This is a genomic window from Bradyrhizobium yuanmingense, from assembly GCF_029167105.1.
Taxonomy (GTDB): Bacteria; Pseudomonadota; Alphaproteobacteria; order Rhizobiales; family Xanthobacteraceae; genus Bradyrhizobium; species Bradyrhizobium yuanmingense_A.
In genome coordinates this window covers 1-55189 of sequence record NZ_JARFML010000020.1, presented here as the reverse complement: position 1 = coordinate 55189, position 55189 = coordinate 1, and the positions used below count along the sequence as shown (strand labels likewise).

Here is a 55189-nt window from a genome sequence, read left to right as displayed (position 1 = left end):
GCCGCGGCCTTCAGCCCGCTACAACGCTCTCCGCTTGACCGCTTGATGGGGCGCTGGACCCTCGATACGTCGCCCTTCTACATCATGACCGATTTGATGTCGCGTGTGCTGTCGCCCTACGATCTCAATCCGACCGGTTACAATCCGCTGCGCGCGGTACTGGCCGAGAGTATCGATTTCGAACGCCTCGCGCGCTCGCCGATCCAGCTGTTCATCACCGCGACAAGGGTGCGCACGGGACGCGGCCGTATCTTCCGCAACGCGCAGATCACGGCGGATGTGCTGCTGGCATCGGCCTGCCTGCCGACCATGTTCCGCGCGATTCTGATCGACGGCGAGCCCTATTGGGACGGCGGCTTTGCCGGCAACCCGACGATCACGCCGCTGGTTCGGGAGAGCGACGCGCACGACACCATTCTCGTCCAGATCAATCCGACCGAGCGGCTGGAGGAGCTGCGGACGGCTGCGGAGATCCTGAACCGGGTCAACGAAATCTCCTTCAACTCGCCGCTGATGAAGGAGTTGCGCATGATCGCGCTGCTGCGCCAGGCGGCCGATCCGGGCAGCGGCGAGGGCGCACGCTGGGCGAAGATGCGCACACACCGGGTCAAGAGCGACATGCTGGCGAAGTTCGGCGCCTCCTCGAAGCTCAACGCGGAGTGGGAGTTCGTCTCGATGCTGCGTGCCGAGGGACGTCAGGCCGCGGACGACTTCCTCGCCGAGCACGGCGCGGAGATCGGCCATCGTTCGACCGCCGATCTCGATGTCCTGCTGTCGGAGTGCTGAGGCATGGGTCTCCTCGGCCTCCTCGTCGGGCTCGGACTGCTCGTCCTGTTCGCCTTCCGCGGCTGGAGTGTCCTGCTGCTCGCGCCGTTCGCCGCACTCATTGCCGCTTTGTTCGGCGGTGAGCCGCTGCTCGCGAACCTGACCCAGGTGTTCATGATGAACGCGGCGGGATTTCTGGCGCAGTTCTTCCCGATCTTTCTGCTTGGCGCCGTCTTCGGCAAGTTGATGGATGACAGTGGCGCGGTGACGTCGGTCGCCGGTTTCATGGCGGAGCGTCTCGGCGAACGGCGCGTGATCCTGGCGGTCGTGCTCGCCGGCGCGCTGGTCACCTATGGTGGTGTCAGCCTGTTCGTTGCATTCTTCGTCATCGTTCCCATGGCACGCTCGCTGTTTCGTGGCGCTTCGATTCCGCGTCGTCTGATCCCCGCCGCGATCGTGCTGGGAACGTCGACGTTCACGATGTCGGCCCTGCCTGGCACGCCGTCGATCCAGAATGCGATCCCGATGCCGTTCTTCGGCACGACGCCGTTTGCCGCGCCGGGCCTCGGCATCGTCGCCTCGCTCATCATGCTCGGCACCGGATTGTGGTGGCTGCATCGCGCTGAAGCTGCGGCGCGCCGCGCTGGAGAAGGCTATGGCGACGATGCCGAGGGCGCGATCGAGCAGGCCGCTGCCGACGAGTTCGTGCGCGAGCGCGCGACGACTGCCCGCGAGTTCGATCCGGCGGAGCTACGGCACGGTCATCGCAGCGAGCGGCCATCGCCCGTGCTGAACGCCATGGCGCCGCTCGTCGTCGTCGTGACCGTCAATCTGGTGATGTCGCTGGTGGTGTTGCCGCGGCTCGATGTCAGCTATCTCGCTGAGCAACGCTTTGGTGACACGACGCTTGCAGCCGTTGCAGGTGTGTGGTCGGTCGCCGTGGCGCTGGCCGCCGCCATTGTCACGACCATCGCGCTGAACTGGGCGCGCCTGCCGGCGCTGCGCCGGACCATGGACGCCGGGGCCAATGCGTCGGTCCTGCCTGCGTTCAGCGTCGCCAGCCTCGTCGGCTTCGGCGCCGTCGTGGCCTCGCTGCCGGCGTTCACGATCGTGCGCGACTGGGTGCTGGCAATCGAAGGGGGACCGCTGGTCTCGCTCGCCGTCGCGACCAACATCCTGGCCGCACTGACAGGGTCGGCATCGGGCGGCCTGACCATCGCCCTCGACGCCCTCGGCCCGACCTACGTCGAGCTTGCCGCGCGGACCGGCATCGACCTTGCGTTGATGCATCGCGTGGCGGTGATCGGTGCGGGTACCCTCGATATCCTGCCGCACAACGGCGCAGTGGTCAGCCTGCTCGCGATCTGCGGCCTGACACATCGTGACAGCTATTTCGACATCGTCATGGTGGGCATCGTGACCTCGCTCCTGGCGCTGGTGGCGGTGATCGCCCTGGGCGCTGCGCTGGGCTCGTTCTGACGGAAAGCCGGCGTCAGCGATTGACGGACGGGCGAAGGTTGCATTGAATGCGGCCAACTTCCGATTGCAACATAACAAGCCGGGTGGAAACGATGAAGCGAAACAGAGCGAAGCTGTGTGCATGGCTCGTGGGCACTGCGGCCGCAATGAGCGCGAGTGGTGCGCTGGCGGTGACGCTGGCGGAGGATGCCGAGACGGTCTGCAAGGGGCTAGTCGGCGGCACCGATGCCGTGAAGATCGATGCCGCGACGTTTCAGTCGCCATCGACCCTCGCTGTTGCCGAGCGCGGTCCGACCCCATCAGGGCGCATCACGCCCGCCAATCCTGCCTTCTGCAAGGTGCTCGGCCATATCGATCCCACCGATCCCAAGGCGCCGCCGATCAAATTCCAGGTCAACCTTCCCGTCGAATGGAACGGTCGCTCGCTGCAATATGGCGGCGGCGGCTTCAACGGTGTGCTGATCACCGGCCTCGCGCTGCCGCCGGCCTACCCCTTCGACAAGCCGTCACCGCTGGCGCGCGGCTTCGTCACCTACGGCACGGACTCCGGCCACGAGACCAAGCAAGGCGAGCCGCCGCAGGTCTTTGCGCTGAACGACGAAGCGTTCGAGAATTTCGCCCATCGCGCCTACAAGAAGGTGCGCGACGCTGCGGTCGGGCTGATGCAGCGCGCCTACGGCAGGAAGCCGGAGAAGATGTATTTCATGGGCTCGTCAGAGGGCGGCCGCGAAGGCCTCACCATGGCGCAGCGCTACCCCGACGATTTCGACGGCATCTTTGCCCGCGTGCCCGTGATCAACTGGGTCGGATTGCAGCATGCCGGCACGCGCTCGGGTCTCGTCACCATGGGCGAGGGCTGGATCAACCCGGCGCAGGTCAACCTCGTGGGCGAGGCCGTGCGCGCGGCTTGCGACAAGGCCGACGGCTCCGACGATGCGCTGGTGCGGGATCCCGTCGGCTGCAAGGCGGCGTTCAAGGTCGAGACGCTGCGCTGCGCGGCCGGCAAGAGCGGTGACCAGTGTCTCACCGATGCACAGATCAAGGCGGTGAACACGCTGCACGCCACCTACAAATTCCCCTTCGCGCTCGCCAATGGCCTCGACGATTATCCGGGCTGGGGCGTCTCCGGCGAGGACATCCCCGCGGTCGGGCCGACCGGCGGCTGGGTCTCCTGGTGGCTCGGCAGCGCGCCGCCGGCGCAGCCGCCCGCGCCGAACAACGGCATCGCCTGGATGTACGGCGCCGGCGGCATCCAATATGTCTTCGCGCGCGATCCGAAGCTCGACGTCATCACCTACAAGCCCGAAGAACACAAGGCGAGGCTGCTCGAAGTGTCCAGTCTGATGGATTCCACCGATCCCGATCTCAGTCGGTTCCGGGCGCGGGGCGGCCGGCTGATCGTGCTCGAGCACATGGCCGACTACGCCCAGAGCCCCTACGCCGGCATCCGCTATTTCGAGAGCGTCGAGCGCAAGATGGGCAAGGCCGAGACCGCGGAGTTCGCGCGCCTCTACACCGCGCCCGGCGTCGACCATGTCGGCTCCGGCGCGCCCGCCAATGTCGACATGCTGAGCGTGCTGGTCGACTGGGTCGAGAATGGCAAGGCGCCCGGCGACCTCGAAGTCAGGGAGCAGAAGGTCGAGGCGCCGTCGTTTGCAGCGACGCGCGCGCTGCCGCTGTGCCGCTGGCCGGCCTGGCCGCACTACAAGGCGGGTGCGGTGACGGAGGCGGCGAGCTTCACCTGCGCGCCGTGACGAGGAGGGCCGTTTGACAACGCGCTTGCGTTTGGCTATTTACTTCGCATGCGAAATAAAGACGCCGGCGCGCGGCACCATCGGCTGATCTACCTGCTGAGTGTTGCCCATCGCCGGCTGCAGCGCTGGATGGCGGCGCGGCCCGAGAGCGACGTGACGCCGGCGCAGGCGGGGCTGCTCTTCATCCTTGGGAGGCAGGACGGCGTCCTCATGGGCGAGGCGGGGGCGGCACTCGATCTCGGGCCGGCCGGCATTTCCGGTCTCGTCGACCGCACGGTGGCTGCGAAGTTGATCGAGCGGCGGGCCGACCGCGACGACGGCCGCGCCTTTCGCATCTGGTTGACGCCGAAGGGGCGTACCGCGCTGGCGCAGGCGAAGATGAACGCGGCCGAGGTCAATGCGGCGCTGACGGAAGGTTTTACAGCCGCGGAAATCGACGTTGTCGCGCGCTGGCTGACGAGCATTCAGGACAAGTTTCCAAGACATTCAGACGAATAAAACGGAGCAGACCAATGACCGAGCACGTCCGGATCGAGAACAGCGGCGGAATTCTCACCCTCACCCTGGCACGCCCCGACAAGAAGAACGCGCTGACGGATGCGATGTACGGCCAGCTTGCCGACGCGATCGAATCCGCCGAGTTCGACCCATCCGCCCGCGTGATCCTGATCCGCGGCGAGGGCGACATGTTCACCGCCGGCAACGACGTCGGCGAGTTCGCGGCGGTCGCGGCCGGCAAGTCCGAAGGCAGCCGCAACGTGGTGCGCTTCATCCAGTCGCTGGCGCGCTGCACCCGGCCGCTGGTCGCGGCCGTGCAGGGCCGTGCCGTCGGCGTCGGCACCACGATGCTGCTGCATTGCGACCTCGTCGTGCTCGCCGACAACGCGCAATTGTCGACGCCGTTCGTCAGCCTCGCGCTGGTGCCTGAAGCCGCCTCCAGCCTGTTGATGCCGGCGCGCATTGGCCACGCCCGCGCCTACGAGATGTTCGCGCTTGGCGAAACCGTGCCGGCCAGGTCCGCGCTGGAATGGGGCCTCGCCAACCGTGTGGTGCCGCTCGACAAGCTGGATGCCGAAGCGCTTGCGCTGGCGCAGCGTCTCGCCCGCCAGCCGGCCGGGGCCCTCATCGCGACCAAGCGGCTGATGCGCAACGGTGAGGCGCTGGTCGCGCAGATGCAGGCCGAAGGCGAGCAGTTCGCGCAGCGCCTGCGCACCGCCGAAGCGCGCGAGGCGTTTACGGCGTTTGCGGAGCGCCGCCCGCCGGATTTCACCAGGATCGGATAGGTTTCCCGAATGCGTGCAGGTTGGATCGCTTCGATTCAACTTAAACCTTAACGAAACATTGGCACGTGGCGGTGCAAGGTGGGCCTCTCCGGAGAGTTAGGCCCCTCGACCCATGTCCATTTTTAAGAAATCGGTAAGCACGCTCCTCCTGGTCCTGATGACGCTGCTGGCGGCCGGCGCGCTGACCAGCACGGCCATCCAGATGGGCGGGGCTTTGGACCGCTATAGCGACAGTCTGGAGACCGAGCGGCTCGCGAATGCCGACAAGTCGATCTTCCATGGCGTGGTCGCTCTGCGCAGCAATCGTGGCGATGCCCAGAGCGCGCTGCTCGGCGAGGACGATCCGCGCGCCAAGCTCGGTGCCGCCGAGAAGGCGGAACAGGCCGGCTTCGACGCCATCAGCGCGGCGCTCTCCACCGTCGAATTCGCCCGCCGCGACGAGCTTGCCGGCACGCTGAAGCAGCGCTGGAGCGAGGCCGCACCAAAATTCCAGTTGTTCTACGACGAGGCCAGGCTGCCGCGCGCCGAACGCAAGCTGGAGCGGACCGCGCCCTGGTACGATGCGGTCACCAAGGTGATCGAGACCGCCAATCTCGCGTCCACCGCGGTGTCGAACCGCGCCTGGATGAACGATCCTTACATCGCCCGCATGATCCAGGCCCGCCGCCTCGCCTGGCAGGTGCGCGACCGCTACGGTATCCAGTGCTCGACCCTGCGGCCGAACGTCAACGCCAGCAAGCCGCTCGACGAGACCCAGAAGCAGACCGTGGCCGGATGGAACGGCGTCGTCACCGCCGGCTGGACCGGCATGGAGGAGCTGCTGGCTGCGCCTGACGTGCCGGCCGACCTCGTCAACACGGCCAAGGAGGCGAAGACCAAGACCGACGGCGCCCTCAAGCAGATCGGCGAGCTCACCAAGGGCTTCGACGGCAGCGGCCGTCCCGCGATGCCCGCCTCGGAATGGAACGCGTTGTGCCAGACCCCATTCGCGTCGATCGTCGCGGTCGCGAGCAAGGCGCTCGACCTGTCGATCGCGCACGCGGAGGCGGTTCAGGCGAAGGCGCTGACCAATCTCATCGTGCAATCCTTCGCGTTCCTGCTCGCGCTGGCCGTGACCCTTGCCGGTGTGTTCGTGGTGCGCAACCGCCTCATGCGACCGGTGCGCGCCATCCTCGACGCCATCGCCCGCATCAGCGCCCGCGACTATGCGACGCCGGTGCCGCAATCCCGGCATCCCGACGAGTTCGGCACCATGGCGGCGGCGCTCGAAAGCCTGCGCGAGAGCGCAGCGACCGCGGAGCGGCTGGGTAAGGAACGTGAATCGCAGCAGGCGCTTCAGCTCGCCCGCTCCGGCACCGTCGATGCCGCCTGCCGCAGCTTCGACGACACCGTGCAGGCGGTCATCCAGAGCGTTGCGGCCTCGACGCGGGAGCTCGACGCCACCGCAAGCGGCGTGCGCTCGCTGGTCACGGAATCGAGCAGCCAGACCGCGGCGGTCTCGTCGGCCGCCGAGCAGGCCACCAACAATCTCGAGACCATCGCCGCCGCGACCGAGGAGCTCTCCGCATCCGTGGGCGAGATCTCCGCGCAGGTGCAGTCGAGCGCGCGCGAGGCCCGCGAGGCCGTGGCCCAGGCCGAGCAGACCAATGCGACGGTCGAGATCCTCGATCAGACGGCGAGCCGCATCGGCGAGGTCGTGAAGATGATCAACGCCATCGCCGCTCAGACCAATCTGCTGGCATTGAACGCCACCATCGAAGCCGCACGCGCCGGCGAGGCCGGCCGCGGCTTCGCCGTGGTCGCGGGCGAGGTCAAGAGCCTCGCGGCGCAGACCGCGACGGCGACGGAGGAGATCTCGCGCCAGGTCGAGGAGATCCAGGGCGCCACCGGCCAGGCGGTCGCCGCGATCCGCTCGATCGGCGGCGCCATCGGCGGCATCGACGAGAAGATGACGGCGATCGCCGCCGCGGTCGAACAGCAGCGCGCGGCGACGACGGAAATCTCGCGCAACTTCCAGCAGGCGGCCCAGGGCACCCGCGAGGTCACCGACACCATCGGCAGCGTCGCCAGGCTCAACCAGGAGACCGGCAACGCCGGCACGGTGCTGTCGGAGTCCGTCAAGAAGATGTCGGCGGATGCCGATCGTCTTCGTGTCGCAGTCGAGGGCTTCCTGGGCGCCGTGAAGAGCGCCTGATTTTCGACCTCTTTCCATCGGACGTCGCGCGGGCATTGCCGCAGCTCGGCACTGCGGGTACATCTGTGCCGCCTCGCTCGCGCGGGCGCGGCGACAGACCCAAGACACATCAGGGATGGAGAGTTCGATGCCGGTCACCCCACACAAGGCCCAACGCCCCTATCGCGGCGTGTTCCCGGTCGCGCCCACCATCTTCGACGAGCGCGGCGAGCTCGACCTCGAGGGTCAGCGCCGCTGCATCGATTTCATGATCGATGCCGGCTCGCACGGCATTTGCATTCTCGCCAATTTTTCCGAGCAATTCGTGCTCACCGATGCCGAGCGCGAGACGGTGATGCATGCGGTGCTGGACCATGTGGCTGGCCGGGTTCCCGTGATCGTCACCACCACGCATTTCAGCTCGGCCGTGTGCGCGGCGCGCAGCAAGCAGGCCGAGGCGGCCGGCGCCGCCATGGTGATGGTGATGCCGCCCTATCACGGCGCGACCTTCCGCGTCCCCGAGAAAGGCATCGTCGAATTCTTCAAGGTGCTCTCCGGCGCGATCAACATCCCGATCATGATCCAGGACGCGCCGGTCGCCGGCACGCCGCTGTCGGTCGAATTATTGGCGCGGTTGTCGCGCGAGTTTTCCAACATCCGCTATTTCAAGATCGAGGTACCGGGCGCGGCCTCGAAACTCCGCAGCCTGATCGAGGCGGGCGGCAAGGACATCGAGGGCCCCTGGGACGGCGAGGAGGCGATCACGCTGCTCGCCGATCTCGACGCCGGCGCCACCGGCGCCATGACCGGCGGCGGCTATCCCGACGGCATCCGCCAGATCATCGATCCCTATTTCGCCGGCGATCGCGAAAAGGCGAAGGCCGCCTATGAGCGCTGGCTGCCGCTGATCAATTACGAGAACCGCCAATGCGGCCTGATCGCCTGCAAGGTCATGATGCAGGCCGGCGGCGTGATCAAGTCGGAGGCGGTGCGCCATCCGCTGCAGCCGCTGCATCCGGCGACGCGCGCGGGGCTATTGGAGCTCGCCAAGGAGCGCGACGCGTTGGCGCTTAGGTGGGGGAAATAGTGGAGCCAAACATTCAGTGTCGTCCCGGACAAGCGCGCCCCAAGCGCGCGTAGATCCGGGACCCATAACCACAGGGAGAAGTTTGACGAAGACTCCGAGCTGGCAGCTCGCTTCACAACCACTCCCTGGGGTTATGGGTCCCCGCCCCCGTGCGCAATTGCGCACTAGGCGGGGACGACATCGAGAGAGAGAGGCCGCCCTCTAACCTCACTTCGCCGGCAGATGGCGTCGAATTCACGCGATTCCGCCGGTTTCCCAAAGTCCGGCGATGGCATATTGTACGCTCGCCAACCGGCCCTGCGGAGAATCCCAAGGCGTCGCTTAACAGGACATCGCGCAACAGCTCTTCTTTTGCCACGATCCCGAGCCAGGTTGGTGCAAAACCGACAGAACAGGGAGGCAGTGCCATGACGATGAGGCCGGATCCCACCTTTCACGCATCGCCCAAACTTGCGATGGAAGCGCCTGCGGAGAACTTTGCTTACACCTTGCTGCTCAGTCCGGATTTCTCAAAGCCGGACGCTCTCGCGGTCATCGACGTCAAGCCGGGATCGCCGACCTACAGCCAGATCGTCCACACCGTAACGATGCCCAACAAGGGTGATGAGTTTCATCATTTCGGCTGGAATGCTTGCTCCTCCGCCCTGTCGCCGCTCGCCGGACACGCCTTCATCGAGCGGCGCTATCTCATCATCCCGGGGCTGCGCTCGTCGCGGATCTATGTCATCGATACCAAGCCCGATCCGACGAAGGCCAAGATCCACAAGATCATCGAGCCAGAGGAGGTCTTCAAGAAGACCGGCTACTCGCGGCCGCACACGATCCATTGCGGGCCGGACGGCATTTACGTGAGCACGCTGGGCGGCGGCGGCAAGGACGGCACCAATGGACCTCCGGGCGTCTTCATCATGGATTGCGAGACGTTCGAAGTTCTTGGACGATGGGAGATCGACCGTGGCCCGCAGACGCTGCATTATGATTTCTGGTGGAATCTGCCGCGCGATTACATGGTGACGAGCGAATGGGCGTTGCCGCCGCAGTTCGAGAACGGGATCGTCCCGGAAGATCTGCTTGCGAATAAATATGGCCATCGTCTCCACTTCTGGGACCTTCGCGCCCGTCGCAACGTCCAGACCATCGACCTCGGCGCCAATCATCAGATGGCGCTCGAGGTGCGCCCCGCGCACGATCCGGTTCGCGAGTATGGTTTCGTCGGTGTCGTGGTCGACACCACCAACCTCGAAGCGTCGATCTGGACCTGGTGGCGCGAGGGCGGAAAATTCCATGCCGAGAAGACGGCGACGATTCCTCCCGAAGCCGCGCCCAAGGAGAAGCTGCCGCCGCTGCTGCAGGGGTTTGGCGCCGTGCCGCCGCTGGTGACGGATATCGACCTGTCGATGGACGATCGGTTTCTCTATGTCTCGTGCTGGGGGACGGGTGAGATGCGCCAGTACGACGTCAGCGATCCCAGAAAGCCGAAGCTTGCGGGCTCAGTCCACATCGGCGGCATCGCGCGGCGCACGCCCCATCCGAACGGAAAGGCCTTTGCGGCGGGCCCGCAGATGGTCGAGATCAGCCGCGACGGCCGGCGCGTGTACTGGACCAATTCGCTCTATTCCACCTGGGACGACCAGTTCTACCCCGACGGGGTTCCGGGCGTGGAAGTCATGGCCAATGTCGGTCGTGACGGCGGCCTCGAGCTCGACAAGGACTATTTCGTGAGCTTCCCCGACGGATATCGTGCGCACCAGATCAGACTCGAGGGCGGCGATTGTTCGACGGACTCATTTTGCTACCCGTCGGTCTAGATGGGACGCAGGCGACCCCGGCCCTTGGCTGGCTGTGGCTCGCGCTTGTTGCGAGCGGTCTCTACCACGGGATCAATCCGGGAATGGGATGGCCGCTCGCCGTTTCGGCCGGGCTCATGGACAAGAGCCCCCTCGCGCTCTTCCGCGCATTGTGGGCTCTGGCGGCCGGGCACCTCCTGGCAACACTTCTCGTGCTGCTGCCGTTCGCCTTCCTGCTCGTACTGGCCGAATGGCAGCGTCCAATCCAGATCGTCGCGAGTCTTCTCGTCATCGGCTTTGGCGTCTACCGGCTGATCGGCCGGAGTCATCCGCGCGCGCTGGCACGAATTCCGCCGACGCAATTGGCGCTCTGGTCATTTGCCGTCGCCATCGCTCACGGCGCTGCCTTGATGCTCGTGCCGATCTATCTAGGGCTCTGCCAGGCCTTCGAGCTCGATGCCGGCCATCAGGCGGCAAGCACGCTGATGGCGGCAAATCTCGGGATGGCGGTGCTGGTGTCCCTGGTGCACGTTGCCGCCATGATCGGCACCGGCGGATGTCTGGCGTGGCTGGTCTACCGCCATCTGGGATTGAGGTTCGTCTCGCGAAGCTGGTTCAATCTGGATGCAGTCTGGGCGATCAGCCTCGTTCTGGTTGGCGCGGTGGCGCTCGCTTTCAATCTTGCGGCCTCGCGCTGAGTCTACCGCACCAAAGCCCACTCGCCGATGATGCGAAACCGCGCCTTGGCATCATCCTGCCTGAACAGCGCGATGCGATCGATCGCGAGCGTCTCGATGCCTAGCGCCGCAAACCTTGCCCGCAGCATCTGAAGGATCGGCCCGCGCCGCTCCGCATCCAGCCGACCCGTCAAGGTCATGTGGAAACGGAATTCCTCCATCACGTAGGGATAGCCCCAGCGGTCGAGATAGTCGCGCTGCTGCTCGCTGAGCTTCTCCGGCTTGCGACGGGCGCGATCTTCCGCCGTCAGCGGGGCGCGAAACGGGTCGAATTCGCGAACGCAATCAGCGGCAAGCTGTTGGAGAGCCTCGACCGGCTCGGCCGGAATGACGGCAATGAAGCCGCTGATGGTATCGACCATCGGTCGGATCGCCGGGATCGGCCGTGTCTTGCCCGCGAAGGCCGCGCAGGCGGCCATCAGCTCGGCTTCGGTCTTGCCAGGCGCCAGCGCCATCGGCGCCTTCAGCGTGGCGTGAAAGCCGTATTTGCGGGGATCGGCGCTGAGCTCACGCCAGTCGGGCGCGACATGCAGCGCCTGCTCTGGAAACGAAACCTCGCCCCCGCTGTAGGCGTCATAGCCGAGCAGCTCGGCGCCGAAGCGGGAGAGGGCGCTGTCGCGGCCTGCGGCATAATAGATCGCGTAGCGGGGGAAGCCTGTCATTGCCTCAGCATTACCAATTTACGCCGCGACGACAGTCTCGCGCGGCGCCGCCATTGCGGTGAGCAGCCGCGTCGCGTCGGTGAGATGCACGAGCCTGCCGCCTGAGATCACCGCGATCAGCCGCGGCCGCAGCTGCACGCTGTCGTCGACGAGGAGAATGTCGGCGCGGCGTCCCTTCGCGAGCAGGCCGCGATCGGTGAGGCCGGTCGCGCGCGCCGGGCCGGCGGAGATTAGATCCCACGCCTGAGCCAGCGGCACCACGCCATCGGCGGCCAGACGGAACGCGGCGAGCAGCTGCGCGGGATAGTAATAGTCAGACGCCAGCACCGAGCAGAGCCCCTTTGCGATCATGTCGGCGGCCCTGGTCCAGCCGGTGTGGCTACCGCCGCGCACGACGTTCGGCGCGCCGTAGACGATGGCATCGCCGTGGCTGGCCGCAGCCTGCGCCGTCTCCTCGTTGATCGGAAATTCCGCGATCAAGGCGCCGAGCTCGCGAAATTCCCGGCGCATCGCCGGGCTCGAATCGTCGTGCGAGAGCATCCGCACCTCGGCGCTGCGGGCCGCGGCGGCCAGGCGTGATACCGAGGCGGGCACCTCGTCGGCGCGCGAGACCACGCGCTCGACCAGCCGGTCGAATTCTTCACTCGACAGACCGGTGCGCTCCACCATGCGGTTGCGCTTGCGTGGGTTGGAGATGTCGGCAACGACGCCGTCCATATGATCGTTGAAGGCGAACAGGTCGACGCGGCCCTCGCTGAGCCACTGTGCGATCTCCGCTTCGGCATCGAGATTGAAGGTCTCGTGCCGCAGGTGGAAGCGGATGTCGGCGGCGAATTGCGGACGCTGCCGCTCGATCGCCTCCATCAGGCCGCGCGCATTGTCGGCGCTGCGCAGGCCCGGCTCCCACGAGCAGGTCGTGGCGTGAAACACGGTGGTGATGCCGTTGCTGATCGCCTGGCGGTCGCTGTCGGCGAGCGCAACGTCGATCGGAAAGTCGACGCCGGCGCGCGGCATCATCTGCCGCTCGAAGGCATCGCCATGCAGATCGACGATGCCGGGCAGCACCAGGAGGTCACGGGCATCCAGCGCCAGCCGCGCCCGGCCGCGAGAGGCATCGACCTCTGCAATGTCCGTTCCGGAGACGAGAAGAGAGGTTTCGACGAGCTCGGCGCCGATCAGGGCCCGGCCGCCTTCGATGAATATGTCTGTCACGCGACCGCGCTTCGTTTACTGGCAGGAGGATTGGCGAGTGAGCTCGCCCGTGCTTCGTATGTCGAGAGGAAATCTTCAATCCCGAGCTTGCGGAAATTGGGCAGCGCCTCGCGCAATTTGTCGTGATCCCAGTCCCACCAGGCAAGCTTTGCAAGCCGGCCGGCGATCTCCTCCGAGAACCGCCGCCGTACGATGCGGGCCGGATTGCCGGCGACGATGCAGTAGGCCGGCACGTCCTTGGTGACGATCGCGCCAGCGGCGATCACTGCGCCGGTGCCGATGTTGCGGCCCGGCAGCACGATCGCGCCATGGCCGATCCAGACGTCATGGCCGATATGAACGTGATGCTGGCGGCGCCAGTCGAAGAACTCGGCATCGTCGCTCTCGCCGTCGAAATAGGCGCTGGAGCGGTAGGTGAAATGCGCCTGGGTAGCGCGATGCATCGGATGGTTGCCGGGATTGATGCGGGTCATTGCCGCGATCGAGCAGAACTTTCCGATGGTGGCGTAGGTGATCTGCGCATCGTTCACGACATAGGAATAATCGCCCATCGCCACTTCATGCAGGATCGTGCGCGCGCCGACCTCGGTGTAGGCGCCGAGCCTGGTCTCATGCAGCTTGGCCGAGGGATCGACGGTCGGCTGAACCGAAAGAGCTTTGGCGGCCATGTTGCATCCGAAGTGCGAGAGCGGAGGGTTTTCTCATCGAGCGGCCGGATGACGATGTCATGACAATGAGATGACAGGGGATGATCTGCGTAGGATGGACGCACTGCAACAGCGTTGTCACACAAGTGTTAACCACGGGCGTTAGCGGTTGGCTCCAGCTACTCTGGAGCCCCTGTATGCTGGTGGTTGAAGGCCTGACGTGTCGCTTCGGCGCGAAAGCCGCGGTGGACGATGCTTCGTTTCAAGTTTCCCCCGGCGGCTTCGTCGGGGTGATCGGGCGATCCGGCGCCGGCAAGTCGACATTGCTGCGGATGATCAACCGCCTCGCCGAACCCTCCGAAGGCCGGATCCTGTTCGAAGGCGTCGACGTCACCGCGCTGCGCGGCAAGGAGCTGCGGCAGTGGCGTGCGCGGTCGGCGATGATTTTTCAGCAGTTCAACCTCGTCGGCCGGCTCGACGTCCTCACCAATGTGCTGATGGGGCGGCTGTCGACGGTGCCGACATGGCGGTCGCTGCTGCAGCTTTGGCCCGAAGAAGACAAGGCCGTCGCGATGTCGGCGCTTGAGCAGTTCGACATGGCTGCCATCGCGGCCCAGCGCGCCGACCACCTCTCGGGCGGTCAGCAGCAACGCGTGGCGATCGCGCGGGCGCTGGTTCAGCAGCCCGACATCATCCTTGCCGACGAGCCGATCGCCTCGCTCGATCCCCGCAACACCAAGATCGTGATGGATGCGCTTCTGCGCATCAACAAGCATTTCGGTATCACGGTGCTCTGCAACCTGCATTCGCTCGATCTCGCCCGCAGCTATTGCGACCGCCTGATCGGGATGGCCGCGGGGCGGGTCGTGTTCGACGGCGCGCCGGCGGCCTTGACCGACCATATCGCGCGCGAGCTGTACGATCTCGAGGCGAATGAAGTCATGGATGTTGCGCCCCGGGATGCATCGGTCGGCACGGCAGTTCCTGCCCTCGGCACGGTTGCCGCGGCCTGATCGCCGCTTCAAATCGAGCCCAGCGTAGAGCCGGAGCTCGACAGTTGCATAACCTTGAAATGGGAGACGTCATGATAGACCGTCGTACGATCGTTGCCGCTGCGGCGGCCCTGGCATTTTCAGTTTCGGCCGCTGCGGCGCAGGACTGGAAGGCAAAATATCCTGAGCTGATCTTCGCAAAAGTTCCCGACGAGAATGCCTCCGGCACCACTAACCGCTGGACGCCTCTGACCGAGTACCTGTCCCGCGAGCTTGGAACCAAGGTCACGCTGCGGATTGCCAACGACTACGCCGCGGTGATCGAAGGTCAGCGTGCAGGAAACATTCACATCGCGATGTACGGCCCGGCGTCCTACGCGCGTGCCTACATCGTTGGCGCGAAGGTCGAACCGTTCGCTATCGAGGTGAACGGCGACGGCACCAAGGGCTATTACTCGGTTCTCTATGTCAAGAGCGATTCGAGCTACAAGGACATCAAGGACCTGCAAGGCAAGAACCTCTGCCTCGTTGATCCCAATTCGACTTCCGGCAACAACGTGCCGCGTTTCGCGATGAACAAGATGGGCATCGACCCGGAAAAGTTCTTCGCCAAGGTGGTCTACTCGGGGAGCCATGAAAACGCAGTGATCGGGCTTTCGCAGGGCACCTGCGACGCGGCGTTCAACTGGTGGAACGATGAGAAGGAATCGAACCTGCTCCGGATGGAACGGAAGGGCATGGCCAAGGCCGCGGATTTCAAGATCATCATGAAGTCCGAGCAGATTGTGAACTCGCCGATGGCCTATCTCGGCAGCCTGCCTGACGACCTCAAGGCGGCGATCAAGAAAGCCGTGCTGGAAATTGCGGTGAAGGACAAGGCCGCTTTCGACAAGATCTACGAGGGGAAGCAATTGCCCTACGTCGAGGTCGACCACAAGGCGTATGAGGCCGTGATCGAACTGACCAAGTTTGTCGACAGCATTCGCAAGCAGAAATCCTGAGGGAAACGAAGGGTTGGACAAGACGGGCAGATCGCACGATCTGCCCGTCGGGCTCTGCCGAACATCCCATGCGAACAGCAGTTCCCGAATTCCCGGAAGCCAGGCTGCGTGAGCTTGCCGATCGCTATGCGGCTGCAATTGCCGCCAAGCGCCGGCGCGTATGGCTCGGCGCCGCCGTCCTGATCGCCGTTGCTATTGCCGCGGGCTGGATGGGCGAGGTCAGTCTTGGAAATTTTGTCGAGAACTTCTGGCGCTTCCCGGCCTATTTCGTCAGCATCGCACCCAAATTTTCGTCCGCGACCGCATGGAGCGATTTGGCGGACTGGCTGTGGGGGTTGCCGCGCTGGACACGGCTTCTCGGGGATACGTTGCTGATCGCATATATGGGCACCCTCTCGGGTGCGCTGTGCGGTTTCGCACTTTGCTTCCTCGCCTCGGCCAATCTCGTGAAATCAGGAACGACTGTTTTCGTCACCCGGCGCGTCCTGGAATTTTTCAGGACCGTGCCGGAGATCGTGTTTGCCCTGATCTTCGTGCTGGCCTTTGGTCTCGGGCCGCTGCCGGGCGTTCTGGCCATTGCCATCCATACCGCCGGAGCGTTGGGCAAGCAGTTCGCCGAGGTTGTCGAGAACATCGACAGCAAGCCGGTCGAAGGGGTGGCGGCAAGCGGGGGCAGCTGGGTTCAGGTTGTTCGGTTCGGCGCGTTGCCTCAAGTCCTTTCGAACTTCGTGAGCTATGCCTTGCTCAGGTTCGAGATCAACGTGCGTGGCGCTGCCGTGATGGGCTTCGTCGGCGCCGGCGGGATCGGCCAGGATCTGATCGAGGCGGTTCGCAAGTTCTACTTCACCGACGTCAGCGCCATCCTGTTGCTCATCGTCCTTACCGTCATGTTGATCGACTTCCTGACGGAACGGTTGCGACACCGCCTGCTCGGGCTGGAGGGAAGCACCCGATGAGCTCCTTCAGTTTTGAAAACCGGGCCGGCATTGCCGAACGGTATCCCGGCGTCTTCCGGACCGATTGGTGGCAGCGGGGAAGGATCGCAATACTCGTCGGCGGGGCGGTCGGGCTGTTCCTGTTCGGGATCGTCCAGCTCGATATTCCCTTTAACCGGCTCTCCCAAGGCATGGTCAGGCTGGGCGAATTCGTCCAGCTCATGTTGCCGCCCAACCCGGGTTCTTGGGCGGAGGTTCTGAAATATCTGCATGCGCTCGGAGAGACGGTGTCGATCGCGTTTCTCGGCACGCTGGGCGGCGCGCTGCTCGCGCTGCCGGTATCCCTGCTGGCGGCGCGCAACGTGGTTGCAAGCCGGATCATCCGCGTATTGACGCGTCGTGGCCTCGATACCATCCGTGGAGTCGATACCTTGATCTGGGCACTGATCTGGGTCGGCGTCGTGGGGCTGGGGCCGTTTGCCGGCATCCTGGCCGTGATCTGCAGCGATTTCGGAACGTTCGGCAAGCTGTTCTCGGAAGCGATCGAGGTCGCCGACAAGAACCCCGCGGAAGGCGTTCGGTCATCGGGCGGCAACCATTTCCACAGCGTCCGGTTCGGATTGCTGCCGCAGGTATTCCCGGTCTTGCTGAGCCAGGTGCTCTACTATTTCGAGTCGAATACGCGATCGGCGACGATCATCGGAATCGTTGGCGCTGGCGGCATTGGCCTTCAGCTTGCCGAACAGATCCGGGTGCTGGAATGGCAGAAGGTATCGTTTCTGATCCTGCTGATCCTGATAACGGTATCGTCGATCGACTGGATTTCCGGCAAGCTGCGCTTCGCGATTATCGGCAAGCGGACGGTCGCCTAACGTCGTGCTGGAGCCTTATCCATTCCGATTGAATCGGAACGGAACTCTGGCTTCTTGTTTTGACGCGTTTTCTCGACGCACACCGTTTCCACCTCGGATCAAGTCCGAGGGCATGCTTCGCTGGAAAACGCTCTGATCTAACCGTTCTCCACCAAGAACTCCACCCGCTCCGCCGCAAAGCGCGAGTGCTTCGTCACCAGCGGCTTGCCCGTGAGATCATGGTCGGTGGCGTCGACCACCAGGATCGGCCGCCCCAGCGCCAGGTCGAGCCGTGCGGCGTCGCTCGCGTCGACGATGCCGGCGGTGATCCTTGTCGCGCCGCGGCGATAGTCGCGGACGCCGAAATGCTCCAGCAGCTTCGTCATCGAGCGCGTCGCCGCGAACACGGCGCCCGCATCCGGGAACAGGTCAGCCGAGAGCCAGGTCGTAGAAACACAGATCGGCGTGCGGTCGGCGAGGCGAATCGCTTCGATCCGCACCAGGGGCGCGCCGGTCTTCAATCCCAATTCCCGTGCGAGCTCGCGCGTCGCGACGTCGTCGGTCGCCTCGATCAGCCGGCCGTGCGGCTCGCGGCCATCGGCGCCGACGATCTCGGAGAAGCGCGTGCGCGAGCGCAGGGGATAAGCGAGCTTCTGCGCCTCGACATAGGTTCCGCTGCCGCGCTCGGCGCGCACCAGGCCGCGCTCGGCAAGCGCTGCCAGCGCGCGCCGCACGGTGTGGCGGTTGACGCGATAGGTCTCGGCGATCTCCATCTCGCCCGGCAATTTGTCGCCGGCCGCAAAGCGGCCGTCGGCGATGCCGCGCTCGATGCCATCGGCCACGAGGCGCCATAGCGCGACGCCCGAGGAGGCTGTGTCCTGCATGCTCATGTCGCGGGAAACCTACTCCAGAAATCACAGCATTGTCACGAAACAGTCATGGCGCGTCCGTATGAAGTTGTCTATTATCATAGACAACTTCGGTGCGGCAAGTTCGGTGGAAAGTTGACCAGGTGACCCAGCACAACGACCAGCAAGCCCAGCGCAAGGCCGCAATGGCGGTGCTGGCGCACGCGGAGGCGGGCGAGATCGCCGCTCGCCTCCGCAACTTGTCGCTCCCGGACCATCAGGACCTGCGCACGCCGGAGAACGGCCTCGTCATGCTGCGCGGCCGGGTCGGCGGCGACGGCGCGCCGTTCAATCTCGGGGAAGCGACGGTGTCGCGCGCCGCGGTGCGGCTTGCGAGCGGCGAGGTCGGGTTCGGCTATACGCTCGGCCGTGACGGTGAGAAGGCGCGGCTGATCGCGCTGTGCGATGCGCTGGTGCAGTCCCGCGATTTCGGCGGAGCGGTGGAGCGCGAAATTATCGCGCCGTTGCGCGAGCAGCTGATGGTCAGGCGTAAACAGGCGGCGGCAGCGGCCGCCGCGACGAAGGTTGATTTCTACACCATGGTGCGCGGTGAGGGGTGAGATCATGACCACGATTGCGGAGCTGCCGCCGGGTTTCGCCGACAAGGTGCTGTCGGCGCAATCGACCTTTCGCTCGGTTATGGACGCCATGGCGCGGCCGGGCTCGGTTCAGCGCATTGTGCCGATGGCGGGCGCGCCAGGGCCGATGATGCGGGGCACCGCAGCGATCGCGCTGACGCTGTTCGACCACGACACGCCGCTCTGGCTCGATGCGCGGATGGCGGAGAGCGCGGACGTGACGAAGTGGCTCAAGTTCCACACTGGCGCGCCGGTCGTGCAGGATTCGTCGATCGCTTCGTTTGCGCTCGTCAGTAACGGTGGCGCCTTGCCTTCGTTCGAGTCCTTCGCGCTCGGCACCAGCGAGTATCCGGACCGTTCGACGACCGTGATCATCCAGGTCGAGAGCCTGAACTCCGGGCGCAGCTTCGAGCTGCGCGGCCCCGGCATCGACGGGGTGGCGGCGTTGCAGGCGTCGATCAAGCCTTTCGACCTGTTCGAGCGCCTGCATATGAACGAAGCGCTGTTTCCGCGCGGCATCGATGTGGTGCTGGTCGCCGATGACGCCGTGGTCGCGATCCCCCGCACCACGCGCATCGTGAGCAAGGGAAGCTGAAAGCATGTATGTCGCAGTCAAAGGCGGCGAACGCGCCATCGAGAACGCCCATCGCCTGCTCGCGCATAAGCGGCGCGGCGACCAGAGCGTTGCGGAGATCTCGCTCGACCAGATCTCGGAGCAGCTCGGCCTTGCCGTCGATCGCGTCATGAGCGAAGGCTCGCTCTATGACCGCGAGCTCGCGTCGCTTGCGATCAAGCAGGCGCGCGGCGATTTGATCGAGGCGATCTTCCTGGTTCGCGCCTTCCGCGCCACGCTGCCGCGTTTCGGCGCCAGCGAGCCGGTCGACACCGGCACCATGCGGGTGCAGCGGCGGGTGTCGGCGACCTTCAAGGACATTCCCGGCGGCCAGATCCTGGGGCCGACCTTCGACTACACGCACCGCCTGCTCGATCCATCGCTCGCCCAAGGTTTCGTGCCGGAGAGGCCGGCTGCGGCCGAAGCCTCCACCGCGCCGACGCCGCGCGTGACAGACATTCTCGGGCGCGACGGGCTGATCGAATCATCGCCGGAAGCCGAGGACGGCGCCAGCGTCGGCGATCTCACCCGCGAGCCGCTGAATTTCCCCGCGGACCGTGATTTGCGCCTGCAGAACCTTGCGCGCGGTGACGAAGGCTTTCTGCTCGCGATGGGCTATTCCACCCAGCGGGGCTACGGCCGCAACCATCCCTTCGTCGGCGAGATCCGTTTCGGCGAGGTCGAGGTCGACTTTGTCGCGGAAGACGTCGGCTTCGCGGTGCCGCTCGGCGCGATCGAGCTCACCGAGTGCCAGATGGTCAACCAGTTCAAGGGCTCCGCGACCGAGGCGCCGTGCTTCACCCGCGGCTATGGCCTCGCCTTCGGCCAGAGCGAGCGCAAGACCATGTCGATGGCGCTGGTCGATCGCGCGTTGCGTGCCCGTGAGCTCGGCGAGGAGGTACTCGCACCAGCGCAGGACGAAGAGTTCGTGATGTCGCATTCGGACAATGTCCAGGCGACCGGCTTCGTCGAGCACCTGAAGCTGCCGCACTATGTCGATTTCCAGTCCGAGCTCGGCCTCCTGCGCAAGCTGCGCCAAGAGTTCTCTAAAGCGTCCGCCGAGACCAACACGCCCGACGCCATGAAGGAGGCCGCGGAATGAACGCGCCCGCCTACAATTTCGCCTATCTCGACGAGCAGACCAAGCGCATGATCCGCCGCGCGATCCTGAAGGCGATCGCCATCCCCGGCTATCAGGTGCCGTTCGCCAGCCGCGAAATGCCGATGCCCTATGGCTGGGGCACCGGCGGCGTGCAGGTCACGGCCGCGATCCTGGGGCCGCAGGACGTGCTGAAGGTGATCGACCAGGGCTCCGACGACACCACCAACGCGATCTCGATCCGCAAATTCTTCGCCAAGACCGCGGGCGTTGCGACCACGACGGCGACGGACGAGGCAACCGTGATCCAGACCCGTCACCGCATCCCGGAGACGGCGCTGAACGAGAACCAAGTGCTGGTCTATCAGGTGCCGATCCCCGAGCCGTTGCGCTTCCTCGAACCGCGCGAAACCGAGACGCGGCGCATGCATGCGCTCGCCGAATACGGCCTGATGCACGTGAAGCTCTACGAGGACATCGCCCGCTTCGGCCACATCGCCACGGCCTATGCCTATCCGGTGAAGGTCAACGCGCGCTATGTGATGGACCCGTCGCCGACGCCGAAATTCGACAATCCCAAGATGGACAATTGCCCGGCGTTGCAATTGTTCGGCGCCGGCCGCGAGAAGCGCATCTACGCGATCCCGCCCTACACCCAGGTGGTGTCGCTCGATTTCGAGGATCACCCGTTCGAGCCCTACCGATTCAACGCGCCCTGCGCGCTCTGTGGCGCGGAGAATTCCTATCTCGACGAGATCGTCACCGACGACAAGGGCGGGCGCATGTTCGTCTGCTCGGACACCGATTATTGCGAGGGCCGCCAGGCCGCCGGCCATCACGGCAGTCTCAGTGCCGCGCCGTACAGGGAGAAGGCGCAGGAGGCCTCGAATGGCTGATCAGAATTGGGTCGAGAACGACGAGCCGCTGCTGGTCGCAAGATCGCTCAGCAAGTCGTTCGGCCGCATCAATGCCTGCCGCGACGTCTCGTTCTCGCTCTATCCCGGCGAGGTGCTGGCGATCGTCGGCGAATCCGGTTCCGGCAAATCGACGCTGCTGCAAATGCTGTCGGGCCAGCTCGCGCCGAGCGCGGGGCACGTCTCCTACCGGATGCGCGACGGCGTCACCCGCGATCTCGCCACTCTTGGCGAAGCCGAGCGCCGCTTCCTGTTCCGCACCGATTGGGGATTCGTGCATCAGGATCCCGCGCAGGGGCTGCGCATGGCGGTCTCGGCCGGCGCCAATGTCGGCGAGCGGCTGATGGCGGTGGGGTGGAATCATTACGGCCGCATCCGTGAGACCGCGTCGGATTGGCTGACACGCGTCGAGATCGACGTCGCGCGCATCGACGATGCGCCGCGCACCTATTCCGGCGGCATGCGCCAGCGCCTCCAGATCGCCCGCAACCTCGTCACCGAGCCGCGGCTCGTGTTCATGGACGAGCCGACCGGCGGCCTTGACGTGTCGGTGCAGGCGCGCCTGCTCGATCTCCTGCGCAGCCTCGTCGCCGAGCTGAACCTCGCTGTCGTCATCGTCACCCACGATCTCGCGGTGGCGCGCCTGTTGTCGCACCGCGTGATGGTGATGAAAGGCGGCCGCGTCATCGAGACCGGTCTCACGGACCAGGTGCTCGACGATCCCCGCGAGCCCTATACCCAGCTGCTGGTCTCCTCGATCCTGCCGCCATGATCTTTACAACATGAGCCCTCCGATGACCGCCATGATCGACATTGCCGATGCGCAAAAGACCTTCACGATGCACCTGCAGGGCGGCATCGAGCTGCCGGTGGTGCGCGGCGTGACCTTCCACGTCAATCCCGGCGAGTGCGTGGTGCTGTCGGGCCCGTCGGGCGCCGGCAAATCGTCGATCCTGAAGATGATCTTCGGCAATTACCGCTGCGACAGCGGCCGCATCGGCATCCGCCATCGCGGCGCCGTGGTCGATCTTGCCATCGCCGAGCCGCGGCAGGTGCTCAACGTCCGCCGCTCCACCATCGGCTATGTCAGCCAGTTCCTGCGCGCGGTGCCGCGCGTCGCCACCATCGACGTCGTCGCGGAGCCGCTGATCGTGAACGGCATGAGCCGGGCAGACGCACAGGCGCGCGCCGGCGAGCTGCTGCATCGTCTCAACATCCCCGAACGGCTCTGGCAGCTGCCGCCCGCGACCTTCTCCGGCGGCGAGCAGCAGCGCGTGAACATCGCCCGTGGCTTCATCTCGGATCTGCCGATCCTGCTGCTGGACGAGCCGACCGCCTCGCTCGATGCGGCCAATCGCGCCGTGGTGGTCGAGCTGGTCGCTGAAAAGAAACGTCAGGACGTCGCCATGGTCGCCATTGTCCATGACGATGAAATCCGTCATTTGATTGCCGACCGCATCGTCGACGTCACCGGCTTTGCCGCCGCGGCCTGAAGGAATGGGGAAATGAAAAAGGAATCCGTGATCGCCAACGCCAGGATCGTGCTGGCTGACCGGGTGATCGAGCAGGGCTGGCTCGCGCTTGCCGACGGCCGCATTGCGGAGATCGGCGAGGGGACTGCGCCCGCGGGTGCCGAGGATGCCGGCGGCGATCTGATCATGCCCGGCCTGATCGAACTCCACACCGACCATCTCGAGGCGCATTACGTGCCGCGGCCAAAAGTGTTCTGGAATCCTGTCGCCGCCGTCATCTCCTATGACGGCCAGCTTGCGACCTCGGGCATCACCACCGTGTTCGATTCGCTCCGGGTCTGGCGCGAGGACGGCGCCGAGGAGGTCGATGGCCGCGCCGGCGTGCTCGCCGCCGCGATCACCACCGCGCGCGAGGCCAACCTGCTGCGCGCCGATCACTTCCTGCATCTGCGCTGCGAGATCCCGATGCCGAGCGTGGTCGAGGAGGCCAAGGAGCTGATCGACCGTCCCGACGTCAAGCTGATGTCGCTGATGGACCACACGCCGGGCCAGCGCCAGTTCCGCGACGAGGTCAAGCTGCGCGACTATTACCGCGGCAAGGGCGGCGGCAAGACCGATGCCGAGCTCGACGAATTGTTCGCAAAGCGCTTCGAGTATCAGAGGCTCTATGCCGCGGCCAACATGCGCGAGATCGTGGCCCTGGCGCATGAGTACAACATTCCGCTGGCGAGCCACGACGACACCACCGAGGAGAACGTCGCGGACGCCGTGCGCGACCGCGTCTCCGTCGCGGAATTCCCGACCACGCTGGAGGCCGCGCGCGGCCTGCACCAGGCCGGCATCGACATCCTGATGGGCGCGCCAAACGTGGTGCGCGGCGGCTCGCACTCCGGCAACATCGCGGCGGTCGATCTCGCCCGCGAAGGCCTGCTCGACATCCTGTCGTCGGATTACATTCCGTCGAGCCTTTTGATGGCCGCGTTGCAATTGCCCGAGCATGTGCCCGCGATCAGCCTTCCTGCCGCGGTCCGCACCGTGACGAAAGCGCCCGCCGAAGCGGTCGGCCTCACCGACCGCGGCGAGGTCGCGACCGGCAAGCGCGCCGATCTGATCCGCGTCCATGTCGCAGGCCACGTTCCCGTGGTCCGCAGCGTCTGGCGCGAAGGACACCGCGTCGCATGAGCGAGATGGCGACCACGGGCGAAGGCGAGACCGGTGCGATCGGCCCCGGTCGGCTCGTGCTCGTGGTCGGCCCCAGCGGCGCCGGCAAGGACACGCTGTTGCGGCTGGCGCAGGCGGCTTGCAGCGACGATCCCGGCATCGTCTTCCCGCGCCGCATCGTGACGCGCGCGTCCTCCGCCGATGAAGACAATATCGCAGTCAGCCCCGAAGAATTCCACCGTGCGTGCGAGCACGGCGACTTTGCCGTGCACTGGGAGGCGCACGGGCATTCCTATGCGCTGCCGGTCGAGATCAACGACGACATCCGCGCCGGCCGCACCATCGTCGTCAACGTCTCACGCACCGTGATCGCCGCCTTGCGCCGGGCCTATGCCAACGTCGTGGTGGTCGCGATCAAGGCGCCGCCGGAGGTATTGGCGCAGCGGCTTGCCGCGCGCGCCCGGAAAAGCGACGGCAACATCGCCGAGCGGCTGTCGCGCAGCGTCGATGATGCGTCGGCGCACGCGGATGTCACCATCGTCAACGCCGGCAGCGCGGACTACCACGGCCGCCAGCTGCTACGCGTGATCAGGAATCAAGGCTGGCAGGATTAGTTGCTGGCAACAGCATGGAGAGAGTGGAATGACGGTGATTGAAACGGTCGAGCAGCTGGAGGCAATCTACGGCGTCACGAACGACGCCTCGACCGTGAAAGTCGCCGACCACGTCACCCCGCTCTACCGCATATTCATCGAGAGGGCGCCGTTCGCCGTGCTCGCCACCATCGGGCCCGAAGGCATCGACTGCTCGCCGCGCGGCGATCTGGCCGGCTTCGTCCGCGTCCACGACCCCAAGACGCTGATGCTGCCCGACCGCCGCGGCAACAACCGGGTCGATTCCTTGCGCAATATCGTGCGCGACCCGCGCGTCTCGCTGATGTTTCTGATCCCCGGCTCCGGCAATGCGGTACGCGCCAACGGCCGCGCGCATCTGTCGATCGATCCGCTGCTGCTGGCTTCGTTCAAGGTCGAAGGCAAGGCGCCGCGCAGCGTGATGGTTATGAATGTTGACGAGATCTACTTCCAATGCGCCCGCGCCATCGTCCGCGCCGATCTCTGGAATCCCGACAAACGCGTCGATCCGAAGACGCTGCCGACACCGGGGCAGATTCTTGCGGAGATGAGTGACAACAAGGTCGGCGGCGCGGAGTATGATCGCGCTTGGCCAGAACGGGCGGCGGCGACGATGTGGTGATGTGGCCGCGCTCTCTCGTCTCCCTCGCCCCGCTCTTGCGGGGAGAGGGCGGGGTGAGGGGCTCTCTCCGCGCGTGACGTCGTCGATGAACCTGTACCCCCTCACCCGGATTGCATCTTTCGATGCAATCCGACCTCTCCCCGCAAGCGGGGAGAGGTAAGAGTCATCCTTCAATTAAAAGCCATTCCGCCGCTCAGCGCGATGGTCTGTCCGGTCATATAGGCGTTGTCGACCAGCAGCATCACGGCTTTCGCCACCTCGTCCGCCGTGCCGAAGCGGCCGAGGGGGATGCGGCTGACGAGCGCGGGCTGGCCGCTCATCATGTCGGTCTCGATCAATGACGGCGCCACGGCGTTGACGGTGATGCCTTCTTTCACGAGCCGCGCCGCATAGCCGCGCGTCAGGCCCTCCATGCCGGCCTTTGACGCATTGTAGTGCGGGCCGATCGAGCCCGCACCGCGCGCGGCGCCGGAGGAGATGTTGACGATGCGGCCCCATGTCCGTGCGCGCATCGATGGCAGCACCGCTTGCGTGCACAGGAAGGCCGATTTCAGATTGACCAGGATAGTGCGGTCGAAATCGTCCTCGGTGAGATCGTCGACGCCGCGCGTGATCGCAATGCCGGCATTGTTGATGAGAATGTCGATGGGCCCGAGTCCCGCCGTGACGCGTTCGACCAGATTGGCCACGGCGTTCCGCTGCGAGACGTCGGCAGCGACGACGATGGCGCGTCCGCCATGCTCGGCGATCTCGCCGGCCAGCTTCTCCGCCTGACCGATCTGCTCGCGGCAGTTGATCGCCACGGCGGCGCCTGATGCAGCCAAGGCCCGGCAGACGGCCGCGCCAATCCCGCGCGAGCCACCGGTGACAAGCGCTACACGCCCCTTGAGACTATCTGACATGCCGAACTCCGATCGATCCGAAGTCTGATCGTCAGACGTTGGCTGCCGGTACACAACTCACAAGGTTGCTACACGACGTCAACTCCGGCGGCGGGCGCGGGTGCGCGCCGCCTTCTTGGCGGCTGCGGAGCGGACCTTGGCACCCTTGGTGTGGCTTGCCTTGCGCGCGGCGGCTGAACGGGACGCTGCGGTTCGGCGGCTTGCGGCGCGCTTGGCCTGTTTCGACAACGAACCGCGCGATGCGGTCGATCGCGGTTCCTTCTTCAGAGCGTTCGTGGCGGCGCGCGATACTTTCGGCCTCCGCTTCGGCGTGCGTTTGCCCTGGCCGACCTCGTAAGCGTACTTGGCACTACGGCGCGTCGACTTCTTAGTGCTTCCCTTGCGCGGCGGTGGCAGATCGACACCGGCGCGTCGTGCTTCGGACAGGCCGATCGCGATGGCCTGCTTGGTCGAGCGCGCGCCGTGCTTGCCCTTGCGGATCTTGTCGATCTGGTCCTTGACGAATTCGCCGGCCTGCGTGCTGGCCGACTTGCCGGCACGTTTGTCTTGCCTGGCTTTACGAATGACTTCCTGTCTCGGCATGGTCAGGTTCCCCTTCTTGAGTGAGAGGGATATCTGACCGCAACGCGCAAGGCGGAAGATCGATCCGCCTAGTTCCGCAGCGCCGCCAGCAACTCGTCCGGTCGCTCGGCCATGATCATGTGGCCGGCGCCGGGCACGACGACGGTCCTTGCATGCGGGATCGCGGCGGCGAGCGCCTTGCCGGCCTTCGCCGGCGTCATCATGTCCTTCTCGCCGAGGATCAGCGTCGTCGGCACCTTCACGCTCGCCGCAGCGGCAAGTGCATTCGTATAGGCGTTGCAGGCCGACAGATCTTTGAACAGGACGCCCGGCTCGCATGCCCTGAGCACCGCCTGCGCGCCGCCATGCATCCACAGGCCCGGCGCCAGGCTGCCGCCGAGCTCCGCGTTGAAGCCGAGGCCCCAGATCGAGACCATGTCGTTGGCATCCTGCGAGTTGGCTTCGGCGGCTTTCAACAGATCCGGTCCCACCGTCATCGTCGCGGCGGTGCCGATCAGGCTCAGCGCGGAGACCTTGTCGGGATGCCGCGCGGCGGTCTCCAGGGAGATCAGCGAGCCCATGGAGTGGCCGATCAGATGCGCCTTCGCGGCGCCCGCCGCATCGAGCAGCGCTGCCGTCCAGTCGGCCATCTCGGCAATAGTCGAGAGCGAAGGTCCGGCCGAGCGGCCGTGGCCGGGCAGGTCGGGCGCCAGCACGGTAAATCCGTGATGGGCGAACCAGCGCGTATGCAGCGCCCAGCTCGAATGGTCGAAGCCGGCGCCATGAATGAAGACCACCGCGGGCAGGGACTTGTCGAAGTCGCGGCCGCCGGTTGCGACAAACACATCGGTGCCGTTGACGGAAAGCTTCATGGTGTCAGGCCTTTTGCGAGATTCGCAGCGCTTGGTTGAGGTCGTCGATGATGTCGCTTGCGCTCTCGATACCGACCGAGAGCCGCACCAGCTCCTCGCCGATGCCGGCCGCCTTGAGCTGCTCGGCATCCATCTGTTGATGCGTGGTCGAGGCCGGATGGATCACCAGCGTCTTGGCGTCGCCGACATTGGCGAGATGGCTGATCATGCGCAAGCTCTCGATGAACTTGCGTCCGGCAGGCCGCCCGCCCTTGATGCCGAAGGAGACGATCGAGCCGGCGCCGCGCGGCAGCAGCGTCTTTGCGAGCTGGTAGTCCGTATGGTCCTCGAGCGACGGGTGCAACACCCAGTCCACCGCCTTGTTGGCCTTCAAGGCTTCCAGCACCAGATGCGTGTTCTGCATATGCCGGTCCATGCGTACGCCAAGCGTCTCGACGCCCTGGAGCAGCTGGAACGCGTTGGTCGGCGACAGGCAGGCGCCGAAATCGCGCAGGCCTTCCGTGCGCGCGCGCATGATGAAGGCGGCCGTGCCGAATTGCTCGTCGAAGACGATGCCGTGATAGCCGCCATAGGGCTCGGTCAGCACGCCGAACTTGCCGGATGCCCGCCAGTCGAAGCGGCCGCCGTCCACGATGGCACCGCCGATCGCGATGCCGTGGCCGCCGATCCATTTGGTTGCCGAATGCATGACGATGTCGGCACCGAGCTCGATCGGGCGGCTGAGATAGGGCGTGGCAAAGGTGTTGTCGATCAGAAGCGGAACCTTGGCCTCATGCGCGATCGCCGCAACCTTCGGGATGTCGAGCACCTCGAGGCCAGGGTTGCCGATGGTCTCGCCGATCACGAGCTTGGTGTTCGGTTTGATCGCCGCGCGGAATGCGTCGTGATCGCGTGGTTTCACAAACGTCGTGGTGATGCCGAAACGGGGCAGCGTGTGCGCCAAGAGGTTGATGGTGCCGCCGTAGAGCGAGCTGGATGCCACGATGTGGTCGCCGGCATTGAGCAGCGTGGCGATGGCCAGATGCAGCGCTGCCTGGCCGCTCGCCGTGCAGATCGCGCCGACGCCGCCTTCCAGCGCCGCAAGCCGCTCCTCCAGCACGCCGGTGGTCGGATTGGAGATGCGCGTATAGATGTGGCCGGCGCGCTCCAGGTTGAACAGCGCGGCGGCGTGATCGGAATCCTGGAACACGTAGGACGTGGTCTGGTAAATCGGCACCGCCCGGGCGCCGGTCGTGGGATCCGGATGCTGGCCCGCATGCAGGCTCAGGGTCTCGAAGGCAGGCGGTTTCGGCGCGGGCATGCGTGGCCTCGTTGATCGGTCGACGATGGCGCGTTGTGCCATAAAACTGTGTGCCAAGTCAGCCCGTTGACAGCCCCGATGACGGTGCGCTCCCTCCCCCGCCAGCGGGGGAGGGTTGGGGAGAGGGTGTCTCCGCGTTGGGGGTGTTGAGAATTTGCCGAGTATGTCCCTGTGTGGCGAGAGCCCTCACCCACCGCGCTCTGCGAGCGCGTCGGCCTCTCCCGCAAGCGGGAGAGGCGAAGAACCGGCGCCGTACGTGCCTTACCCCCCGATCGCCTGCTCGATGATCCGCGCTTCCCGCAGCAGGATCTCCGCGACCTCCTGCTCGCGCCTCGGCCCGAGCCGCGTGCGAACGGCGGAGACCGTCATCGCCGCAGCCGGTTGCCCGTCCGGCGTCTTGATCCAGGTCGAGATCGATTTCGTCCCTTGCACCAGGCCGGTCTCTCTCATGCCGTATCCGAGCCGCCTGGCGGCGGTGACCTCGCCGAGCACGGTCGCGACGTCGGTCCGGTAGGCCTCGAACCTCTTCTCATTCGCCACGACGATCTTGCGCGCCTCCTGCGCCGGCATCGCGGCGAGGATGGCAACGCCGGCGCTGGAGACGCCGAGCGGCCGCCGCGCGCCGATCTCGATCGACAGCACCTGGATCGGATAGACGCCGATCCTGCGATCGACGCAAAGCGTGTCATTGCCGGTGCGCACCGTCAGGAACAGCGTGTCGCCGATCTCGGCTGACGCGCGCTGCAGCGACGGATTTGCGGCGACCAAGAGCCGCGAGGGCCGGGGACGCGCCAGCGCCAGCTCCGGTACCTGGTTGCCGATCGCGTAGCGGCCGCTCCGGCCGTGCCGCTCGACGATGCCTTCCTCGATCAGCACGTGGACGATGCGATGCACGGTCGGCCGGGTGAGGCCGGTGGTGCGGACCACCTCGGCCAATGGCACACCGTCCTCGCGACCTGCGGCCAGGATGCGCAGCACCGCGAGCGCACGCCGGATCGCCTGCGCGCCCTGTCGCGGTTCCACGGCGCGGCGGGCGGATGTGGCGCGTCTCTTGTCCATAGTATGGACAAGAACGCCACAATTCCCTCGACAGGGCAAGCGCGCATCTGGAGATTGCGCTCCGATCGGGATGCCATGCACGACGTCATCTGCACCCGATATGGAATTGGAAGCGCCGCCGGGAGGTTAACATGAGATTAATCTGGATTGCCATCGCTGCTGCAGCCGCAATGCTGGCGGGGCCCGCGTCGGGCCAGCAATGGCCGGCCCGCAACGTCAAGCTGATCGTGCCCTATCCCGCCGGCGGCAATGTCGACAGCGCCGCGCGCATCGTCGCCGACAAGCTCCAGGAAAAGCTCGGCCAACCCTTCGTCATCGAGAACAAGGCCGGTGCCGGCGGCATGATCGCGGGCGAAGCCTTCGCGAAGTCGGCGCCCGACGGCTACACGCTGTTCGTCGGCGCCAACGGCCCGGTGCTGTTCGCGACCGAGATCAACAAGCGCGACGCCTATAATTGGAAGAAAGACTTTCTCCCGATCTCGACGATCTCGATGACGCCGCTGGTGCTCGAGGTTCATCCCTCGGTGCAGGCGACTACGCTCAAGGAGTTTCTCGACCTCGCCAAGCGCGAGCCCGGCAAGCTGACCATGGCCTCGCCCGGCCCCGGTACCACGAACCACCTGCTGAGCGAGCTGATGCAGTCAAATCTCGGCCTGCAATGGGTCACGGCGCATTATCGCGGCAATGCGCCGGCCATCAACGATCTCCTGGGCGGTCAGGTGCAGTTCGCCTTCGACCAGCTCACCGTCAGCCTCCAGCACATCAAGGCCGGCCTGTTCCGCGCGCTCGCCGTCACCTCACCGCATCGATTGAAGTCACTGCCCGACGTGCCGACCTTCGCCGAGCTCGGCTACAAGGACTTCGACGGCCAGACCTTCACCGGCCTGTTCGCGCCCGCTGGCACGCCGGCGCCCATCGTCGAGAAGCTGCACGAGACGCTGGTCGCGATTCTCAAGGACCCCGCCGTGATCGACAAGTTCGAAAAGCTCGGCGGCGAAGCCACGCCGATGACGCCGGGCGAATTCAGGGCCTATCTCGAGCGCGAGGACGCCAAGTGGATTCCGGTGGTGCGCAAGGCCAATATCAGGGCGGATTGATTGATGCGGATCGACCCGACCGAGCTCGGCGCCGAGCGCATCTACCGCCTGATGACCGGCATCGTGGTGCCGCGCCCGATCGCCTGGGTGACGAGCCTGTCAGCTACGGGCGTGCTCAATCTCGCTCCGTTCAGCGCCTTCACCTTCGTCTCGCAGAAGCCGCCGATGCTCGCCATCAGCGTCGGCCGCAAGGGCGCCGACTACAAGGACACCGCGCACAACATCCTCGACACCGAGGAATATGTGATCCACATCGCGGATACGCCGCTGATGAATGCGGTGCACGACAGCTCGGTCGAGCATCCGCCTGAAATCAGCGAGGTGGAGCATCTCGGCCTGGAGACGCTCGCGAGCGAGCGCATCAGGGTGCCGCGGCTTGCCGCCGCGCCGGTCGCGATGGAGTGCCGTTTCCGGCAGTGCCTCGAATTCGGTGACGCCAAGAGCCGGCTCATCGTCGGCGAGGTCGTGCTGTTCCATTTGCGCGACGGTCTCGTCAACGACGGCAAGGTCGAGACGAAAGCGCTCGACCCGATCGCGCGCATCGGCGGTCCGCGCTACGCCCGCCTCGGCGAGATCGTGACGCTGGGCAGCGTGTTCCAGACTCCCAAGTCGAAAGACTGAGCGCGCGGGCCTCATCGCCGGCCGCCGCCCCAAGATCATCGGAGGACATACAATGCGACTGCTGAGCTATCTCCTGGACGGCGAGGCGCGCTATGGCGCGGCCGTGGACGGCGGCGTGGTCGATCTGACCAGGCGCATCGGCCGCGACTATTCGGACGTGAAGGCGCTGATCGCGGCCAACGCACTCGCCGAAGCGCAGGAGGCCGTCGCGGGCCAGAAGCCCGATTACGCGCTGGACCAGCTCGTTCTGTTGCCGCCGGTGCTGGCGCCGGAGAAGCTCTGGTGCATCGGCGTCAATTACGCCGAGCGCAATGCGGAGTATAAGGACAATTCGGACCTGCCCAAATATCCCAGCCTGTTCGTGCGCAGCATGTCCTCGGTGACGGGCTCCGGTCAACCGATCGAGAAGCCCAAAGTCTCGGATCAGCTCGACTATGAAGGCGAGCTCGTCATCGTGATCGGGCAGGGCGGCCGCCACATTCCGCGCGAAGAAGCGTGGTCGCACATCTTCGGCATGACCTTGTGCAACGAGGGCACGATCCGCGACTGGCTGCGCCACGGCAAGTTCAACGTCACGCAGGGCAAGAACTTCGATCGCTCCGGCAGCATCGGCCCGTGGATCGTCACGGCCGACGAGCTCGACCCGCGCGGGCCGCACGACATCATCACGCGCGTCAATGGCGAGCTGCGCCAGCAGGACACGACGGAACGGCTGATGTTCCCGTTCGACTTCCTGATCTCCTATCTCTCGACCTTCGCCACCCTCAAGCCCGGCGACATGATCGTCACGGGCACGCCGACGGGCGCGGGCGCCCGCTTCGATCCGCCGCGCTGGCTCAGGAGCGGCGACGTCGTCGAGGTCGAGTCCAGTCGGATCGGCGTGCTGCGCAACACCGTGGCGGCGGAGCAGTAAACGATGCTGGACACCGCCACGATCGAACGCCTCGCCGCGCGGCTCGATGAAGCCGAGCGCACCAAGACGCTGATCCCGATGTTCACGAAAGAATATCCCGATTTCAGCATCGAGGATGCCTACGCGGTCCAGCGCGCCTGGACCAGGCTCCAGCTCGGCCGCGGCCGCATCATCAAGGGCCACAAGATCGGCCTGACCTCGAAGGCGATGCAGAACGCGGTCGGCATCAACGAGCCCGATTACGGCGTGCTGTTCGCCGACATGTTCTATGCCGATGCCACGCCTGTTCCGTTCGACCGCTTCCACGCGCCGCGGATCGAGGTCGAGCTCGCCTTCGTGCTGAAGGCGCCGCTGCGCGGGCCCGACTGCACGATTTTCGACGTGCTCAACGCCACCGACTACGTCACGCCTGCGCTGGAGATTCTGGAGACGCGCATGCACCGCGTCGACCCGGAGACCGGCAAGACGCGCAAGGTGATGGATACGATCTCGGACAACGCCGCCAATGCCGCGCTGGTGCTCGGCGGCCGGCCGATCCGCCCGATGGATGCGGACCTGCGCTGGATCGGCGCATTGCTGTTCCGCAACGGCGAGGTCGAGGAGACCGGCCTTGCCGCCGGCGTGCTCAATCATCCGGCGAGCGGCATCGCCTGGCTCGCCAACCGCCTCGCGCCGCATGACGAGCATCTCAAAGCCGGCGAGGTCGTGCTGGCGGGATCGTTCACGCGGCCCGTCGACATCCGCCGCGGCGACACCTTCCATGCCGATTACGGCGCCTTCGGCTCGGTGTCGTGCCAGTTCGTCTGAAGCAATAATAAAAGGGAGCGCACCATGAGTGGCCAAACGCGGCGCAGGAGTATCCATATCGGCGGCTTCAAGCACGTCAACCCGATTCCGAACGCCTGCCGCATCGGCAATCTCGTGATGTCGGGCGTCATCCTCGGCCGCGATCCCGCGACCAACGCGATGCCGGAGAGCCTCGATGCGCAATGCGCCAACATGTTCGCGCATATGAAGGCGACGGTGGAGGCCGCCGGCGGCACCACCGACGACATCATCAAGATGACGGTGTGGCTGAAGGACCGCGGCAATCGCGGCCCCGTCAATGTCGAATGGCTGAAAATGTTTCCGGACGAGCATTCGCGGCCTGCGCGCCACGCGCTGCCGATGGACACTATGGACGGCGGCGCGCTGGTGCAGTGCGACTTCACCGCCGTGATCGACTAAGGGAGTTTTCGCATGCCGACCTATCTGCCGTTCGATCCGAATCCGCGCCGCCCGGCGAAGGCGCCGCCGCCGAAGACGGTCGACAGCCAGTTTCACGTGCTGGGTCCGATCGACAAATATCCCGAGCGCCCCGGCGCCGCCTACCGGATGCCGACCGCGACCTGGGAAGCGGCACAGCGCATGCACAAGACGCTCGGCATCGAGCGCGGCATCATCGTGCAGACCACGACCTACGGCGCAGATCATGCCGTCGTGCTCGACGGCCTTGCCGCGATGGGCCCGAACTATCGCGGCTGTGCCAATGCGCTGGTGTTCGCGGAAGCCAGCGACGCCTATCTCGCAAAACTGCATGATGCCGGCGTGCGCGGCGCGCGCTTCAGCTTCCGCCAGGAGCTCGGCGCCGTGCTGTCGGACGCCGATTTCGCCCGCGCCATCGCGCGCATCCGCGAGCTCGGCTGGTACGTCAAGATCCAGCCGGAGAAGGACGGCATCATGTCGAGCGTCGCCAAATACGAGAACCTCGACGTGCCCGTGCTGATCGACCACATGGCGCGGCCTGACCCCGAGGCCGGCAGGAACGATCCGAATCTGCGCAAGATGCTGGAGCTGCTCGGAAAGGGCAATTTCTGGGTGATGCTCTCGCTCGGCGAGAAAACCTCGAAGGCCGGTCCTCCTTACGACGACGTGATCCCGATCGCGCGCGCCTACATCGAGGCCGCTCCCGACCGCTGCGTCTGGGCCAGCGACTGGCCGCATCCGGTCTCGGTGAAGCAGCCGCCGAACGATGCCGATCTGCTCGAGCTGATGTACCGCTACGCGGCCGACCAGGCGGAGCTTGAGAAGATCCTGGTGCATAATCCGGCCAAGCTGTTCGGCTTTCCGGACTGAAGCAAGATCCGGAAAAGTGCGAAGCGGTTTTCCGAAAAGATCATGCGCAAACTACGACCTGTAGCGCGACAGATCAGGGCGAGATGATCCGGTCGCGCATCGCGATCATCACGGCCTGCGTGCGAGTGGTCGCGCCGAGCTTCTTGCAGCAGCTCTTGACGTGCGCCTTCACGGTGCGCGGCGTGATCGCCAGGGCGTCGGCGATCTCCTCGGTGGACCGTCCGACCGCGGCCAGAGTCAGCACCTCACACTCGCGCAGAGACAGCGCGAGTGTCCGCGCCTCGGGCTGGCCGCGCAGCGCCAGCGCTCGGTCGAAGGCATAAAGCGCCGTGAGATGAAGAGCCGGCAGATCGCGCTCCGGCAGATCGATGTCGCGGCCGCCGAAGAACACATGACCGATGCGGTTGCCGGGTGAAGCGATCGGGACCATCACGCCGTCGAGCAGCCCGAAGTCGCGGGCGCGGCGTACCAGTTCGACCGCGCGCGGCTCCCGGGTCGGATCGAACGGCGCTTCCCTGAGCCATCGGAACGGGCGCAGCGTCGTCTTGCAATGGCGCAGCGCCGGATCGTCCCAGACGAACTGCTCGGTGGAATACATTTCCAGAAAGCCGGGCGGCAGCCGATGGGCGAGAACGGCCTCGCGCGAGGATTCGGTCGAGAGCGGCGCGACATAGGCGCAACAGAACTGGTCGGCGCCGTACTGGCCGAGCATGTGTCCCATGGCGTCCAGGACACTCGCGGCGTCGGAAAGCTCTTGCACCGTCTCGATGAACTCGAAGGCGCGGCTGCGGATCACATCCATCGTCGATCCTCCGATCAGGCCTTGAGGGATCGGCGCTGCGCTACCCTTCCATATCGCGAGTTTAGGATAGCATTGCGGAGCCCGCAACGTCACGCTGTTCAGCCGGAGCCGGTTGAGCGATTGGGCGACGCCGCCAGCCGGTCGCGCACCTCGGCTGCGATCTCGAACGAGCGCAGCCGTGCCGTGTGGTCGTAGATCTGCCCCGTCGTCATCAATTCGTCCGCGCCGGTTTCAGTGATCAGCGCCTTCAGTTTTGCTTCGACCACATCGGGCGAGCCGACCGCCGAGCACGACAGCGCTTGCGCAACGCCGGCCTTCTCCGCCGGCGACCACAGCGCGTCCATGTCGTCCACCGGCGGCGGCAGCGGCCCCGGCGTGCCGCGGCGCAGGTTGATGAATTGCTGCTGCAGCGAGGAGAACATCCGCTGCGCCTCTTCATCGCTGTCGGCCGCGAACACGTTGACGCCGATCATGGCATAGGGCTTGTCGAGCTGCGCCGACGGCTCGAACCGCGCGCGGTATTCGCGCAGCGCCGGCAGCATCATCTGCGGTGCGAAATGCGAGGCGAACGCGAACGGCAGCCCCAGCATCGCGGCAAGCTGCGCGCCGAAGGTGCTAGATCCCAGAATCCACAGCGGCACCTTGGTGCCCATTCCGGGCACGGCGCGGATCGCCTGGTTTGGCTGCACGTCGCCGAGCAGCGCCTGCAGCTCCAGCACGTCATGCGGAAAGTTCTCGGACGTGGTGGCGAGGTCGCGCCGCAGCGCCCGTGCGGTGAACTGGTCGGTGCCCGGCGCCCGCCCGAGCCCGAGATCGATCCGTCCGGGATAGAGCGATTCCAGCGTGCCGAACTGCTCGGCGATCACCAGCGGCGAGTGGTTCGGCAGCATGATGCCGCCGGAGCCGACGCGGATCGTCTTCGTGCCCCCCGCGACATGTCCGATCACCACGGACGTCGCAGCGCTCGCGATCCCCGTCATGTTGTGATGCTCGGCCAGCCAGAACCGCTTGAAGCCCCACCTCTCCGCATGCCGGGCCAGATCGAGCGAATTGCGGAACGCCTGTGCCGCGTCGCCGCCCTGGCGAATGGGTGCGAGGTCGAGCACGGAGAAGGGGATCATGGGGGGAGTCCGGGAGAGGAGGATATGGACATGACATGTAGTGTCAGCGCGTAGGATGGGTAGAGCACAGCGAAACCCATCATCTTCATCGTTTGAACACGGCCTTTGGGGGGTATCGCTGCGCTTGACCCATCCTGCGCTCTGTCTGAGTGATCCGCGCCTCCGTTCACAACACTGTTATTGCAGGCGCTGGCGCCCCTCGCCCCAACTGGGCGTTTCGCACCTGGTATTGTAATTTGCCGGAGCTGCTGCACTGCCGCCAGGAGGAACCGATATGACCACGGCCGTCTTCAACCGCCGCACTCTCCTCGTCGCCGGCGGCACGCTCCTCGCAACCGGCGCTTCCGGTCTCCTGCTGCCCGCCCGTGCGAGCGGCCTCGCTCCAACCGAGTCGATGTCGGGCGGCGCGAACAATTACCGCAAGGGCGCGGCGGTCGTGGAGCGGATCGGCAAGGGCGGTTTCTGGATGAGCGGCACCGTGCGCCGCGCCGGCGACGGGGCTCCGCTGTCCGGGCAGCGCATCCAGATCTGGGCGCACACCGTCGAAGGGCGGGAGCACGAGCCGCAGAGCCACGGCGCAACGCTCACCGACAAGGACGGCAGGTTCCGGCTGGAGATGCCGCAGATCATTCCGATCTTCGGCCAGCCACACGGCCACCTCGCCTATGACAGCGGCGAGTTCAAGACCGTCTTCCTGCGGCCGGTGATGCGGAGCGCCAAGGAGACCAGCCTCGAGGCGCATTTCGTGCTGCAGCCGGCTTGAACCCGACTTGCAGATGACGCGATGGAAATCGGCCCGGGCGCCCCTGATCTGGGGCGCCCTTGTCTTGGCGATCGGCGTGCCGGTTGCGCTTGCTGCAGCCAGCGAGCAGCTCGCATGGCGCGATCCTGTCTACATCCTCGCCGGTTTCGCCGGGATCATCGCCCTCGGCGTCGTGCTCGTGCAGCCCTTGCTGATCGGCGGCTACCTGCCGGGATTGTCGGCCTATCGCGGCAGGCGCGCCCATCACTGGATCGGCGGCGCGCTTGTTCTGGCGATTCTGATCCACGTCGCCGGCCTCTGGATCACCAGCCCGCCCGACATGGTCGACGCACTGACCTTCTCGTCGCCGACGCCGTTCTCTCCCTTCGGCGTGACCGCGATGTGGGCCATCTTCGCGGTTGCGTTCCTGGCTCTGCTGCGAAGGCGGTTGGGATTGCGTCCGCGAACCTGGCGCATCATCCATATTCCCCTCGCCATCGTCATCGTCGCGGGCAGCGTGGTCCATTGCCTGCTGATCGAGGGAACGATGGAGACAATCTCCAAAGTGGCACTCTGTGCGCTCGTCCTCGCGGCGGCCGTGAAAGTCATGATTGACCTGCAGGTGTGGCGGAAGCGAGGGACGCGCGGGGAAAATGCCGTGCGGCAGTGAACGATGGATCTTGGAGGTGAAGCCTCTCACCGCGTCATTGCGAGGAGCTCGCGACAAAATTGCGAAGCAATTTTGCGCTGATGCGACGAAGCAATCCAGACTATCTGCGCGGACACATTCCTGGATTGCTTGGCGGAGCCTGTCATCGGGCCGCGCTTCGCGTGGACCCGTTGGCTCGCAATGACGGAACCTGGCTGCGGCGCCTTGCTTGCCGCAGATTGCGGCGGGGCGTATCCTTCCGCAATGCTCGTCACGCCCCCCGATCTGAAAGCGTTCCTGCTCGCGACGCCGTTCTTCGGCGGTCTTTCGGAGGCAAGCCTCGACCTCTTGATTTCGATGCTGGTCGAGCGCCGGTTCGATGCCGACGCGACCGTCGTGGCCGAGGGCGAGCCGGGGCGCTCGATGTTCATCGTCAAGTCCGGCCGGCTCGCGGTGAGCAAACGGACGCATGCGGGCGGCGTCATCGCGATATCGCGTCTGGAGCCTGGCGATTTCTTCGGCGAGATGACGCTCATCGAAATGCAGAACCGCTCCGCCACTGTCATCGCGGAGGCGCCGACGGTGCTATATGAGCTGACGGCGCAAAAGCTCTATGCCTGCTACAAGGCGGACATCCACGCCTATGTGATCGTCCTGCAGAACAGCAATCGCGAGCTGTGCCGGCGGCTGCGCCGTTCGGACGATCGCTTCGCGGCATTGCAGATCGATCGCGACCATTGATGGTGCAGTGCGTAGGATGGGTAGAGCGTAGCGAAACCCATCATGTTTCGTCGCTGGAAAGCAGCCGATGGGTTTCGCTCCGCTCTCCCCATCCTACGGGCACCCGAGATCCTCGACGGATCCTGGCGATCACGACTTGTCGTGCGCGTACTTCTCCAGGACCAGCCGATTATACTCGTCCCTCACGGCTCGGCGGGAAACGTGCCCCTTCCGATCCTTGGCGATTTTCAGAAGATCAGGATCCGTCGGTGCCTTCGATTTCCGCCGAAATCTCGCAAAGAGAGGGGTCGTCGGTTCCGACAATCGTCCAAACAGGCGGTCGAACCATCCCATTGTGTCCTCCCGGACAGGGTGCGAGCGAAAAGACTATCACCATGAAACGAGGGGTCAACGTGCCGTGTGACCGCATCTTTCGAACAGGCGCGGGCCGCATCGATCGCAACGCTTCTGTCCCGTCGGGCAAAACACCCCGTACCCCCGTCAACCCTCGTCCGCAAAAATATTCCACTTTACCGAAATTCGGAATTGCAGTATCCATCGCACATCCCGGCCCAAGGAGAGGGGCGATCGTACGTCGTCACGAACGTGGGTCGGGGTGCGGTGGACGCGGCTGCGTCGGGCACGGGCGGCGGACCAGGGCGAGATGAACCTCGTGAGGTCTTAGGCAGCGTGCTGACGAACGGCGCCAACATCCGGCGAGCCTCTTGGCGGAGCCGGAAGCTGCGTACGGCAAAACCGTGTGGTCCTGACCGTCGTTGCTACGGTCAAGCCTTGCGGAGATGCTTTTGGGCTCGACCGGGCCTGGAAGCATCGTCAATTCGCGAGGTGACGGAGGCCAGAAGGAACTCGGCTCCGGGGAGAGCAGGCATAAGCCGTCAAACCACTGCGCAGGGAAGGCCGTGTGTTGGGCTTCACCTGTATGCCGCTGTGCAGTTTTGTGCGTGTGCTTTCGCACAGTGGACCGTGGGTGCCAGCCGGCACCCGGCCTTCCCTGCGCCCTCTTCATAGAAGAGGGACAGGAAACGAGCAAAACTCGGGCGTTTCGGGCCGCGAGAATGCTGAGCCATGTGTGGAAGACTGTCGAAACGACCGAACTTGCTCTTCTCGCCCGTCGCTCGAGGATCAGCGGCGCGCGGCGATCGCCGTCAGCTCCAGCTTGACGCCCGGGCCGAGATCCGCAACGCCGATCGCGGCCCGCGCCGGCAGATGCTCCGCGGTGAAATAGCGCTTCCACACCTGGTTGAACGCAGCCTTCTCAGTGAGGTCGGCCACGAAGATCGTCACTTGCAGAACGCAGGACAGATCGGAGCCGGCCCCCTCGAGCAGGGTCTTCAACTGGCGCAGCACGTCCTCGGCCTGGCCGGCCATGTCGAGGCCGGCATCTTCAGGGACGATGCCGCCGAGATAGAGCACGCCATTATGCTCGACGATCTCGTGGAGCAGTCCTTCATAGGGCAGGGAACGTGTGATCACGATCGCATCCGTGGCTGTTGCGGGCGCGCCGGCCAGGCGCAAGGCATATTTCAACAAGGCTTGGTTCAACGCGGCTCGCGTCGGTGAGGAAAGCTGGTGCTGCCAGACAGGATTGAACTGTCGACCTCTCCATTACCAATGGAGTGCTCTACCACTGAGCTACGGCAGCATGTGCTGGGACAAGAATCGGCCGCCCGAGGGGCCTACCAAGCGGGCCGATATCTGCCACAAGCCCCCCTCCTGTGCAAGCTTGCCAGCCCGACCAAAACGAGAAAATCGGGCCGATATCGGCGCCAAAATGCCCGTTTTCGCCCAAACCGGCCGAGTTCGCGCCGATCGGGGTCTGATATTCCTGCCCAACTGGTCAGTTGGCCTGGAGTTCGGATTCGATCCATCTCGCGTTTCACATGGGCGTATCGCGTTGCCTCTTGAGCTGCCACACTTCGATGGCATCCTGCTGCCGGTTGCTGGACGGAGCCGCGATGGCCGACGAGACTGACAAGAGCGTGAGACAGGCGAGGGCGTCCCGGGACGACCGGCTGAAATCGGCGCTGCGCGAAAACCTGAAGCGGCGGAAACTTCAGGCGCGCGAACGCGCCACAATCACCGACCCCTCGCAGAACGACGATGGTTCCCTAAATGAGGGGGCCGCCGGCAAGACCTCTCGTTGAACGCCGGCGGCTGGAAATTTTGGAGTGCAGGCAGTGGCCATGGGGCAGGACGACACACAACGAACCGATCGTGATGCGCAGCTGATGCGGTTCACCCGCCCCGAGCAGACCTTTCCGGCGCTGACCCCCGCCGAGATCGAACGGATCAGGCACTTCGGCGAAATCCGCACCTATGCCGACGGCGAGTTGCTGTTCGAGACCGGCAAGCCCGGGCCCGGCATGTTCGTGGTGCTGGCGGGCCACGTCGCCATCACCCAGCGCGACGGTCTCGGTCACGTCACGCCGGTGATCGATCAGGGGCCGGGGCAATTTCTGGCCGAGCTCGGCCAGCTCTCGGGCAGGCCGGCCCTGGTCGACGGCCGCGCCGAAGGCGATGTCGAGGTGCTGCTCGTCCCGCCGGAGCGGCTGCGCGCGCTGCTGGTGGCCGAAGCCGAGCTTGGCGAGCGCATCATGCGCGCGCTGATCCTGCGTCGGGTCAATCTGATCCAGGACGGCATCGGCGGCCCCGTGCTGATCGGGCCGTCGAACTCCGCCGGCGTGGTGCGCCTGCAGGGCTTTCTCACCCGCAATGGCCAGCCGCATCATCTGCTCGATCCCGAGAGCGAGCATGACGCCGCCGAACTGATCGCGCGCTATTCGCCGAAGCCGGAGGATTGGCCGCTCGTCGTCACGGCCGGCGGCACGGTGCTGCGCAATCCCAGCGAGACCGAGCTCGGCCGCGCCATCGGCATGATCGGCGGGGCCAAGGACAACCGCATCTACGATGTCGCCATCGTCGGCTGCGGACCGGCGGGGCTCGCCACCGCGGTCTATGCGGCGTCCGAAGGTCTCTCGGTCGCGGTCGTCGACACCCGCGCCTTCGGCGGCCAGGCCGGCGCCAGCGCGCGCATCGAAAACTATCTGGGCTTCCCGACCGGCATCTCCGGCCAGGCGCTGGCTGGGCGCGCCTTCACCCAGGCGCAGAAGTTCGGCGCCGACATCATGATTCCGATGTCGGTGAGCTCGCTGGATTGCTCGCGCGTCAACGGCACCTTCGCGCTGGCGCTGGATTGCGGCGAGACATTGCGCTCCCGTTCGGTGGTGGTCGCCAGCGGCGCGCGCTATCGCCGTCCCGACATCGCCAACCTCGACAAGTTCGAGGGCCGCGGCGTCTGGTACTGGGCATCGCCCGTGGAGGCACGGCTCTGCGCCGGCGAGGAGGTGGCGCTGGTCGGCGCCGGCAATTCGGCCGGTCAGGCCGCGGTGTTCCTGTCGGGCCACGCCAAACGCGTGCTGATGATCATCCGCGGCGGCGGCTTGGGCGCCAGCATGTCGCGCTATCTCATCGAGCGCATCGAAGCGACCCCGAACATCGAATTGATGTTCAACACCGAGATCACCGCGCTCGAGGGCGACGAGGCCTCGCTACTGCGGCGCATCCGCTGGAAGAGCCGGCTGTCGGATGACGAGGATTCGGCCGACATTCGCAATCTCTTCCTGTTCGTCGGCGCCGATCCCGCCACGTCCTGGCTCGACGGCTGCGGCGTGACGCTCGATCGCGGCGGCTTCGTCGTCACTGGCGCGCAGTCGGAGCAGAACCAGGGCAAGCTGGTCGCGCCGCTCGAGACCTCCGTGCCCGGCGTCTACGCCGTTGGCGACGTCCGCTCCGGCTCGGTCAAGCGCGTCGGCGGCGCCATCGGCGAGGGCGCGCAGGTCGTGGCCTCCCTGCACGGCTATCTCGGCGACGCCGCAAAACCGGCGCTTTAGGCAAGCACAGGACAGGCAATGGCAAGCCGAATCCGGCTTGCCATCTTGCCGACAACTACAGACTATCCCCTCGTCGCGAGGCCAATCGCGCGCGAACAAACAAGGATTCAACGGGAGGACCAAATGGCTGAAATCGTCGTGCTGTACAAGACACCCAAGGATGCCGCCGCGTTCGACAAGTACTATGCCGAGACGCACATCCCGCTCGCCAAGAAGCTTCCCGGCCTGAAGAACTACGCCGTCAGCAAAGGGCCGGTCGCATCTCCCGCAGGTCCTTCCGGAATCCACCTCGTCGCCATTCTCACCTTCGACAGCGTCGCGGACATTCAGGCCGCCTTTGGCAGCGAGGAAGGCAAGGCGACCGGCGCCGACGTGCCGAAATTCGCCAGCGGCGGCGCCGACATCCTGATCTTCGACACCAAGGACGTGTGAGAGATCGATTCAACTTTCGTTGAATCCTGCAAGCATCAAACTGCCGCCGTTTGTGACAGCGCTGCAAAAAGTTCAGCCATGCGTTTTTCGATTTCGCACGACAGCGCATGGCTGCGCTCATGCATGTGACGACAAGGCAGGTGGTAATCCGATGAGGACCGCAATACTATTCTCGTCACCTCAACGCGGAGAGTAGGAGAGATGTCATGGTGCTTGGCCTAAGCCTGCCCGCCCTTACGCTGATCCATGTCATCATCAGCCTGATTGCCATCGTCGCCGGGCTCGTCGTGATGTTCGGCCTGCTCGGATCGAAGTCGATGCCAGGCCTCACTGCGGTCTTCCTGCTGTTCACCATCCTCACCAGCGCCACCGGCTTCCTGTTTCCATTCAAGGAGCTGCTGCCCTCGCACATCATCGGCATCATCTCGCTGGTGCTGCTCGCGATCGCCTGTTTCGCGCTCTACGGCATGAAGCTCGCCGGCGTCTGGCGTCCGGTCTACATCGTCACCGCGATGATCTCGCTCTATTTCAACGTCTTCGTGCTGGTGATCCAGTCGTTCCTCAAGGTGCCCGCGCTTGCCGCGCTCGCGCCCGCCGTGCCGCCGGCGCCGCCATCGGGGCCGGTGTTCGCCGTGGTGCAGGGCATCGTGCTGGTGTTTTTCGTCGTGCTGACCATCGGCGCCTGGCGCCGCTACAAGCCCCTGGCGTTTGCCTGATTCGCCCCTCTCGTCATTCCGGGCATCGCGCAGCGATGAACTCAGGTGCGCAATCGCGCACCCTGAGAATCTCGTTTTAACAATCTCCAGATTCCGGGTTCGCGCTGACGCGCGTCCCGGAATGACGTCTCTCATTGAAAGGAGCCCCCACCATGCCCACCATCACCACCAAAGACGGCGTCGAGATCTTCTACAAGGACTGGGGCTCGGGCCAGCCGATCGTGTTCAGCCATGGCTGGCCGCTGTCCTCGGACGATTGGGACGCGCAGATGATGTACTTCGTCACGCGCGGCTATCGCGTCATCGCCCATGACCGCCGCGGCCACGGCCGTTCGGCGCAGGTCGCCGACGGCCACGACATGGATCATTATGCCGACGATCTCGCCGCGCTCACCGCGCATCTCGACCTCAAGAACGCCCTCCATGTCGGCCATTCCACCGGCGGCGGCGAGGTCGTGCACTACATCGCCCGTCACGGCGAGAGCCGCGTCGCGAAGGCCGCGATCCTCTCGGCGGTGCCGCCGCTGATGGTGCAGACAGCGGCCAATCCCGGCGGCCTGCCCAGAAGCGTGTTCGACCATTTCCAGGCCCAGCTCGCCGCCGGCCGTTCGGCCTTCTACCGCGACATCGCCGCCGGCCCGTTCTACGGCTACAACCGCCCCGGCGCAAAACCGCTGGAAGCCGTGATCGAGAACTGGTGGCGCCAGGGCATGATGGGTGGCGCGAAAGCGCATTACGACGGCATCGTCGCGTTCTCGCAAACCGATTTCACCGAGGATCTGAAGAAGATCAACGTGCCGGTTCTGGTGATGCATGGCGACGACGACCAGATCGTGCCATACGCGGATTCGGCGCCGCTCTCGGCCAAGCTGCTCAAGAAAGGCATCCTGAAGACCTACAAGGGATTCCCCCACGGCATGCCGACCACGCATGCCGAGACGATCAACGCGGATCTCCTGGCGTTCTTCAGGGAGTGAGGTTTCACGACTCTAACCCTCCCTTGTTGTGGGAAAGGGTGGCTCGCCGCGTAGCGGCGAGCCGGGCCAGGGCTTAACTTGTGCGGAAATTTCGGGGCTCGTGCGCGTTGAGCCCCGTCCACTCAAGGAGAGGCGCGGCGATGTCGCCCCAGCTCAAACTGATCGCGCTCGACGCCGACGACCTCGCCGTGATCTCGACCCATGTCCAGGACGCCCGGGTCCAGGCGTCCGACATCATCTGGCGGCAGGGCGAGAAGCGGCTTGTGGTCGGAATGAGCCGGCTGGACTGGGAGCAGACCTTGGCGGGCGAGACCGAGCCGCGCCGGCTGGTCGCAGCGCTCCGTTTCGACCGTGTGCTCGCCTGCAAGTCGCGCAACATCGACCTCGCCGCGCCGGACAAGATCCTGGATCTCGTCGGCATTGAATTTCACCCCCAGGACGGCCGCGCCGAGGAGCCCGGAGGCAGCGCCCTGCTTTTGTTCGCCCAGGGCGGCGCCATCCGCCTGGACGTCGAGTGCCTGGAATGCGAGCTGACCGACCTCGGCGCCGACACGCTGGGCACGGGACTCGAGGGGGAGGGGTGAAGCGGCCGTATACCAGCCGAATGGGCTCCGGCCCTGGCTGGGATGGCAGCTGCCGAGGGTTGACGCAGCTTCCCCGCCGCGCCATTGAGCAGGGGACCTGGTGCGCCGATCCGCCCCTCAAGACCAGCCGGAAGCCAAGCGAAACATGCCCGTTCGCCTCGACCGCAGCAGCGCCGATTTCGACCAGCGATTTGCCGCCTTCCTCGCCGCCAAGCGCGAGGCGTCGGCCGACGTCGAGGCCGCCGCGCGCGAGATCGTCGACGACGTGGCCAAGCGTGGCGATGCCGCCTTGCTCGAGGCGACGGCCAAGTTCGACCGCCTGAAGCTGGATGCATCCTCCTTGCGCGTCTCCGCCGCAGAGATCGAGGCCGCCGTGAAGGCATGCGAGCCTGCGACGCTGGATGCGCTCGAGCTCGCGCGCGACCGTATCGAGACCTATCACCGCCGCCAGCTGCCGAAAGACGAGCGCTTCACCGATTCCCTCGGCGTCGAGCTCGGCTGGCGCTACACCGCGATCGAATCCGCCGGCCTCTACGTCCCCGGCGGCACGGCCGCCTATCCGTCATCGGTGCTGATGAATGCCGTGCCGGCGAAAGTCGCCGGCGTGTCGCGCCTCGTGATGGTGGTGCCCTCGCCGGACGGCAAGCTCAATCCGCTGGTGCTGGCGGCCGCCCATCTCGGCGGCGTCACCGAGATCTATCGTGTCGGCGGTGCGCAGGCCGTCGCCGCGCTCGCGCATGGCACCGCCACCATCGCGCCTGTCGCCAAGATCGTCGGCCCGGGCAATGCCTATGTCGCCGCCGCCAAACGGCTGGTGTTCGGTAAGGTCGGCATCGACATGATCGCCGGCCCCTCGGAGGTGCTCGTCATTGCCGACGACACCGGCAATGCCGACTGGATCGCCGCCGACCTCTTGGCGCAGGCCGAGCACGATTCCAGCGCGCAGTCGATCCTGATCACGGACTCGGCGCGCCTCGCCGCCGAGGTCGAAAAGGCGGTGGAGGCGCAGCTGAAGACGCTGCCGCGCGCCGCGATCGCCAGCGCCTCCTGGGCAGATTTCGGCGCCGTCATCATGGTGAAGAACCTGGGCGAGGCCATCCCGCTCGCGGACGCCATCGCGGCCGAGCATCTCGAGATCATGACCGTCGATCCCGACGCGCTCGCTGCGAAGATCCGCAATGCCGGCGCGGTGTTCCTCGGACCGCACACGCCCGAAGCGATCGGCGATTACGTCGGCGGCTCCAACCACGTGCTGCCGACGGCGCGCTCGGCACGGTTTTCCTCAGGCCTGTCGGTGCACGACTTCATGAAGCGCACCTCGATCCTGAAATGCGGGCCCGACCAATTGCGTGCGCTGGGTCCCGCCGCGATGACGCTCGGCAAGGCGGAGGGGCTGGACGCCCATTCGCGCTCGATTGGATTGCGCCTCAATCTGTCATGACCAAGCCGCCCGCACAGGACGACTCGACCAATCGCATCGTCGGCGTCACGCTCGACGAGGAATCCATCGGCCGTTCCGGGCCCGACATCGAGCACGAGCGGGCGATCGCGATCTACGATCTGATCGAGCAGAACCTGTTCGCGCCCGAGGGTGCGGAAGGAAAGGGCCCGTTCACGCTGCATATCGGCATCACCGGCAACCGGCTGATGTTCGACATCCGCCGCGAGGACGGCACACCTGTGGTCGCGCATCTCTTGTCGCTGACGCCGTTCCGGCGGATCGTGAAAGACTATTTCATGATCTGCGACAGCTATTACCAGGCGATCCGCACCGCGACCCCGGACAAGATCGAGGCCATCGACATGGGCCGCCGCGGTATCCACGACGAGGGATCGCGCACGCTCCAGGAGCGGCTGAAAGGCAAGGTGCGGGTCGACTTCGAGACCTCGCGCCGGCTGTTCACGCTCATTACTGTTCTCCATTGGAAGGGCTGATCACGGATGGCTGCGCCCCCACGCGCACGCGATCCTCAGTCGGTGCTGTTCGCCTGTGCGATGAACAGCGTGCGTTCGCCGATGGCCGAGAGCCTATTGCAGCACATGTTTCCGCAAGGTCTCTACGTGAAGTCGGCCGGCACAAGGAAGGGCGAGCTCGATCCCTTCGCCGTCACCGTGATGGGGGAGCTCGGCCAGGACATCTCCGGCCACAAGCCGCAGACCTTCGAGGAGCTGGAGGATTGGGAGGGACTGAATTTCGATCTCATCATCACGCTCTCGCCGGAGGCGCATCACAAGGCGCTGGAGCTGACGCGAACGCTCGCGGCCGAGGTCGAATACTGGCCGACGCAGGATCCAACCACCATCGAAGGCAGCCGCGACCAGAAGTTAGCTGCCTATCGCGAGGTCTGCGATCAGCTCCTGATGCGCATCCGCCGGCGCTTCGGCAAGGTCGGCGCGGCGAGCGGGTAGCATCGGCCCTCCGTAACACCCGCGTCACAGAGAGCAGGCACAGCCGTGGCGGATACCTCGAATCACCAAACTCCGGTTCCCGGGTTGTGAAACCGGCCCCCTTCCGATAGGTTCCGCGCGCAATTCACCCCTGCCTCATCCCCCAAATCACCTGATGCTTGGCCGCCCCAAATTCGTACTTGCCTCCGGCTCGCCGCGTCGGCTGTCGCTGCTCAACCAGGCCGGCATCGAGCCGGATGCGCTCCGGCCGGCCGACGTCGACGAGACGCCGAAGCGGGGCGAGCTGCCGCGCGCCTGCGCCAACCGGCTGGCCAGGGCCAAGGCCGACGCTGCGCTGAAGTCGGTGCAGCTCGACGACGAGCTGCGCGGCGCCTTCATCCTCGCCGCGGACACGGTAGTGGCGGTCGGCCGCCGCATCCTGCCGAAGGCCAATCTGGTCGACGAGGCCGCGCAGTGCCTGCGGCTGCTGTCGGGCCGCAACCATCGCGTCTACACCGCGATCTGCCTGGTCACGCCGCGTGAAGCCTTCCGCCAGCGCCTGGTCGAGACCCGCGTTCGTTTCAAGCGCCTGTCCGAGGACGACATCCAGGCCTATATCGGCTCCGGCGAATGGCGCGGCAAAGCCGGCGGCTACGCCGTGCAGGGCATCGCCGGATCCTTCGTGGTCAAGATGGTCGGGTCCTACACCAACGTCGTCGGCCTGCCGCTCTACGAGACCACGACGCTGCTCGGCGGCGAGGGCTTTCCGATCCGCTTCGGCTGGCTCAATACCACCGCCGTGTGAGCCCAAGTGAGTCCAAGGGCCGCGCCGACAAAAACCTCGAAAACAACCCCATGCACAGTAGAATGGCTCCGCCGGGTCCGCCCAGCGGCGCATGCGCGGCTGCGGCAGGAACCCGTTTCCGGGCAGGCTCTTGAACCCCGTCACACCGTGTAAGCTGCCGACATTCCATGGACGACCAGGTCAACAAGCCCACCGGCCCGCTCAAAACCTGCCCGATCTGCGGCAAGCCGCAGACGCAGGCCACCCGTCCGTTCTGCTCCTCGCGCTGTCGCGACGTCGATCTGAACCGCTGGCTGAAGGGCTCCTACGTCATCCCCGGCCGCGACGACGAAACCGACGACGTCGAATAATCGAGCTATTTCAATGCACTAAGAGCGTCACTGAGACGCCGAGCACCAGCCGCAGCAACCCCGCTCGATCTTGTGCACAGAGGGGCCGCGCCCGGCGCAGCCACTTGGCGAAGCCGGGTGGACAGGCCGCCTCGAGCCCACTATAAACCGCCCGCTCGATGGGCTTTGGCCCCTCTCTTGGAGCACGCCCAGGTAGCTCAGTTGGTAGAGCATGCGACTGAAAATCGCAGTGTCGGTGGTTCGATTCCGCCCCTGGGCACCATCCCCTTGAAGGTTCCTTATCCTTCAATAAGTTAAGCCCTTACAGCGACTTGCGCTCGCCCGACTGTGTAACAACGGTGAGCAACATGCTGTATCGGGTGGTGCGTCCAATGAAGCGCGATGGTTCGCGGTTTCAACTCTATGTGCGACGGATTCCGGTGGACGTGCGGGAGCGGCTTGTTGGTCGCACACTGTATTTTCCGCTGGGTGAGGACACGCATGCGGTGACGATCTCGCCCCATGCTCAGGCCATCCGGTTTTCCTTGAGAGCCGATGAGCCGGCAGAGGTGAAAACGAGGATCGCGGCGGCCGATCAGTACTTTGAGCGCATCCTTCGCGCCTTCCGGGATGATAGCCCTACCTCCCTTACAAATGCTCAAGCAACGGCCTTGGCCGGACGCCTCTACAGGGCATGGGCCGGAGACGAGGGACGCGAACGCACGTATGCAGTGGAGCAGGGCCGTGATGGCAAGATGCATCCGGTGCCGGCTAACCCCGAGGACGATGCTGTAATCTTCGAGGCGGCGCTGATGCGTCTTGTGCGGCTGGAGACCATGGGCAAGCATGAGATAGACGCGGCGAAACCGCTGCGGGTCCCACTTGATCTCGACAATCTTCCACCCGCCGATCCGTGCCCGGAGAGTTCTACACTTGAGATTCATCTGGGGCGCCTTGTCGATCGCTTGCTTTTATCTGAAGGTATTCGACGGGTTGACACCGCGTCGCGCGGTCTGCTGTTGAGAGCTTTTTGGCTGGCGTTACGTGATGCTTTTGAGGTCCGCCTGCGGAATGCTCAGGGCGACTACAGTCCCGACCCGAAGTCAGAGCGCTTCCCTGCTTGGGTTGCGCCGAGCGAGGACAATGCCCCCACAAAGCAATCGGTCCTAAAGGGAGGCTCGTTGACTGCGTTGATTGAAGGCTGGTGGGTGGAGGCAAAGGCCCGCAACCTAAAGCCCAGCACTCACGAGAGTTACAGCAATTCGATGGCTGCCTTCGTTGCGTTCCTCGGTCACGATGATTGCAGCCGCGTGTCTAGAGGCGATGTGATTGGCTTCAAGGATCACCGTCTAGCTACCATCAATCCCCGCACCGGGAAGCCGATCTCTGCCAAGACAGTGAAGGACAATGACCTCTCGGGGCTCAAAGCGGTGTTTGGATGGGCGGTGTCAAATGGGAAGATGCACACCAATCCCGCTGAAGGTGTCACGCTAAAAGCTGCAAAGCCTCGGAAGCTACGGAGCAAGGCCTTCACGGATGCCGAGGCGAGGGTAATTCTCGCGGCAAGTCTCCGGGCCGAGCGCGGTGGAGAGATGCCGCAGACATTTGCAGCAAAGCGGTGGGTACCATGGCTCATGGCGTACACAGGGGCGCGTGTCGGCGAGATGGCCCAGTTGCGAAAGGAGGACCTACACAAGCACGGCCGAGACATCTGGTTTCTCACGGTCACGCCCGAAGCAGGCACTGTTAAGACGAACGAAGCCAGAGATGTGGTCCTGCATCCTCACCTGATCGAAATGGGCTTTGTGGAGTTCGTAAGATCTTCACCTCCCGGTCATCTATTCCTGCGGCCTTCCCAAGGTAGCGCCGTACAGGACCGCGTGCTTGGACCATTGCAGGGCGTCAAGAATAGGCTTGCGGAGTTTGCTCGTGCCGTAGTGCCGGATAAGGGTGTTGCGCCGAACCACGGCTGGAGGCACCGCTTCAAGCCCGTGGGCGTAAGAGTCGGCATTGACCGCAGAACGCTTGATGTGATCTCCGGGCACGCTCTTGAAGGTCGCACCGTGGCGGATGGATATCATGGTGTCGAGCTTGAGGATCAAGCGGCTGCCCTCGCCAAATATCCTCGCTACAAGATATGACCTTAATCATCGGTGATATGGAGACGGGGCGAGAATGGTAAATGCCTACACTTTCGGGGAACTTGTCCTAGGCCTGGTGGTCCTTCGGTTCCTGTTAGGCGGCTGGCGGGCGGCTTTTGGGATGGCTGTTTTCGCCATCGGCTCTGTTTGGGTGGCCAGCCTTGTGTTTACCTAGTCCCGGTGGCACCGGGCGCGTCATCCCTTGCCATTTTGGTGATGCTTCTTCGAATGAGGGCAATGTCGGCTCTGATGGCTGAGTGGAAATGGTCTGATCGCTTAGAGCATTCCCGCTAGTGGCCCATCAGCGAAGTGGCGGCACGCCTCATTGAGGTCCGCCCAGAGGGGCATAGCGGACTGGATTTGCTCACGTTGAGTTCTTCGCATTTTGACCCTTAGCTGATATCGCACGGTCATCGGCAGATGTCCGCTTGGTAAGGTTGTGCCGACCTTGTCACGCGGAGGCTCGCTCAACGCTTGCCTTGGCAGGTAAGCCGAAGCGTGGAGGTTTTCCCGGTAGGCGCACCAAGCCGATAAGTTCATAGGCCGCTTTCAACGAACCAAAGTGGCGGACTACTGTCCCCCAGCACGGCAAGTCACCATCCGCATCGATCAGCCGTGCTGACACGCGACCCTTCTCTTTCGCAAGCCGCTTCAGCCCGGCGAGGATGTCGTCAGAGCGATACCATAGGCGGCTCCGCTGTCGTTCATGGCGGGGCCGACGAACAATGATCTTCTTGCCTTCCTTCTTTCGCTGCAAGGCAGCCTTCATGATGCTGGAGGCCGTCCGAGGCGGCAGGTTCGCAAGGGCCCTCGCTTCATCGAGCGAGCCGAACCGCTTGGTGTAGTAGTAGGCGCTTGGGGTTACACCGTTCTGGTCGAGCAGATTGGCCGACATGTAGCCGTTCTGCTCCTCAAGCTGGCGCAGGGCTCCAAGGAGTTCTGGCTCGGTCCAGTGAACGCCATGGTAATAGTCGTCACACCCGCTGGTTTTGCGGCGCTTCCACATGAGCTGCTGGCGCTGGCTATGCGTTAGCGCCGGCAGGCCCGCTTGCCTCATGGCCTCTGGGATGGACCCGAAGTACCGTCGGATAAGGACACTCGAAGGCAGCTCGCTTGACGCGTCAATGAGCAGCGTAGAAATATGCCCGTGCTCACTATAGAGTCTCCTCAGGCCCGCCAAAATATCCTTCTTGCTCCAATGGAGCGAGTTTATCCCAAAGGGCGATATAGGAGGCGGCGTATACCCTATTGCGTCATATGCGCCATGGAGCGACCCGAAGTAGCTCATGATGGTTTCGAGCGCCGGCACTTCCTTGCTTTCGCTGATTAAGGCGTATGAGAGGTAGCCCTCCCTCGCGAGCAACACTTTCAAAGCGTTCATAATGGTGTTTCGGTTCCAATGCCGGTTCGCACGTTGTCGAAGCAACTCCTGGGCCTTCCGAAAGACCTTAACAGGAATGATCGGGTCAAACGCCGGATAGCGCGTCCATGTTTGCTCAGGATTTTTGATGGCCGGTCCCTGCAAAGTCTGGGTTGTCAGGTTGTACGTCATCCAGCCAATGCAGAGCTCGTTTGACAGGACATGCCGGATAGTGACCCGCTTCAGGGGACCGTCATCGTAGCCCTTGATCCCTTCATTAGCGAAGCACCGGGCGATGTCGGCAATCGTCATCCGCTGACGCACGTACATGCGGAAGATGCGCTTGATCACCGCAAGCTCTTCCGGCGGTCCTGGAACGACGATAACCTTGTCTGTCGAAAGCGCCTTTCTCTCCCGGCGTTTAAGAACTTGTTTCGGATTGCGTCCAGCGTCAACAAGGAGGCGGCGGAAGCCATAGATCAGCGATCCGCCTTGGCGAAAACCTAGCTGCGCCTGCTGGCGCTTCGCGCGTGACATTCTCGCAGACAGTTCGCGGCTGTATTCCCCCGCCATCACTCGCTTCAAATGCTTGACGATGGTGGTGATGGGGGCAACGTCTTCGCCGAAGGGCTCGCCGCAGTAAACGACGCGCACTCCAGCCTGCCGGCAGAGGAATTCATAGTGGGCCGCCTGGTCCGGGTTCTGAAACCTTCCCCATCGGCTCACATCGTAGACTAGGACGGCGTCGAATTTGCGCTGCGCCGCGAGCGCATCGCTAAGGAGCTGCTTGAGTGCGCCCCTTCCTTTCAGGGACAGGCCACTCTTGCCAGCGTCGATGTACGTTGCAACGACCTGGTATCCGTTCTGCCGGGCGTACTCGGCGATTGCGTTCGTCTGGTTTTCGGTCGAGTAGCGCTGGTTATCCGACGACATGCGCAGATACTGCGCCGCGCGCGTCGTGGCGCCAGAGCAAACCGCGCTAGTCGCGAGATCATACTGCATAGCCACTCAGCCCTCGAGCGTTGGGCGAATCAGCCGCTGTCCGAGGCTAGGTAGGGCGCCGTCTTCCGTCCAGCCAAAACCGCAACAAAAGAACACGCCGACTCGATATGGCAACTCATCTTGACGAACGCGCTAATTGCCTAAGGCCTCCGAATGAGTTTGTAGCTTGATCCGAACTTGCGGTTAGGGGCCTTCTGGGACGTCGCCCCTTTCGCGCCAACACCTGGCGATCGCGTGGGGCATCAATGTCGGCTTCCTGGAAATGAGCGAGCATAGTCAAGCAGGCTGTCGAGGGCAGCTTTTGGCCCTTAGCCGACCTTCGACGATGTCCGCTTTCGTACCGCTGTTGAAGGCCAAGCTGACATTAGATTAAGTCTGGAGTCGGCCAAACTCCGATGTCTAAATTACATCGACTGGCAGCACACGGTCTGCCTCCCACTCTATGGCCGATTGGGCGTGTACTCATAATGGGAGTGCCTCGGCTCCAGCTAGCTGCCCGGGAGAGTCCTCAGGCGGCGGTGTCAGGAACGGCCCTTTCTTGCCCTGTGCATTAAGACAAAGGCTGTGAACTGCTCCGTCGCAGCATTTTCGTATCCCGTCACGTAGGCCCGCGATTGCCCTACCATCGCCCGCTCGAAGAGCTTTTGATTCTCCCTCCTGCAAACGCCGAGGAGTGCTCGCGCAATGATTGGCGCCGATGAGACTCCATCATCGAGGTCTACCATGTGCTGCCCAGCGCAATATTCGAGAGCGGCTCTATACTCAACTGTTGGGGATTGAGCGTAGGAGGAGCTAATCTGCAGAAGCAAGGCGAGCAGGACTAGGCAGCGCATTGTTTGAATGTCCTCTTGATGGATGTGCAATATATTGCGTCGCATTAGATTGCAACAAGTTGTCGCTATGTGCGCATGTCAGAGGACGTGCGGCGCTTGGTAGGGGGAAACGTAAGGAGGCTGCGGATGGCGGCTGGAATCACGCAGGCCGAACTTGCCGATCTCGTGGGTGTTGACCGGGCCTATATCAGCGGCTTGGAGCAGGGAAATCGGAACGCGACCATTGTTAGCCTTTGGCACGTTGCTCAAGCATTGGAGACGCCGATTCGTTTCCTGTTCGATGAACCCAAGAAGTCACGCTGACCGATGATACGGGCCATGCATCCCGTCCGGCACCTGCCGTATCAGCTTGAGCACCGACCTAAAGGTTTAAGCGGCCCGTTAAGCGCCCAAGGGAAGACCCCTACGTTTTGTAAATCGCCCGCCTCGCCCTCTACCCTGGGCCCCCTAGAAGAAGCCCCTTTGCAGCAACGTTAGAGAGGGGCCGCTAGGGGGGATGATGACCCTCTTGGTCCTCGGCCCTCACGGCTTGCCCCAAAGCTCCCTGACGGAAGCCTTGAGGTAACCCCCTTGCGGGGAGATCGAGAGCGGTAGGAGGCGGCCCTCTTACTCCCTTCCCTTGGAGCTACTCCTGGAGGCTGTGTTAGTTGAGGCCGGGACGGTCATGGTCACCCGAAAGCCACCTCTTGGGGCGCATGAGTGGGGGGCATGAAGAGAGTCTTTCGAGGGTGGTGATGGCTGGGTTGGTGTACTTACTGTGCTCCAGCCCCATGAGGCCCTTCAGGGCGGGCTCGGATGGTGATGGTCTGGCTGGCACCATCCCCCGTAGAGGAATAACTTGAAGCAGCTCCTCCAAGGCGAGCCGATAAGTTC

The 55189-nt window shown here is 64.7% G+C and carries 57 protein-coding genes and 2 tRNA genes (1 of these 59 cut by a window edge); 45 read left to right on the top strand and 14 right to left on the bottom strand.

The features are described 5' to 3' along the window. The 9 genes from P0R31_RS24760 to P0R31_RS24720 form a co-directional block, all read left to right on the top strand. On the top strand, positions 1 to 786 hold the 3' portion of the coding sequence (locus P0R31_RS24760; RefSeq protein WP_275516861.1) for a patatin-like phospholipase family protein. Its footprint begins 234 nt before the window's first position; 786 of the gene's 1020 nt are visible here — the last part of the coding sequence; the start codon falls outside the window, past its left edge; it ends in the stop codon at positions 784 to 786. 3 nt (positions 787 to 789) lie between these two features. Beyond that, the gene (locus tag P0R31_RS24755) at positions 790 to 2244 is read left to right on the top strand and encodes a GntP family permease (protein WP_275516860.1); all 1455 of its coding nucleotides are present in this window, start codon (positions 790 to 792) and stop codon (positions 2242 to 2244) included. Between the two features lie 92 nt (positions 2245 to 2336). Further along, a complete protein-coding gene (locus tag P0R31_RS24750; RefSeq protein ID WP_275516858.1) occupies positions 2337 to 3998 on the top strand; it encodes a tannase/feruloyl esterase family alpha/beta hydrolase in 1662 nt (553 codons plus the stop codon). Positions 3999 to 4046: 48 nt separating this feature from the next. Further along, a complete protein-coding gene (locus P0R31_RS24745) occupies positions 4047 to 4496 on the top strand; it encodes a MarR family winged helix-turn-helix transcriptional regulator (RefSeq protein WP_275516857.1) in 450 nt (149 codons plus the stop codon). A 14-nt stretch (positions 4497 to 4510) separates the two neighbouring features. Beyond that, positions 4511 to 5281, top strand: coding sequence for an enoyl-CoA hydratase (locus P0R31_RS24740; protein WP_275516855.1), 771 nt, complete (start codon positions 4511 to 4513; stop codon positions 5279 to 5281). Between the two features lie 112 nt (positions 5282 to 5393). Then, positions 5394 to 7475, top strand: coding sequence for a methyl-accepting chemotaxis protein (locus P0R31_RS24735; protein ID WP_275516853.1), 2082 nt, complete (start codon positions 5394 to 5396; stop codon positions 7473 to 7475). A gap of 127 nt (positions 7476 to 7602) precedes the next feature. Beyond that, positions 7603 to 8541 carry a dihydrodipicolinate synthase family protein gene (locus P0R31_RS24730; RefSeq protein ID WP_275516852.1) on the top strand — a complete coding sequence of 313 codons (939 nt, stop codon included), beginning with the start codon at positions 7603 to 7605 and terminating at the stop codon, positions 8539 to 8541. 407 nt (positions 8542 to 8948) lie between these two features. Next, positions 8949 to 10349, top strand: a complete 1401-nt coding sequence (locus P0R31_RS24725) for a selenium-binding protein SBP56-related protein (RefSeq protein ID WP_157283302.1) — start codon at positions 8949 to 8951, stop codon at positions 10347 to 10349. 83 nt (positions 10350 to 10432) lie between these two features. Beyond that, the gene (locus P0R31_RS24720) at positions 10433 to 11026 is read left to right on the top strand and encodes a hypothetical protein (RefSeq protein ID WP_275516851.1); all 594 of its coding nucleotides are present in this window, start codon (positions 10433 to 10435) and stop codon (positions 11024 to 11026) included. 2 nt (positions 11027 to 11028) lie between these two features. Here the strand turns inward: P0R31_RS24720 and P0R31_RS24715 are convergent, their stop codons facing one another. The 3 genes from P0R31_RS24715 to P0R31_RS24705 are packed head-to-tail and all read right to left on the bottom strand — an operon-like array spanning position 11029 to position 13607. Beyond that, entirely contained in the window at positions 11029 to 11727 is a 699-nt protein-coding gene (locus tag P0R31_RS24715) for a DUF1045 domain-containing protein (protein ID WP_275516849.1), read from the bottom strand. 18 nt (positions 11728 to 11745) lie between these two features. Continuing rightward, complete coding sequence (locus P0R31_RS24710) at positions 11746 to 12939, bottom strand: alpha-D-ribose 1-methylphosphonate 5-triphosphate diphosphatase (protein WP_275516848.1); 1194 nt, start codon at positions 12937 to 12939, stop codon at positions 11746 to 11748. Further along, positions 12936 to 13607, bottom strand: coding sequence for a chloramphenicol acetyltransferase (locus P0R31_RS24705; protein ID WP_275516847.1), 672 nt, complete (start codon positions 13605 to 13607; stop codon positions 12936 to 12938). Before P0R31_RS24705 ends, P0R31_RS24710 begins: the two co-directional genes overlap by 4 nt. A gap of 176 nt (positions 13608 to 13783) precedes the next feature. On the opposite strand from P0R31_RS24705, the gene phnC reads away from it, so the two are divergent. The 4 genes from phnC to phnE (P0R31_RS24685) all read left to right on the top strand — a co-directional run bounded on the left by phnC (position 13784) and on the right by phnE (P0R31_RS24685) (position 17386). Next, entirely contained in the window at positions 13784 to 14599 is an 816-nt protein-coding gene (gene phnC, locus P0R31_RS24700) for a phosphonate ABC transporter ATP-binding protein (protein ID WP_275516846.1), read from the top strand. Positions 14600 to 14670: 71 nt separating this feature from the next. Continuing rightward, entirely contained in the window at positions 14671 to 15579 is a 909-nt protein-coding gene (gene phnD / locus P0R31_RS24695; protein ID WP_157283298.1) for a phosphonate ABC transporter substrate-binding protein, read from the top strand. Positions 15580 to 15647: 68 nt separating this feature from the next. After that, entirely contained in the window at positions 15648 to 16535 is an 888-nt protein-coding gene (gene phnE, locus P0R31_RS24690; protein WP_275516845.1) for a phosphonate ABC transporter, permease protein PhnE, read from the top strand. Further along, positions 16532 to 17386, top strand: a complete 855-nt coding sequence (gene phnE / locus P0R31_RS24685) for a phosphonate ABC transporter, permease protein PhnE (protein ID WP_275516844.1) — start codon at positions 16532 to 16534, stop codon at positions 17384 to 17386. Before phnE (P0R31_RS24690) ends, phnE (P0R31_RS24685) begins: the two co-directional genes overlap by 4 nt. 137 nt (positions 17387 to 17523) lie before the next feature. On the opposite strand, the gene phnF is transcribed toward phnE (P0R31_RS24685), so the two are convergent. After that, on the bottom strand, positions 17524 to 18255 hold the full coding sequence (gene phnF, locus P0R31_RS24680; RefSeq protein ID WP_157283296.1) for a phosphonate metabolism transcriptional regulator PhnF: 732 nt from the start codon (positions 18253 to 18255) through the stop codon (positions 17524 to 17526). Positions 18256 to 18419: 164 nt separating this feature from the next. Between phnF and phnG the strand changes: the two genes are divergently transcribed. Genes phnG through P0R31_RS24635 form a run of 9 tightly spaced genes read left to right on the top strand, consistent with a single transcriptional unit; the run spans position 18420 to position 25364 of the window. Further along, positions 18420 to 18833 (top strand): phosphonate C-P lyase system protein PhnG, encoded by a 414-nt coding sequence (phnG, locus tag P0R31_RS24675; protein WP_275516949.1) that lies wholly within the window; start codon positions 18420 to 18422, stop codon positions 18831 to 18833. 4 nt (positions 18834 to 18837) lie between these two features. After that, positions 18838 to 19446 carry a phosphonate C-P lyase system protein PhnH gene (gene phnH / locus P0R31_RS24670; RefSeq protein ID WP_275516843.1) on the top strand — a complete coding sequence of 203 codons (609 nt, stop codon included), beginning with the start codon at positions 18838 to 18840 and terminating at the stop codon, positions 19444 to 19446. Positions 19447 to 19450: 4 nt separating this feature from the next. Beyond that, a complete protein-coding gene (locus tag P0R31_RS24665) occupies positions 19451 to 20566 on the top strand; it encodes a carbon-phosphorus lyase complex subunit PhnI (protein WP_275516842.1) in 1116 nt (371 codons plus the stop codon). Further along, positions 20563 to 21459 carry an alpha-D-ribose 1-methylphosphonate 5-phosphate C-P-lyase PhnJ gene (locus P0R31_RS24660; protein ID WP_275516841.1) on the top strand — a complete coding sequence of 299 codons (897 nt, stop codon included), beginning with the start codon at positions 20563 to 20565 and terminating at the stop codon, positions 21457 to 21459. Before P0R31_RS24665 ends, P0R31_RS24660 begins: the two co-directional genes overlap by 4 nt. Continuing rightward, positions 21452 to 22249 (top strand): phosphonate C-P lyase system protein PhnK, encoded by a 798-nt coding sequence (gene phnK, locus P0R31_RS24655; protein WP_275516840.1) that lies wholly within the window; start codon positions 21452 to 21454, stop codon positions 22247 to 22249. The genes P0R31_RS24660 and phnK overlap by 8 nt, the downstream gene beginning before the upstream one ends. Before the next feature lie 22 nt (positions 22250 to 22271). Beyond that, positions 22272 to 22970 (top strand): phosphonate C-P lyase system protein PhnL, encoded by a 699-nt coding sequence (gene phnL / locus P0R31_RS24650; RefSeq protein ID WP_275516839.1) that lies wholly within the window; start codon positions 22272 to 22274, stop codon positions 22968 to 22970. Between the two features lie 12 nt (positions 22971 to 22982). Next, positions 22983 to 24131 carry an alpha-D-ribose 1-methylphosphonate 5-triphosphate diphosphatase gene (locus P0R31_RS24645; RefSeq protein WP_128264913.1) on the top strand — a complete coding sequence of 383 codons (1149 nt, stop codon included), beginning with the start codon at positions 22983 to 22985 and terminating at the stop codon, positions 24129 to 24131. Next, positions 24128 to 24724 (top strand): phosphonate metabolism protein/1,5-bisphosphokinase (PRPP-forming) PhnN, encoded by a 597-nt coding sequence (gene phnN / locus P0R31_RS24640; protein ID WP_275516838.1) that lies wholly within the window; start codon positions 24128 to 24130, stop codon positions 24722 to 24724. The genes P0R31_RS24645 and phnN overlap by 4 nt, the downstream gene beginning before the upstream one ends. 28 nt (positions 24725 to 24752) lie before the next feature. Further along, positions 24753 to 25364 (top strand): pyridoxamine 5'-phosphate oxidase family protein, encoded by a 612-nt coding sequence (locus tag P0R31_RS24635; RefSeq protein WP_275516836.1) that lies wholly within the window; start codon positions 24753 to 24755, stop codon positions 25362 to 25364. A gap of 170 nt (positions 25365 to 25534) precedes the next feature. On the opposite strand, the gene P0R31_RS24630 is transcribed toward P0R31_RS24635, so the two are convergent. From P0R31_RS24630 to P0R31_RS24610, 5 genes are all read right to left on the bottom strand, one after another. Then, complete coding sequence (locus tag P0R31_RS24630) at positions 25535 to 26266, bottom strand: SDR family NAD(P)-dependent oxidoreductase (protein ID WP_275516835.1); 732 nt, start codon at positions 26264 to 26266, stop codon at positions 25535 to 25537. Between the two features lie 78 nt (positions 26267 to 26344). Beyond that, entirely contained in the window at positions 26345 to 26848 is a 504-nt protein-coding gene (locus P0R31_RS24625; protein WP_275516833.1) for a DUF6496 domain-containing protein, read from the bottom strand. 68 nt (positions 26849 to 26916) lie between these two features. Continuing rightward, positions 26917 to 27699, bottom strand: coding sequence for an alpha/beta fold hydrolase (locus P0R31_RS24620; RefSeq protein WP_275516832.1), 783 nt, complete (start codon positions 27697 to 27699; stop codon positions 26917 to 26919). Between the two features lie 4 nt (positions 27700 to 27703). After that, entirely contained in the window at positions 27704 to 28999 is a 1296-nt protein-coding gene (locus tag P0R31_RS24615; protein ID WP_275516830.1) for an O-acetylhomoserine aminocarboxypropyltransferase, read from the bottom strand. A gap of 261 nt (positions 29000 to 29260) precedes the next feature. Further along, positions 29261 to 30058: an IclR family transcriptional regulator gene (locus P0R31_RS24610; protein WP_275516828.1), complete on the bottom strand. Its 798-nt coding sequence runs from the start codon at positions 30056 to 30058 to the stop codon at positions 29261 to 29263. 131 nt (positions 30059 to 30189) lie between these two features. Here P0R31_RS24610 and P0R31_RS24605 point away from each other — a divergent pair, with 131 nt between their 5' ends. The 6 genes from P0R31_RS24605 to P0R31_RS24580 are packed head-to-tail and all read left to right on the top strand — an operon-like array spanning position 30190 to position 34804. Continuing rightward, entirely contained in the window at positions 30190 to 31155 is a 966-nt protein-coding gene (locus P0R31_RS24605) for a Bug family tripartite tricarboxylate transporter substrate binding protein (RefSeq protein ID WP_275516826.1), read from the top strand. A 3-nt stretch (positions 31156 to 31158) separates the two neighbouring features. Further along, positions 31159 to 31776 carry a flavin reductase family protein gene (locus tag P0R31_RS24600; RefSeq protein WP_275516825.1) on the top strand — a complete coding sequence of 206 codons (618 nt, stop codon included), beginning with the start codon at positions 31159 to 31161 and terminating at the stop codon, positions 31774 to 31776. Between the two features lie 52 nt (positions 31777 to 31828). Beyond that, positions 31829 to 32689 (top strand): fumarylacetoacetate hydrolase family protein, encoded by an 861-nt coding sequence (locus P0R31_RS24595; protein WP_275516823.1) that lies wholly within the window; start codon positions 31829 to 31831, stop codon positions 32687 to 32689. Between the two features lie 3 nt (positions 32690 to 32692). Next, complete coding sequence (gene hpaH, locus P0R31_RS24590; RefSeq protein WP_275516822.1) at positions 32693 to 33496, top strand: 2-oxo-hept-4-ene-1,7-dioate hydratase; 804 nt, start codon at positions 32693 to 32695, stop codon at positions 33494 to 33496. Positions 33497 to 33520: 24 nt separating this feature from the next. Next, entirely contained in the window at positions 33521 to 33916 is a 396-nt protein-coding gene (locus tag P0R31_RS24585) for a RidA family protein (RefSeq protein ID WP_275516821.1), read from the top strand. Positions 33917 to 33928: 12 nt separating this feature from the next. Beyond that, positions 33929 to 34804 carry an amidohydrolase family protein gene (locus P0R31_RS24580; protein ID WP_275516820.1) on the top strand — a complete coding sequence of 292 codons (876 nt, stop codon included), beginning with the start codon at positions 33929 to 33931 and terminating at the stop codon, positions 34802 to 34804. A gap of 73 nt (positions 34805 to 34877) precedes the next feature. On the opposite strand, the gene P0R31_RS24575 is transcribed toward P0R31_RS24580, so the two are convergent. Further along, positions 34878 to 35606, bottom strand: coding sequence for a helix-turn-helix transcriptional regulator (locus tag P0R31_RS24575; protein WP_275516819.1), 729 nt, complete (start codon positions 35604 to 35606; stop codon positions 34878 to 34880). Positions 35607 to 35704: 98 nt separating this feature from the next. Continuing rightward, complete coding sequence (locus P0R31_RS24570; RefSeq protein WP_275516818.1) at positions 35705 to 36727, bottom strand: LLM class flavin-dependent oxidoreductase; 1023 nt, start codon at positions 36725 to 36727, stop codon at positions 35705 to 35707. 274 nt (positions 36728 to 37001) lie between these two features. On the opposite strand from P0R31_RS24570, the gene P0R31_RS24565 reads away from it, so the two are divergent. The 3 genes from P0R31_RS24565 to P0R31_RS24555 all read left to right on the top strand — a co-directional run bounded on the left by P0R31_RS24565 (position 37002) and on the right by P0R31_RS24555 (position 38859). After that, on the top strand, positions 37002 to 37490 hold the full coding sequence (locus tag P0R31_RS24565) for a Twin-arginine translocation pathway signal (protein ID WP_275516817.1): 489 nt from the start codon (positions 37002 to 37004) through the stop codon (positions 37488 to 37490). A 13-nt stretch (positions 37491 to 37503) separates the two neighbouring features. Continuing rightward, positions 37504 to 38139: a ferric reductase-like transmembrane domain-containing protein gene (locus tag P0R31_RS24560; RefSeq protein ID WP_275516816.1), complete on the top strand. Its 636-nt coding sequence runs from the start codon at positions 37504 to 37506 to the stop codon at positions 38137 to 38139. A gap of 243 nt (positions 38140 to 38382) precedes the next feature. Beyond that, a complete protein-coding gene (locus P0R31_RS24555) occupies positions 38383 to 38859 on the top strand; it encodes a cyclic nucleotide-binding domain-containing protein (protein ID WP_275516815.1) in 477 nt (158 codons plus the stop codon). Between the two features lie 1122 nt (positions 38860 to 39981). Here P0R31_RS24555 and P0R31_RS24550 read toward each other — a convergent pair. Then, positions 39982 to 40332, bottom strand: a complete 351-nt coding sequence (locus P0R31_RS24550; RefSeq protein ID WP_085969234.1) for a RidA family protein — start codon at positions 40330 to 40332, stop codon at positions 39982 to 39984. Between the two features lie 94 nt (positions 40333 to 40426). Beyond that, positions 40427 to 40501, bottom strand: a tRNA-Thr gene (locus P0R31_RS24545). A 313-nt stretch (positions 40502 to 40814) separates the two neighbouring features. On the opposite strand from P0R31_RS24545, the gene P0R31_RS24540 reads away from it, so the two are divergent. The 13 genes from P0R31_RS24540 to P0R31_RS24480 all read left to right on the top strand — a co-directional run bounded on the left by P0R31_RS24540 (position 40815) and on the right by P0R31_RS24480 (position 51121). Continuing rightward, positions 40815 to 41003, top strand: a complete 189-nt coding sequence (locus P0R31_RS24540; protein WP_275516813.1) for a hypothetical protein — start codon at positions 40815 to 40817, stop codon at positions 41001 to 41003. 39 nt (positions 41004 to 41042) lie between these two features. Further along, positions 41043 to 42749 (top strand): FAD-dependent oxidoreductase, encoded by a 1707-nt coding sequence (locus tag P0R31_RS24535; protein WP_275516948.1) that lies wholly within the window; start codon positions 41043 to 41045, stop codon positions 42747 to 42749. 123 nt (positions 42750 to 42872) lie between these two features. Next, positions 42873 to 43181: an EthD family reductase gene (locus P0R31_RS24530; protein ID WP_275516812.1), complete on the top strand. Its 309-nt coding sequence runs from the start codon at positions 42873 to 42875 to the stop codon at positions 43179 to 43181. Positions 43182 to 43387: 206 nt separating this feature from the next. Then, the gene (locus P0R31_RS24525) at positions 43388 to 43897 is read left to right on the top strand and encodes a hypothetical protein (RefSeq protein ID WP_275516811.1); all 510 of its coding nucleotides are present in this window, start codon (positions 43388 to 43390) and stop codon (positions 43895 to 43897) included. 152 nt (positions 43898 to 44049) lie between these two features. Further along, positions 44050 to 44874 (top strand): alpha/beta fold hydrolase, encoded by an 825-nt coding sequence (locus P0R31_RS24520; protein ID WP_275516810.1) that lies wholly within the window; start codon positions 44050 to 44052, stop codon positions 44872 to 44874. 140 nt (positions 44875 to 45014) lie between these two features. Then, the gene (locus P0R31_RS24515; protein WP_275516809.1) at positions 45015 to 45458 is read left to right on the top strand and encodes a DUF2948 family protein; all 444 of its coding nucleotides are present in this window, start codon (positions 45015 to 45017) and stop codon (positions 45456 to 45458) included. A 145-nt stretch (positions 45459 to 45603) separates the two neighbouring features. Beyond that, entirely contained in the window at positions 45604 to 46899 is a 1296-nt protein-coding gene (hisD, locus tag P0R31_RS24510; protein ID WP_275516807.1) for a histidinol dehydrogenase, read from the top strand. Next, complete coding sequence (locus P0R31_RS24505; RefSeq protein WP_157283264.1) at positions 46896 to 47393, top strand: UPF0262 family protein; 498 nt, start codon at positions 46896 to 46898, stop codon at positions 47391 to 47393. Before hisD ends, P0R31_RS24505 begins: the two co-directional genes overlap by 4 nt. A 6-nt stretch (positions 47394 to 47399) precedes the next feature. Then, positions 47400 to 47867 carry a low molecular weight phosphatase family protein gene (locus P0R31_RS24500; RefSeq protein WP_275516806.1) on the top strand — a complete coding sequence of 156 codons (468 nt, stop codon included), beginning with the start codon at positions 47400 to 47402 and terminating at the stop codon, positions 47865 to 47867. 154 nt (positions 47868 to 48021) lie between these two features. Continuing rightward, on the top strand, positions 48022 to 48651 hold the full coding sequence (locus P0R31_RS24495; protein WP_057027605.1) for a Maf-like protein: 630 nt from the start codon (positions 48022 to 48024) through the stop codon (positions 48649 to 48651). 167 nt (positions 48652 to 48818) lie between these two features. After that, positions 48819 to 49001 carry a DNA gyrase inhibitor YacG gene (gene yacG / locus P0R31_RS24490; RefSeq protein WP_036027000.1) on the top strand — a complete coding sequence of 61 codons (183 nt, stop codon included), beginning with the start codon at positions 48819 to 48821 and terminating at the stop codon, positions 48999 to 49001. 186 nt (positions 49002 to 49187) lie between these two features. Next, positions 49188 to 49263, top strand: a tRNA-Phe gene (locus P0R31_RS24485). Between the two features lie 85 nt (positions 49264 to 49348). Further along, a complete protein-coding gene (locus P0R31_RS24480; RefSeq protein ID WP_275516801.1) occupies positions 49349 to 51121 on the top strand; it encodes a site-specific integrase in 1773 nt (590 codons plus the stop codon). A 451-nt stretch (positions 51122 to 51572) separates the two neighbouring features. On the opposite strand, the gene P0R31_RS24475 is transcribed toward P0R31_RS24480, so the two are convergent. Further along, the gene (locus tag P0R31_RS24475; RefSeq protein WP_275516800.1) at positions 51573 to 53483 is read right to left on the bottom strand and encodes a recombinase family protein; all 1911 of its coding nucleotides are present in this window, start codon (positions 53481 to 53483) and stop codon (positions 51573 to 51575) included. A 908-nt stretch (positions 53484 to 54391) separates the two neighbouring features. On the opposite strand from P0R31_RS24475, the gene P0R31_RS24470 reads away from it, so the two are divergent. Further along, positions 54392 to 54619, top strand: coding sequence for a helix-turn-helix domain-containing protein (locus tag P0R31_RS24470; RefSeq protein ID WP_275516798.1), 228 nt, complete (start codon positions 54392 to 54394; stop codon positions 54617 to 54619). Positions 54620 to 55189 lie beyond the last annotated feature (570 nt).

Coding starts and splice junctions, on each gene's coding strand:
- P0R31_RS24470 (WP_275516798.1), top strand. CDS start 54,392: ATGTCAGAGGACGTGCGGCGCTTGGTAGGGGGAAACGTAAGGAGGCTG.
- P0R31_RS24635 (WP_275516836.1), top strand. CDS start 24,753: ATGACGGTGATTGAAACGGTCGAGCAGCTGGAGGCAATCTACGGCGTC.
- P0R31_RS24570 (WP_275516818.1), bottom strand. CDS start 36,727: ATGATCCCCTTCTCCGTGCTCGACCTCGCACCCATTCGCCAGGGCGGC.
- P0R31_RS24725 (WP_157283302.1), top strand. CDS start 8,949: ATGACGATGAGGCCGGATCCCACCTTTCACGCATCGCCCAAACTTGCG.
- P0R31_RS24505 (WP_157283264.1), top strand. CDS start 46,896: ATGACCAAGCCGCCCGCACAGGACGACTCGACCAATCGCATCGTCGGC.
- phnG (WP_275516949.1), top strand. CDS start 18,420: ATGGCGGTGCTGGCGCACGCGGAGGCGGGCGAGATCGCCGCTCGCCTC.
- P0R31_RS24605 (WP_275516826.1), top strand. CDS start 30,190: ATGAGATTAATCTGGATTGCCATCGCTGCTGCAGCCGCAATGCTGGCG.
- phnC (WP_275516846.1), top strand. CDS start 13,784: ATGCTGGTGGTTGAAGGCCTGACGTGTCGCTTCGGCGCGAAAGCCGCG.
- P0R31_RS24730 (WP_275516852.1), top strand. CDS start 7,603: ATGCCGGTCACCCCACACAAGGCCCAACGCCCCTATCGCGGCGTGTTC.
- P0R31_RS24610 (WP_275516828.1), bottom strand. CDS start 30,058: ATGGACAAGAGACGCGCCACATCCGCCCGCCGCGCCGTGGAACCGCGA.
- P0R31_RS24585 (WP_275516821.1), top strand. CDS start 33,521: ATGAGTGGCCAAACGCGGCGCAGGAGTATCCATATCGGCGGCTTCAAG.
- P0R31_RS24530 (WP_275516812.1), top strand. CDS start 42,873: ATGGCTGAAATCGTCGTGCTGTACAAGACACCCAAGGATGCCGCCGCG.
- P0R31_RS24475 (WP_275516800.1), bottom strand. CDS start 53,483: ATGCAGTATGATCTCGCGACTAGCGCGGTTTGCTCTGGCGCCACGACG.
- P0R31_RS24495 (WP_057027605.1), top strand. CDS start 48,022: ATGCTTGGCCGCCCCAAATTCGTACTTGCCTCCGGCTCGCCGCGTCGG.
- P0R31_RS24520 (WP_275516810.1), top strand. CDS start 44,050: ATGCCCACCATCACCACCAAAGACGGCGTCGAGATCTTCTACAAGGAC.
- phnN (WP_275516838.1), top strand. CDS start 24,128: ATGAGCGAGATGGCGACCACGGGCGAAGGCGAGACCGGTGCGATCGGC.
- phnD (WP_157283298.1), top strand. CDS start 14,671: ATGATAGACCGTCGTACGATCGTTGCCGCTGCGGCGGCCCTGGCATTT.
- P0R31_RS24625 (WP_275516833.1), bottom strand. CDS start 26,848: ATGCCGAGACAGGAAGTCATTCGTAAAGCCAGGCAAGACAAACGTGCC.
- P0R31_RS24665 (WP_275516842.1), top strand. CDS start 19,451: ATGTATGTCGCAGTCAAAGGCGGCGAACGCGCCATCGAGAACGCCCAT.
- P0R31_RS24735 (WP_275516853.1), top strand. CDS start 5,394: ATGTCCATTTTTAAGAAATCGGTAAGCACGCTCCTCCTGGTCCTGATG.
- phnE (WP_275516844.1), top strand. CDS start 16,532: ATGAGCTCCTTCAGTTTTGAAAACCGGGCCGGCATTGCCGAACGGTAT.
- P0R31_RS24480 (WP_275516801.1), top strand. CDS start 49,349: ATGCTGTATCGGGTGGTGCGTCCAATGAAGCGCGATGGTTCGCGGTTT.
- P0R31_RS24600 (WP_275516825.1), top strand. CDS start 31,159: ATGCGGATCGACCCGACCGAGCTCGGCGCCGAGCGCATCTACCGCCTG.
- P0R31_RS24705 (WP_275516847.1), bottom strand. CDS start 13,607: ATGGCCGCCAAAGCTCTTTCGGTTCAGCCGACCGTCGATCCCTCGGCC.
- P0R31_RS24580 (WP_275516820.1), top strand. CDS start 33,929: ATGCCGACCTATCTGCCGTTCGATCCGAATCCGCGCCGCCCGGCGAAG.
- phnF (WP_157283296.1), bottom strand. CDS start 18,255: ATGAGCATGCAGGACACAGCCTCCTCGGGCGTCGCGCTATGGCGCCTC.
- P0R31_RS24540 (WP_275516813.1), top strand. CDS start 40,815: ATGGCCGACGAGACTGACAAGAGCGTGAGACAGGCGAGGGCGTCCCGG.
- P0R31_RS24565 (WP_275516817.1), top strand. CDS start 37,002: ATGACCACGGCCGTCTTCAACCGCCGCACTCTCCTCGTCGCCGGCGGC.
- yacG (WP_036027000.1), top strand. CDS start 48,819: ATGGACGACCAGGTCAACAAGCCCACCGGCCCGCTCAAAACCTGCCCG.
- P0R31_RS24560 (WP_275516816.1), top strand. CDS start 37,504: ATGACGCGATGGAAATCGGCCCGGGCGCCCCTGATCTGGGGCGCCCTT.
- P0R31_RS24755 (WP_275516860.1), top strand. CDS start 790: ATGGGTCTCCTCGGCCTCCTCGTCGGGCTCGGACTGCTCGTCCTGTTC.
- P0R31_RS24630 (WP_275516835.1), bottom strand. CDS start 26,266: ATGTCAGATAGTCTCAAGGGGCGTGTAGCGCTTGTCACCGGTGGCTCG.
- phnK (WP_275516840.1), top strand. CDS start 21,452: ATGGCTGATCAGAATTGGGTCGAGAACGACGAGCCGCTGCTGGTCGCA.
- P0R31_RS24620 (WP_275516832.1), bottom strand. CDS start 27,699: ATGAAGCTTTCCGTCAACGGCACCGATGTGTTTGTCGCAACCGGCGGC.
- P0R31_RS24555 (WP_275516815.1), top strand. CDS start 38,383: ATGCTCGTCACGCCCCCCGATCTGAAAGCGTTCCTGCTCGCGACGCCG.
- phnL (WP_275516839.1), top strand. CDS start 22,272: ATGACCGCCATGATCGACATTGCCGATGCGCAAAAGACCTTCACGATG.
- P0R31_RS24515 (WP_275516809.1), top strand. CDS start 45,015: ATGTCGCCCCAGCTCAAACTGATCGCGCTCGACGCCGACGACCTCGCC.
- P0R31_RS24745 (WP_275516857.1), top strand. CDS start 4,047: ATGCGAAATAAAGACGCCGGCGCGCGGCACCATCGGCTGATCTACCTG.
- hisD (WP_275516807.1), top strand. CDS start 45,604: ATGCCCGTTCGCCTCGACCGCAGCAGCGCCGATTTCGACCAGCGATTT.
- P0R31_RS24575 (WP_275516819.1), bottom strand. CDS start 35,606: ATGGATGTGATCCGCAGCCGCGCCTTCGAGTTCATCGAGACGGTGCAA.
- hpaH (WP_275516822.1), top strand. CDS start 32,693: ATGCTGGACACCGCCACGATCGAACGCCTCGCCGCGCGGCTCGATGAA.
- P0R31_RS24500 (WP_275516806.1), top strand. CDS start 47,400: ATGGCTGCGCCCCCACGCGCACGCGATCCTCAGTCGGTGCTGTTCGCC.
- phnE (WP_275516845.1), top strand. CDS start 15,648: ATGCGAACAGCAGTTCCCGAATTCCCGGAAGCCAGGCTGCGTGAGCTT.
- P0R31_RS24715 (WP_275516849.1), bottom strand. CDS start 11,727: ATGACAGGCTTCCCCCGCTACGCGATCTATTATGCCGCAGGCCGCGAC.
- P0R31_RS24595 (WP_275516823.1), top strand. CDS start 31,829: ATGCGACTGCTGAGCTATCTCCTGGACGGCGAGGCGCGCTATGGCGCG.
- P0R31_RS24645 (WP_128264913.1), top strand. CDS start 22,983: ATGAAAAAGGAATCCGTGATCGCCAACGCCAGGATCGTGCTGGCTGAC.
- P0R31_RS24740 (WP_275516855.1), top strand. CDS start 4,511: ATGACCGAGCACGTCCGGATCGAGAACAGCGGCGGAATTCTCACCCTC.
- P0R31_RS24750 (WP_275516858.1), top strand. CDS start 2,337: ATGAAGCGAAACAGAGCGAAGCTGTGTGCATGGCTCGTGGGCACTGCG.
- P0R31_RS24615 (WP_275516830.1), bottom strand. CDS start 28,999: ATGCCCGCGCCGAAACCGCCTGCCTTCGAGACCCTGAGCCTGCATGCG.
- P0R31_RS24525 (WP_275516811.1), top strand. CDS start 43,388: ATGGTGCTTGGCCTAAGCCTGCCCGCCCTTACGCTGATCCATGTCATC.
- P0R31_RS24720 (WP_275516851.1), top strand. CDS start 10,433: ATGGGATGGCCGCTCGCCGTTTCGGCCGGGCTCATGGACAAGAGCCCC.
- P0R31_RS24660 (WP_275516841.1), top strand. CDS start 20,563: ATGAACGCGCCCGCCTACAATTTCGCCTATCTCGACGAGCAGACCAAG.
- phnH (WP_275516843.1), top strand. CDS start 18,838: ATGACCACGATTGCGGAGCTGCCGCCGGGTTTCGCCGACAAGGTGCTG.
- P0R31_RS24535 (WP_275516948.1), top strand. CDS start 41,043: ATGGGGCAGGACGACACACAACGAACCGATCGTGATGCGCAGCTGATG.